Genomic DNA, 45,208 nt, shown 5'->3' with positions numbered 1-45,208 from the left:
CAACGCCATCGGCTATGCCGAGGACGGCATCGCCGTCACCGGCAACCAGGCGCGCACCACCGCCGACAAGCTGGCCGGGCTGCGCGACGTGCCGGGCTTTGCCCAGACCTTCTTGGTCGACGGCGCGCCACCCGCCGCCGGCCACCGCCTGCGCCAGCCTGCCCTGGCGAGAACCCTGAAAACGCTGGCCGAAACCGGGTTGCAAAGCTTTTACAGCGGCCCGATTGCCAGAACCCATGCCGAGTTTCTCGCCGCCCAGGGCAGCCCGCTGCGGCGGGAGGATTTTGCCGCCTATGGTGCCGAAACCGTCACCCCGCTCAGCCTCGAAACCGCGCAGGGCAGGCTCTATAACATGATCGCGCCGACGCAGGGCGTCGCCTCGCTGATGATCCTGGGCCTGTTCGACCGGCTGGGCGTGGCCCAGGGTGAGGGGTTTGACCATATCCACGGGCTGATCGAGGCGACCAAACGGGCGTTCCTTCTGCGCAATGCCGGGCTGGGCGATCCGCGCAGCATGGCAGAGCCGGCGCAGGACTGGCTGCGCTCAGACCGGCTGGACCGGCTGGCCCGTCAGATCGACCCGGCCCGCGCCCTGCCCTGGCCGCATGATCCCAAGGCCGGCGATACCATCTGGATGGGCGCGGCGGATGCCGAAGGCACGGTGGTCAGTTTCATCCAGAGCGTGTTCTGGGAATTCGGCTCGGGCCTGACCTGCCCGGAAACCGGTGTCTTCTTCCAGAACCGCGGCGCCGGTTTCGCGCTGGCGCCGGGGCCGAACCAGCTGGCGCCGGGGCGGCGCCCCTTCCACACGCTGAACCCGGCTTTGGCGCATCTCAAGGACGGCCGGGTGATGGCCTATGGCACTATGGGGGGCGAAGGCCAGCCGCAGACGCAATCGGCGATCTTCACCCGCCATGTGACCTATGGCATGGACCTGCAGGCGGCGGTCACCGCGCCGCGTTGGCTGCTGGGCAAGACCTGGGGCGCGGAGTCGACCACGCTCAAGCTGGAAGACCGGTTCGACCCGGCGCTTGTCGATGCCCTGCGCCAGGCCGGACACGCGGTTGAACTGCTGCCCGCCTTCTCCGATCTCGTCGGCCATGCCGGCGCCGTGGTGCGCCATGCCTCGGGCCTGATCGAGGCCGCCTCGGACCCGCGCGCCGATGGCGCCGCAACCTGCTACTGAATCAGAAAAGTAATAAAGACCATGCTGGAACTTCTCCCGTTCGTCCTCGGCGTTATCGCCGCTGCCATTCTTGCCGGCCTGATGGCCGGGCTGCTGGGGGTCGGTGGCGGCATCGTGTTGGTGCCGGTGCTGTTCTGGGTGCTGTCGCTGATCGACTTCCCCGCCGCGCTGTCGATGCATATGGCGGTGGCGACCTCGCTGGCGACGATCATCTTCACCTCGATCTCTTCGGCCCGCGCGCATCATCGGCGCGGCGCGGTCGACGTGGCGCTGCTGAAACGCTGGGGGCCGGGGCTGATGCTGGGCGCGCTGGCCGGCGGGCTGGCGGCGAAATTCATCCAACCCGACGGGCTCAAGGCAATCTTTGGCATTATCGCCCTGGCGGTGGCGGTGAACATGGCCATCCCGCGCACCCTGGTTCTGGCGCAAGCGCTGCCGGGCAGCACCGCGATCAACGCCGCGATATCCTTCGTCGTCGGCACGTTTTCGGCGCTGATGGGCATCGGTGGCGGCACGCTGTCGGTGCCGATCCTGACCGCCTGCTCGTTCGAAATTCGCCGCGCGGTCGGCACCGCAGCCGCCTTTGGCCTGCTTATCGCCATCCCGGCGGCGATCGGATTTGTCCTGTCGGGCTGGAGCGTGCCAGGCCGCCCCCCCTATTCTCTGGGCTATGTCAGCCTGCCCGCCGCGGCGTTGATCCTGCCCTTTACCGTCGGGTTCGCGCCGCTGGGCGCGCGGCTGGCGCACAGCCTGGACGGCATCTGGATCAAGCGCGCCTTTGCGCTGTTCCTCGCCGTCACCGCGGTCAGGATGCTGATCTCGGCCTTCGGCTGACCGGTCAGGTCATCCGCGTCAACACTTCGCGGGCGGCGCTCATCAGGTGCCGTCTGAGCGCCTTCTCGGCGCGCTTGGGATCGCGGTCCAGCAGCGCCTGCACGATCTCTTCATGCTCGGCATGCGACCGTTCCATGCGCGGCGTGCTTTGCAGTTGGAATTTGCGGAACGGCGCCAGTTTCAGCCGCAATGTGTTGGCCAGCGCGGTCAGGTCCAGGTTCTGGGTGGCCCCGAAAATCAACTGGTGAAACTCGGAATTCGAGGCGTCATAGGCATCCTGCCGCCCCTCGCGGGCCAGCTCGGCCATGGCGCCATGCAGCTGTTCCAGAGCCACCCGTTCGCCCACGGTCATGCGCTCGGCGGCAAAGCGCCCGCACAGCGCCTCGATCTCGGCCATCGCCTCGAACATCTGCTCGACCCGTTCGCGCGAGACATCGGCGACGATCACGCCCTTATAGGGTTTGCGCTCGGCCAGCGACCGCGCCACCAGCTCGTGCAGCGCTTCGCGGATCGGCGTGCGCGACACTCCGAAGCGGCGGGTCAGGCTCTGCTCATCCAGCTTTTCGCCGGCAGCGTAATGCCCGGCCACGATCTCGGCCTCCAACTTTTGCGCGATGCTGGTGCTGTGCAGGGTTCGGGGGGTGTCATTGCCGGTTTCCGGCTGCCGCGCGCCGCTCATCGTGGTATGCGTCCTTAAAATTCTGCCTTCATCCCTGCAGGCCCGCTCAAATTGTTCAGGTGCAGGGTCTTCTCTTTCCTTTAACATGATAACGTCATGTGCCGCCACGTTCTTGTATGCAACGGGGGCGATTCAGGCGCCTCGTGTCGACAATTTAGGCTGAAATTATCCGCCCTGCCAAAAAGAAGCCCAGCAGCGGATGCCAGCAGGGCCTTTGACGCCGAAACGTTGCAGGGTCGGTGTTTTCCGGTGGACTTTAATTTGCAAGAGGTGGCCGCCCGGCCCGCCGGGCGGCCCTGCCTTAATAGAAATACGGCAGTTTCTTTTCCTTCGCCGCCCGGACCCAGGGCGGAACGAAGGGCACGATCTCGTCCTGGGACGGCACCGAAATTTCGATGAAATTTGCACCCGGATTGTCTATCGCGGCCCGCAGCGCCGCCTCGATCTGGTCTTCCGCGGTGATGCGGACGGCCTCGAACCCGAACCCTTCGGCCACCTTCACATAGTCGACGGCACCGAAATCGGTGGTCCAGGGGGCGTCGACATCGTCCAGCAGGATCGCCTCGCCCCGGATCCAGCCATAGGTGTCGTTGCGGGTCAGGATCACGGTAACGTTCTTGCCGCTGCGCCGAATGGTTTCGAAATCGCCCAGCACGAAGGCCAGCGATCCGTCGCCGGTGAACGAGATCACCGGACCATCGGCCGCATAGGCGGCGCCGATCCCGGCGGGCACCGAATATCCCAAGGCCCCCATCGAGTAATTGGTGATATAGCGCCGCCCGGCCTCGCGGATCGACAGCAATGCCGAGGGGTAGATCGCGCTGACACCCGGTTCGGCGGTGACGATGGCATTGGCCGGCAGGATCGTGTCCAGCGCCTGGGTCAGCTTGACCGGCGAAACCGTACCCTTTGGCATCGGGATGTTAGAGTTGAACACCGCGTCCAGCGCCGTGCGCTTGACCTCGGTCAGGTCGAGGTCCGGCCGCGTCTCCAACTCCGGATCGGCGGCGATCAGTTCGTTCATATAGTCCAGCGTGGCGCGGGCATCGCCGACCAACCCCACCTTGACCGGGAAATTATTGCCGATATGGGCCTCGGCGATGTCGAGATGCAGAAAGGTCTTGCTGGCCGGATCGCCATACAGCTTCCAGTGGTCGGTGCCGCTGGAATCGGTATTGGTGCCGACGAAGAACACCAGGTCGGCGTCGTGGACATAGCTGTTGGAATAGTCCATGCCGCCGCGTGCGCCGATCACCCGCAGCGCCAGCGGATGGGTTTCCGGGATGGTTCCCTTGCCCGGCGTGGTGGTGGCCACCGGGATCTGCAGCCGTTCGGCCAGGGTCAGCAGCGCGTCGGTGGCTTTCGAGATCAGCGCGCCCTGCCCGCACACGATCACCGGCTTTGTCGCTGCCAGCAGCAGCTTGATCGCCGCGCGGACCTTGCCATGGTCGGCCACCGGGCGATGCGCCGGATAGTGCTGATACTCCGGCTCGGCGTAGAGGTCGGACAATTCGGCGGTTTCGTGAAAGACGTTGATCGGCACCCGGATATGAACCGGCGCCGGCCGTCCCGACGTGGCCACCCGGAAGGCCCGGCGCATCAGGAAGGGGATGTCTTTGACGTTCGTGAGGTAAAAGCTTTCCTTGCAGATGGGGGCATAAAGCGCGGTCTGATCGACCCCGGTCAGACCGTGCTTCTTGTCCTGGTTGACCGGAATGTCCGAGCTGAAAAAGATCACCGGAACCGAGCTTAGATAGGCTTCGGTAATGCCTGGGGTGCAATGGGTCACGCCGGGGCTGGGCGCTTCCAGCACGCAGGGGCGCCCGGTGATCTTGGCATAGGCTTCGGCGGCAAAGGCGGCGGTGCGTTCGTCACGGGTCAGGACATATTCGATATCTGAACTTTCCTGCCATTCCTTGTACCACCCGATGGTGGTTTCTCCCGGGAGTCCGAACACATGCGACACGCCATGCAGTTCCAGCATTTTCAATATGGCGCGCGCCCCAGTCATTGCTTCTGTCACGGAAGACTCCAAATTCTTTTCCACGTATGTGCACTCTTATCTGTATACAGATCGAAGCACAACTGTATATACAAAGCAATTGTTTTCTTATCCAAGATGGATCTGCGGCCAGAACGGCCGCAAGAAATTTGTACTCTCTGCTAAGTCTTGGAGCGGTCGAACGCGCCCCTCTTCAGCTTAAAGAGTTGGCGGCAAAATACAAATTCAAACCCGCTTCGCGGCTAACCGACAGCGCGCGGGGCAAACGCCTGACCCCTAGCCGCGCGCCTGGCGGCGCTGCGGACCAGGCCGGATCAATTTGGCGCGCCAGAACGCCGCCTGACCGAGGCCATAGACAATTATCTGTCCGGCACCTCGCCTGTGGGCTCGGTCGGGCTGGAAAAGGCCTTTCACCCGCAGCCGAGCGCGCTGCTCGGAAAGGCCGAGATGCCGCGGGAGATGGATTACGTAAACGGCCACCGGCCCGCGTCCGGCGACGGGCTCCGTTCCACCGACCCTTTCGGCGATATGTGCACCACGGGTCGGGTCGTTCACGAATTGATCACGCTACACCACGGTTCTGCCAAGTCGATTCCGATTTGGATTCCAGTGGTTAGATAGACCGCGGCTCTGGCCGATTGCATCAACCGAACACATCAAAGGATCTTCGATGATCGACTTCCCCCCCTATCGCAACCTTTTGCTGGCCGGACTGGTCGGCGAGCTGAGTTTTGAAGCCTATGCCTGGCTTGTCTCGCCGCTGATTTTCGGTCTGCAGCTGGAGCCGGCCAATCTTATCATCGGGCTCGGCAAGACCTTCCTTGGTGTGAATCTGCCGTATTGGGCGGGATTTGCCGTTCATTTTCTGATCGGGTCGATTGGCTTTGCCGCGGTGGTCTGGCTCACCCATGTGCTGACCAAGACCCGGCTGGCCGTGTCAGGTGCAATTGCGGGCGCAGCGTTGTGGTTCGTGGCGCAGGGACTTCTGGCGCCGCTTATGGGGCGGTCTTTCATGATGGGGTTTGGTGTCTACACGCAGTCCTCCCTGCTAGCTCATGTCGGAATGTCGATCATGATCGCCCTAACCCTGGACCAACTCAATCGCCGAAGACCGCTGCCCGCCTGACCTTCTGGAGCCCGCGCCGCTGGCACGCCGAACGTGGCATGCCGAGCAGAACCGCCGCCGAGCTGGCGGCGGAAAGCGTGAAAGCTTCCGACATCGGCGTTAGTCGAAATTCATCACGATGGTCTTAGAGCGGGTGAAATGCTCGACCATGGCCTCCAACGACGCTTCCTTGCCCTGTCCGGACCGGCCGAATCCGCCATAGGACACGTTGGGCTGAATTGTCAGGTTCTGGTTCACCTGAACGTATCCCGCGTTCAGCCGCGCAGTGCTGTCCAACGCCATCGACAGGCTGCGCGTCCAGACCGAGGCGGCCAGGCCGTAATGGGTGGAATTGGCCAGCGCAATGACCGCATCGTAATCCGACCAGCCGCTAACCACGGCAACAGGGCCGAAGATCTCTTCCATCACGCAGGGATGGTCGTCGGGCAGGCCGGTCACGATGGTTGGTTGGGCAAACAGGTCGGGGGACAGGCCGGCGTCAGCCGGCAGCGTCCCATAACGCGCGACGGTCGCGCCTTCGGTTGCTTCGGCCTGGGCGACATAGGCGTTGATCCGGGCCGCCTGGCGGGCGTTGATGATGGCGCCGATGTCGGTCTTTTCGTCGAGCGGATCACCGATAACCAACTGATCCAGCTGTGCGCCCAGGCGTTCAAGGAAGGCAGAAATCAGGCTGTCATGCACATAGATCCTGCTGGCGGCGGTACAGCTTTGGCCTTGGCGGGTAAAACGCATACCGGCGATGGCGCCGGTCACCGCCTTGTCCAGATCGGCATCGGCGCAGACGATCATCGGCGATTTGCCCCCCAGTTCCAGCGAAACCGGGATGATCCGGCCGGCGGCCACCTTGTTGATCTCCTCGCCCACCGCCTCGGAGCCCGTGAAGGTGATCTTGGCGATATCGGGATGGCCGGTCAGCGCCGCGCCGCAATCCTTGCCCGTGCCGTTGATCACGTTCAGGACACCGGCCGGAAGGTGTTGCATCATCAGTTCTGCCATCAGGAAAGTGGCAAAGGGCGCTTCTTCCGAGGATTTCACCACCACGGTGTTGCCGGCCACCAACGCCGGGCCGACCTTCAGCGCAAACAGCACCAGCGGCACGTTCCAGGGCACGATGGCGGCCACCACGCCCAGCGGTTCGCGGGTGGTCAGGGTCAGCATCCGCGGATTGTAGGGTACGGTCTGACCCTTCAGCTCGGACCCCAGGTTGCCGTAGAACTCGACGATATCGGCGGCCACGGCCACCTCGCCGCGGCATTCCGTGCGGATCGCCTTGCCAGTCTCGCAGGCCAGAACCTGGGCGATCACCTCGGCCTTTTCCAGCACGGCACAGGCGGCGGCGGTGACGCGCTTGCCCCGTTCGCGCGCCGGCAACTGGGCCCAAGACTCCTGCGCCGCCTTTGCCGAGGCGACCGCAGCCCCTGTTTCGGCGCGCCCGCTTGCGGCGGCCTGGCCGATCACCAACCCGGTGGCAGGGTTGATCACGTCGAGGGCGGCCTTGGCCGGAACCCGCACCCCATCGATCAGATTCACTTGCCGATAGCGTTCAAATATCTCGTCAGGTGCCGCCGAAATGGCAAATTGCTCAGGCATGTCAGGTCCTTGGTCAGGGAAGGAGTCGGTCGCGCCTGTTTAAGTTCGTGACCGCTCGACCGTGCAGGGCCAGAAAATTACTTCGATAAGTCCAGTTTGATCGCTGAAACTGGAGCACGCGCAAAAGCGGCGCCAGCGCGCGGATAATGTTGACGAAGGGCCAAGCGAAATGCGGCCCAGGCGTTGAAACACGCGGTTTCGGCCAAGGCCGCCCCGGTGCGGCCTCAGGGCCGCGACCGGATCGGTGATACCGGCATTTGCGCCGCCGGTATCACCAGTTTCCTAGAATTTCAGCGTCGCACTCAGGGCGAGGCTACGACCTGGTTCGTTCAGCTGGGTGATCACCGCCGGCAGACCAATGCCATCGCTGGCGCGAGAGGCATAGGTTTCATCAAACAGATTGCGCAGGTCCAGACGGATTTCGACATTCTCGTTGGCCGGCGGGCTATAGCTGGCATAAAGATTGACAACTTCATACCCTTCCAGCGCCGACATACCGCCGACCCCTGCCGTGTCATTGTTTTCCAGTGCAATCTCGGCGGTGCCGCCGATCCCCAGATGCGGGTTGATGTCATAGCGTCCTTCCAGAGCGAAGATGTGACCAACCGGACGGCCCGCATAATAGGCGGTGGAACTGATTGTCGTGTCGCTCATCTGCACATCGGCATAGGTATAGTTCAGCCGCAGGAAACCCCGTGACGCATAGTACCCCACCGAACCGTCGAACCCTTGCGACGTCAGGTCGAACAGGGTCCGGCCTGCGGTCAGCACATCGTTGACATCATGTACCTTGGTATAGAACAGCGCACCGCTGACCGCCCAGGGACCGCGGTCGTAGCGCAGACCGATCCGGGCGTTATTGGCGCGGGACGGTTCGGGTGTCCCATAGACCCAGGCTCCGCCCAGATTGATCAACGACGCTTCGCTCAGCTCGAACCCACCCCAGCTGGACGCGGCACCGATGTTCAACGTCAGGCTGTCGGTCAGCACCACATCGGCCTGGGCGTTCACGCTCAACCCGCTTTCGTTGTACTCGGCCCCGTCGGCAAGCGTGAATTTCTGGGTATCCACCCGCGCCCCGTAGGACAGCGAGACCCGGTCGGTCACGTCCTGACGCATCTGAGCGTAAAGCCCAAGATTGTTCAGCGTTTCCTTGGAACCTGCCGTGTTCAGCTGGCCGAGACCGCGTGCGGTATCGTGGAAAAAGTCGATACCTGCGGTCAGAATGCCGGTTTCCAGATCAAAGTCGTTCTCGAACTTGCCGCTTAAGCTGCGGTTCGACCCGATCGCGCCGCCTGCCTCGACATATTGTTCGTTCCAGCTCAATTGCACGGTGGGCGCCCAGACACCTTCAGGCGCCTCGTCGGTATAGGTGAAGGTATAGGATTGCCGCCGCGACAGCGCGGGCAGATAGACGCTGGTCCGGCCAACGACCCCGGCAAAATCGGGACGTGCGAAAAATAACCCGCCGGGCCCCGCCTGCATGGCTCGGGTGCCTTCGTCTTTGACCTGTTCAGCCGAGAACTCGAACCGCTTTCCGGTCTCCGTCGTATAGGCGAGCTTGGCGCTGATGGCGTCGAGGTCGGGCTCGGTGCCTGGCACCACGTTGCCAGAACCGTCCTCGTAGTCGTCACCCGATATCTGGGTGCCGCTCAGGAGCCATTCAAACCCTTCGTTGCGCCCGAACAGCGTCAGGCTGCGCTGGAAGTCGCTGGCATTGCTGCCATAGCCAACGCTGGCAATCCCGCCGAACTCGTCTCCCGGCTCCAGCAGGTCCCGCGCGTCCTTGGTTTCGTATGCGATGGTGCCGGCCAGGGCACCGGGCCCGGCATCGGCGGGTGCGAGCCCGGAACTGATCTCGACCCGCTTCAGCAATGTCGGATCGATCAGCACATTGCCAGTGTGGTGGAAAGCCGACTTGTTCTGACGGGCGCCGTCGATGGTTACCGAAAGGAGGCTTTCCTCGATCCCGTGGACCAAGACCTTCTGCGCGATCGCGGCCCCGCCGCTGACGGTGACCTCCGACTCGCCGGAAAACACATCCTTGATGCTTTGCGGGTTGCGTGCGGTCAACTCTTCCGTGGTGATCTCGCTGTTGCCAAGCGCTTCCTGTGCTTCGTCCGCTTCCACACGGATCGGGTCAAGATCGATGACCTCCTGTGCTTGAATGGGTGCTGCAACGCAAATAGTGGCGGTTGCCAGCAGTCTGGCCCGAATGGATATCTTCATAGTCCCGTCCCCAGGTTCTAAGTGTCTGGCTGGCTCTGCTTCCCGGGTACAAGGGGTGCTGACTGGCTTCGTGTGCCGGCAGTATAATACTGACTGTATTAGTCAAGTATTTGTGACCAATTTAGGTTTGCCCTGCTCCCTGCACCGCTTGTGGCACAGGAAGCAATTGGAATCTGACGATTTCTTGGGCATCCCGCCGGGTTCTATGCCTGGGTTTTTCCCAGGCATTGACGTCGGCGCCATCCGGACTTCGACATCGGCGCGAACCGAAAAACCGGCGGCCGCACGAAGCCGAAAAGATTCAATGCCCCGCGGCAATTGCCGCGGTGATGCCGGCCGAGGCAAAACCGCCATCGACACACAGCGTCTGGCCGTTGACATAACCCGATTGCTCGGGATCGAGCAGAAAGCGCACCGCCGCGGCGATCTCTTCGGGCTGTGCGTAGCGCTCCATCGGTACGGTTCGGGTCCAGCCGCGGCGCATGGCGGGGGTATGGTGTTCCACGGTCATCGGGGTCTCGACCGGGCCGGGTGCAACCGAATTGACCCGGATGTTGCGCGGGCCAAGCTCGGTCGCCATGATCTTGGTCAGCATTTCCAGCCCGCCTTTCGAGGCACCATAGGCGGCGCGCCCGATATTGCCACGCACCCCCGAGACCGAGGTGATGTTGACGATGGCGCCGCCCTCTTCGGGCATCAGCCGGGCCGCCGCGCGCGAGACGATGAAGGATCCCAGCAGGTTGATTTCCAGAATATTGCGAAAGCTGGCGACATCGGTGTCCAGCGCGGCGCGATCCATCCCGATCCCTGCCGAGTTCACCACCCCGTGCAGCCGCCCGGCATAGGCTGACAGCGCATCGGTGACCGCCTGTTCATCGCTGATGTCAAAGGCCAGCGGCACCGCCTGCGGGCCAAACCCGACGCTGGCCTGGGTCAGTGCCTCCATCCGGCGGTCGGCCATCAGGACGGTGGCGCCGGCGGCCACGCAAGTCTGGGCACAGGCCAGTCCGATGCCAGAGGCGGCACCGGTGATCAGAATGGTCTTGGAAGTCAGCATCAGGTTGTCCTTTCCAGGATCCGCGCCTGCACGGCGCGGGGTTAGTCAAAGGCTTTGATCGCAGCCATCTCCGAACAATGCGCTCCCGCCACGACAAGGCTGCCCCGGTCCCGCTGGTCCAGGGACGACCCGGAATCCATCACCCGCACCGTGCCCTAGGTTTCGGGCACGTCCTGCCGGGCGCCCAGGCCGGTGATCCCGTGCTCCGCCATGCCAATGCCTAGCGCGCGCGGCAAGACAGGCCGCCATCCACCGGCAGCAGCACGCCGTTGATATATTTGGCTTCGGGCGAGGCCAGGAACACAGCGGCATGGGCCACGTCCCAGGCATCGCCCATCTTGCCGGTCGGGCTCATCGCGTCGCGTTCGGCAAGCTGCTTTTCCAGATCGCCGTGATGCCCCTTCATCCCTTCATTGCCCTGGATCAACGGCGTGTTCATCAGTCCCGGCAGAATCGCGTTCGACCGGATGCCCTTGTCGGCATATTGCAGGGCAACGGCGCGGGTCAGCTGGTTCACCGCGGCCTTGCTGGTGTAATACGAGGCCATGTCATAGCCGGCGATGCGAATGCTCGCGATGGACGAGATATTGGTGATCACGCCATGCCCCTGCGCCACCATATGCGGCAACACGTGGCGACAGGCCAGGAACACGCTTTTGACGTTCACGTCCATCGCCCGTTCCCATTCTTCGATCGGCTGCTCGACCGGGCTGCCAAACAGGGTGATCCCGGTATTGTTGTGCAGGATGTCGATCTTGCCGAAATGAGAAACCGTCTTGGACACCGCGGCGGAGACATCGGCCTCGCTGGACACGTCGCCGCGAATGGCGATCGCGGGCATCCCTTCGCCGCCGATGATCCCGGCGGTTTCCTCGGCGGCCGCCTGGTTCAAATCCACGCAGACCACCCGCGCCCCGGCCCGCGCATAGGCGACCGCCGCCGCCTTGCCATTGCCCCAGCCCGGTCCCGAAGACCCGGCCCCGAAGACCAGTGCAACCTGGTCCAAAAGCGAAAAGCTCATGTTTCCTCCCGATAATTATCCGTGATCCCTGCCGTCCTCAGGACTCGGCCAGGATCAGCATCTCGAAGGTCACGCAGACCGGCCCCGCCCCGGCGTTCAGATCGCCCTGGAACGTGGCCTGTTGCGGATCGACACAGATCAGCGGCAGCGCCGCGCAGCGGCCAGCGCGCACGCGCGCACCGTCCAGCAACAGCACCTCCGAGATCGGCGACAGCATCGGGCCGGCATCGCGGAATTCGGCGCCGATCAGGCTGCCCAGCCCGATCAGCCTGGCATCGCCGATGCCCAGTTCGGCGCAGGCCCTTTCGATCGTGCCGCGCAGATCCTCGTGCGGCCGGATGGTCAACAAGGCGCCGTTGGCACCGGCCACCTCGGCCGGACGACGCACATGGAACAGCGGAAAATTGGTTTCCGGATCCAGCGCGACCTCCAGCAATGCTCCGGTCAACACATGGCCCCGCGCCGCAAAGGGCGCCGTCACCCGGCACTGATCGTTCAGCAGGTGGCCCATCAGAACGCCCTGCCCGCCCGCCGGCCACACCGCATGACAATGCACGAACCACTGGCCGTCCTTGCGCCCAACCATGGCGGTTGCATGCTGCAGCTGCGCCGCCTCGCAAGTATAGGTCTCGCTATACCAGGCAGCATGGCTGTCATCGCGCGCCCCGGCGGGGATCACGTAATGCATGTCCTCCAGCGCGATGCCGTCCAGTTGCAGCACCGCCGCGTCGCCGCCCAGCCGCTCCATTTCAGCGGTGATCGCGTCCAGCAGGCTTTGGCCCGGCTGCAGGTCGAAGCGCACCGGTTTGGCCCGGCAGCCTGCCAGGCTGTAACGCGGCGACAGTTCGCGGCCCGGATGGCGCAGCACCTCGCGGCTGCGGGAGGCGGCAAATTTTGCATCCATCGCTCAGCCCTCCGCCGGTTCGGTGGCCGGGTTGGGCAACAGGCCCCTTGCGGCCAGCTCTTCGCGCACCAGCTTCTTGGTGATCTTGCCATAGGCGGTCTTGGGCATCTCGTCCAAGAATACGTAATATTGCGGCATCTTGTATTTCGACACCCGGCCGGAAAGATGCCGGGCGATCTGATCTTCGGTGACCGATTGGCCCGGGTGCGCGACGCAGACACACAGGCCGACCTCGCCCCATTTGGGATCGGGCACACCCAGGATGGCCACCTCGTTCACCCCGTCGAGCGTCAGCAGAACCTCTTCGACCTCGCGGGGATAGACGTTCGAGCCGCCGGAAATATACATGTCCGACGCCCGCCCGGTGATATAGACATAGCCCTGCTTGTCCACATGCCCCAGATCCCCGGTCCGGAACCATCCGTTGCGAAAGGATTTGCGGTTGGCGCCCTCATCTTCGAAATAGCCGGCACAGACCGCGGGACCGATGACGCAGATCTCGCCGGTCTCGAAGGGCGCGACGTCGCGCCCGTCCTCGTCCTGGATCGAAATCTCGATCCCCGTGCGTTCGATCCCGCAGGTGCCGATCCGGTTCTGCGGCCCGTCCTCCAGGTGATGGTCCTGCGGCCGCAGCACGGTGATGGCGCCGGTCACCTCGCCCAGCCCGTAATATTGCACCAGCACCTTGCCCAGGGTCGCAAGCGCGCGCTTCTGATCCTCGCGATACATCGGCGCGCCAGCATAGATGACATAGCGCAACGAGCTGTGGTCGTGATCCTGGACGGAGGGATGTTCGACCAGCATCTTCACGATGGTCGGCACCGTGAACATGTTGGTGATGCGCCAGGTTTCGATCAGTTCCCAGGCCACTGCCGGGTCGAAGCGGCCCTGCGGCAACAGCACGCTTTTGGCGCCCGCGGCGATCTGGGTCATCTGGTGCATCGCGGCACCATGGCTCAGCGGCGCAACCACCAGGCTGGCATCTTCCGGCCCGGTGCCGGGCATCAGGTCGTTCAGGTGGTTCAGCGTGGTGAAGGTCAGCTGCCCGTGGGTCAGCACCACCGCCTTGGGCCGCCCGGTGGACCCCGAGGTAAAGAACAACCAGGCGGGATCGTCGCGGTCAACCTGCTGGTTGGGCACGACCTGTCCGGCGTGCTGCGCCACCAGCGCCTCGTAAGATCGGGCACCCTCCAGCGCGCCGATGGAGACGATGGCATCAACCATGCCCCGGCAACGTGTCGCATGGGCGGCAAAGGCAGCCTCGACAACCATCAGCCGAGCGCCGGATTTCTCGCAGAGATAGGCCACCTCGTCGGGGCTCTGGCGGAAATTGGCCGGGGTCCAGACCGCGCCCAGCCGGAACACCGCCATCATCAGTTCCATCATCTGGTTGTTATTGGCGGATTGAACCAGGACGCGGTCGCCCTTTTGCAGCCCGAATTCCCGCTGCAGACCCGCGGCCAGCGCGTTGACACGGGCATCGAACTCGGCCCAGGTCCAGCTTTGCCCGTCATAGACGATGGCGATCTCGTCGGGCAGCCGCCGGGCGCTGGCCGACAGGAAATGGGCCATGTTGGGCACACGGGTACTGGTCGGCCAGGTCGCGGCGGCGTCGCTCATTTCACGCGCTCCAGGATCGAGGTGTAATTGGCGACGGCGGCGCCGCCCATGTTGAACACGCCGGCGCGGTCGGCCTTGGGCAGCTGCATCTCCCCGGCCTCGCCGGCCAGTTGCATCGCCGCCATCACATGCATCGACACGCCGGTCGCCCCCAGCGGGTGACCGCGCGCCTTCAGACCGCCCGAGGGGTTCACCGGCAGTTTGCCGTCCCGCTGGGTCACCCCGTCACGGATGATGTCGCCGCCCCTGCCGCGCTCGGCCAGGCCCATCGCCTCGTATTCGATCATCTCGGCGATGGTGAAACAGTCATGGGTTTCGACAAAATCCAGATCGTCCAGGGTCAGCCCCGCCTGGGCCAGCGATTTGGCCCAGGCCTGCGTCGCCCCGGCAAATTCGGTGGGGTCGCGGCGCGACAGCGCCATCGAATCGTTGACCTGGGTCCGGGCACGGATCGCGATTGCCCGTTGCAGCCCGGCGGCGGTGTCGGCATCCGCGATCACCATCGCCGCGGCGCCGTCCGAGATCAGCGAACAATCGGTTCGGCGCAGCGGCGGCGCAACATAGGGGTTCTTGTCGCTGATGGTGTTGCAGAAGGCGACCGAAAAATCCTTCTGCATATGCGCATAGGGGTTCAGCATCCCGTTGCGGTGGTTTTTCGACGAGATCATCGCCAGCTCTTCCGAGCGGTCGCCGTAGCGCTGGAAGTAATTCTGGGCGATATGCCCGAACACCCCGGCAAACCCGGCGTCGAAATGGCCTTCCTCGGGGAAATAGCTGCCCTGCAGCATCAGGTTGGCCGCGTCCTGCGACGGAATCGCCGTCATCTTTTCCGCGCCGATTACCAAAGCCACCCTGCCCCGGCCCGCATTGATGAAATCCAGCGCCGCATAGAGCGCGGCCGAACCGGTGGCGCAGGCGTTTTCCAGCCGGTTGGCTGGAACATGTTTCAGCTCGGGCACCGCCATACCCACCAGGCCGGCCTCGAAGGACTGTTTCAGGAACCCGTTGTTATAGACACCCAGATAGATGCCATCGACCTGTTGCGCCTCGACCCCGGCATGGTCCAGCGCCGCGGGCACCACCTCGCGGATCAGGGCCTCCAGATCGGGCGCCTCGGATTTTCCGAACTTGCTGTGCGACCAGCCGACAATTTGCGCGTTATTCGCCATGGATGTTCTCCGATCTGTTCAGATTCATTTGCCCGCGGCCTTTCTGGGCCCGGCGAGGGCGCCCTTTTCGGCGCGCTGCCGCATCCGCCGTTCGACCTTGTCGGCCTCGCGGCGCAGCATCGCCACCAGTTCGGGCTGGCGCGCCTCGCCCATGCGGCTGTCGATTGCGGCGATCGACAGCGACCCCACCACAGCACCCGAAGGCGCCATCAGCGGCACCCCGATCGCCCAGGAATTCGCCACATACATGCCCGGATTCAGGCTCCAGCCCTGGGCGCGGGCCCGCGCCAGCTCGTCCCGCAGGAAGGCTTCGGTGAAATCGGGGAATTTCTCGTCAATCTCGGCACGGGTTTCCCGCAACACCTCTTCGGCCTCGGCCTCGGTCAGCGCGGCCAGGATCGCCATCGCCCCGGCGCCAACGCCCAACGGGTGGCGCGCCCCGGCCTGCAACACATGGGTGCGGATTGGAAAATCACCCTCTTCGCGCTGCAGACACACCGAATAGGACCCGCGCCGCAGCGAGACGAAACTGGAATCACCGCTTTCGGCCGCAAGCGCGATCAGGCTGTCCTGCGCCACCTCCAGCAGATCAAAGCGCCGCGCCGCCATCGCCCCCAGCACAAGGCTTTCGCCGCCCAGCACATAGCCGCCGCCCGGCTCCTGCTCGATCAGCCCGGCACGCATCAGCGCCAGCATCAGCCGGCGGACGGTCGGGCGGCTCATTCCGGTTTCGCGTGTCAGCACCGTCATCGGCACTTCGCGTCCTGCAAAGGACGCAACCAGCGACAGCAATCCCAGCGCCCGGTCGACGCTTTGCGCGCCGCCGCCTTCTTGTGGTGTTAATGTCATGGCTTAATATCCATAATATGGACGCCTCCTCCACGCTCAAGATTCCGCAATAATCCAGCATTTGCAAGGTAAATTTGCATTTTTCGTGAAAATGACAACTTTTTTGTTTACAAGATGTCCATATCATAGATACCTTGTGCGACATCGAAGTCCACAATGTGGACATGTGATGCCGCCAGGGAGAGGCGGTTTTCTGGATCAGGGAGGATCACATGAAGAAACTGAGCCTAGCCGTGGCAGCACTTGCCGCCGGCGCCGGACTGGCGCAGGCGGACACCATCGTCATGCAAAGCGTCTATCCGTCATCGTTGCCGGTAATCGGCAATTCGGGACCCAAGGTCGCCGATCAGGTCGCACTGCTGACCAATGGCGATCTGACCATCGAGTTCAACGAACCCAACGCCATCGTCGGCGGCAACGAGATGTGGGACGCCATTTCAACCGGCGCGGTCGATGCCGGCTGGTATTCGCCCGGTTTCGCGCAAAGCATCATACCCTCGGCGGCGATGTTCACCTCGGTGCCCTTCGGTCCGGATGTGCGCGAATACACCGCCTGGTGGTATTATGGCGGCGGCAAGGATCTGTGGAACGAGATCTCGGCGCCCTACAACATCCACAGCGAACTTTGCGCGGTATTCGTGCCCGAAGCCTCCGGCTGGTTTGCCGAACCGATTGAAACGGTCGAGGACCTGCAGGGCCTGAAAATGCGGATCTTCGGGCTCGGGGCGCAGGTCATGGCCAAGCTTGGGGTCCAGGCGCAGTCGCTGCCGCCCGCCGATACCATGACTGGCCTCCGCCTGGGCACCATCGACGCGGCCGAAATGTCGTTCCCGGCGATCGACAACGTGCTGGGTATGTCCGAATACGCCAAGAACTACTATTTCCCCGGCTGGCACCAGCAGACCTCGCTGCTGACCTTCATCATCAACCGCGATGTCTGGGACGGGCTGTCGGATTCGGGCCGCGCCGCGATCCAGACCACCTGCGCGGCGAATGTGGCGCATACCCTGGCCGAAGGCGAGGCGATCCAGGTCGAGGCGATGCAGACTCTGCGGGATCAGGGTGTCCAGTTCCACGCCTGGAACGACACCATGATGGAGGCCTTCAAAGGCGCCTGGGAAGAAGTGGTGGCCGAACAGGTTGCCGCCGATCCGGATTTTGCCCGCTCGTGGGAAAGCCTCAGCCAGTTCCGCGAGAACTTCAAAATCTGGTCCGAAGTCGCCTATATCCGCTAGTCGGCCGCATAGGTGACACCCGGGCAGGCGTCCGCGCCTGCCCTCCTTTCCCCTCTTCGTGCAAGGTGGATCGATGGAACAGCTTCTGCGCATCGCCGAGATCCTGTCCGTGCCCTGCCGTGTCGTCGCACGCGGCTGCGGCTGGCTGCTGCTGGTGCTGATGGCGGTCATTCTCTATGACGTGATCGGCCGGCGGTTCTTTGCAACCGGCTCGTTCAAGCTGCAGGAACTGGAATGGCACCTGCACGGGGCAATCGCCGTCCTGTGTTTCGGCTGGGCCTATATCTGCAACGCCCATGTGCGGATCGACCTGTTTGCCGAGCGCCTGACCGAAAGTGCCCGCCTGAAGATTGAGATCCTGGCCATCCTTCTGTTCCTTGTCCCCTTCATGCTGGCGATGACCTGGTTCAGCGTCGATTTTACCTATCGCTCCTATATCCGCGCCGAAGGCAGCCCCGGCGGCGTCGGCCTGCCCAACCGCTGGATCATCAAATCGGCGATCCCGCTTGGCGCCATCCTGACCATCTTCGGCGGCCTTGCGGTGGCCCTGCGCGCCTATGTGGCGCTGCACCGCCCCGACCTGATCGCAACGCCCTGGAAAACCGAAAAATGACCGAGCTGCTGATCGAACTTCTGCCGGGCGGCATGTTCCTGGCGCTGATATTCGGCATGTTTTCCGGCGTGCCGGTGGCAATCATGCTGATGGGAATCAGCCTGATCTTCAGCCTGGCCGCCATCGGGCTGGGCGAGATGCGGCTGGTCCATGTCACGCTGCTGCCCAGCCGCATCTTTACCGGAACCATCGAAAACGCGGTGCTGGTCGCCGCCCCGATGTTCATTTTCATGGGCATCCTGCTGGAAAAAACCCGCCTTGCCGAAGACCTGCTGGTGACGCTGCAACGCCTGCTGCGCGTGGTGCCCGGCGGGCTGGCGCTGGCGGTGATCCTGATGGGCACCATCCTGGCCGCCGCAACCGGCATCATCGGCGCCTCGGTCGTCATGCTGACCATGATGGCAGTGCCCACGATGGTCGAAAAAGGTTACGACAAGGGGCTGGCGGCCGGCACCGTCGCCTCGGCGGGCACTCTGGGCATCCTGATCCCGCCCTCGGTCATGCTGGTGTTCATGGGGGATCTGCTGTCGGTGTCGCTGGGCCGCCTGTTTGTCGCGGCGCTGGTTCCCGGCTTGCTGTTGTCGCTGATGTATATCCTTTACATTGCGATCCGCTCGTTCTTCCAACCCTCGGTGGCGCCCAAATTGCCACAGGAAACGGTCGTATCTTCCAATGGCAACCTATTTCGCGAGGCGCTGATCTCGGTCCTGGCCCCGCTCTGCCTGATCGTCGCCGTCCTCGGCTCGATCCTGGCCGGCATCGCCACCCCCACCGAAGCGTCGGGCGTCGGGGTCGCGGCGGCCCTGCTGCTGGGCTTTGCGCGCGGACGCCTGCAGATGGACACGCTGCAGGATTCGATGAACGGCGCCGTCCGCTCGCTGGGGATGCTGTTCTTTATCTTCGTCGGGGCCACCTCGTTCGCCTATATCTTCCGCAAGGTCGGCGGCGAACATTTCATCGTCGATCTGGCCCAGTCCCTGCCTTTCGGCGACTGGGGCTTGCTGATCGCAATGATGCTGATGATCTTCGTGATGGGCTTTTTCTTCGACTGGATCGAGATCACGCTGATCATGCTGCCGATCTTCGCGCCGATCATCAAGATCATGGATCTGGGCGGTCACGTGCCGCCGGCCGAGATGATCTATTGGTTTGCGATCCTGGTCACCGTCAATCTGCAGACCTCGTTCCTGACCCCGCCTTTCGGCTTTGCCCTGTTCTACCTCAAGGGCGCGGCCAACGACCTGCTGTCGATGCGCGACATCTATAGCGGCGTGATCCCCTTCGTGCTGCTGCAGCTATTTACCCTCGGCGCAATCATCGCCTATCCCGGCATCGCGATGTGGCTGCCCAACCTGTTGCTGAACTGAAGTGGTAACATCGACCGTAGGCGCGATGGATCGCCTCGTCGCCAAGCTCAGGTTTCGCGACTGGCGTCGAGCAGGCCTTCGCGCAGCGCAAGGGCCAGCAGTTCGGCCACCGAATGCACGTTTACCTTTCGCATCAGGTTCGTGCGATGATTGTCCACGGTCTTGGTGCTGACGCCAAGCCGCTCGCCGATCTCGCGATTGTTCAGCCCCTGCGCAACCAGGCTCAGGATTTGCCGCTCGCGGGCTGTAAGCATGTCGATGTTGCTTGTGCTTTCAAGCAATTCGCGAACGCCCGGCCCAAGGATCCGTTGTCCCGACATCACCTTCGGGATGGCCTCCGAAAACGTCTCCAGCTCTTCGCGTTTGAGAAAGATCGCATCCGCGCCCGCGCTGGCCAGCGCGCTCAGAAGGCCGGTCGAGGTCATGCCGGAAAACACGATGATCCGTGTCTCGGGCGACCACCTGCGGGCTTCTCCGAAGACCTCGATGCCGCGCGAATAGGGCATGGCGATGTCCAGCGTCAGCAGGGCCGGTTGATGGCTGCGGATCATCGCGATCGCTTCGAGACCGTCCGAGGCCTCTGCCACCACCTCGATTCCAGCAGAGGTAAGGATTTGACGAAGGCCCTGCCGGATAAGCGCATGGTCGTCCGCGATCACCGCGGTTTGGTCTGTCATCGAGCCTCTCCGGTCGGTCGGGTCAGGGGCGTTGCCGGCATCTCTGGAACATGGTCCGGCACGCAGATGCGCGCCACCGTACCGCGCCCCGGCCAGGACTGCATCTCGAAGCCCAGCCCGTGTTCCGCGGCAAGATCGGTCACGATCGACAGCCCCAGACCGTGCCCGCCCGAACCGGCCCCGGTTTCACCGCGTCGGGTCACGCGGGCCAGTTCCTCCGGGGCCAGACCCGAACCGGTATCATGTACCTCAAGGCTCAGCCCGGTTGCGGATCTGCGGCATCCGACCAGAACGCGCGGGGGATCGGCGTGCTGCAAGGCGTTTGAAACGAGATTGCCGACCATGCGCATCAGCGCGAGCGGATCGGCGACAAGCTCTCTGCTGCATTTCACCACCTGCAGGGCCGTCCCCTGTTCGGCGGCCTCGGCGCCGAACATCGTTTCGATGTTCCTGAGAATGATCTCCGCCCTGAACCGTTCCCGTGACCCGTGCGGCACCGGGTCGGCATCGCCGGTTCCCAGCGGCGCCTTGCTTTCCTCCAGCCCGACCCGCACGATTTCTTTGAGATAGTTCAGACTGGTCGCGACGCTGTCACGCTGTTCGCCCTGCCCCGACAGCGCCATCTGCAGCGATGTCAGCGGTTGGCGGATATCATGCGCTGCACTGGCTAGTGCCTCGCGGCTGCGATCCGCGGCGCGCGAGGCTTCCAGGCGGTCGTCCTCGGCGCGCCGCAGCGCCTCGGACAGATTCAACCGCTCCTCGGACAGGCGCAGTTGTTCGCGCAGCGAACTGTCGCGTTCGCGGCGGGCCGCGCGGATCCGCAACGCGATGGCGGCAGAAAAGGCGGTTGCCTCGGCGAGAAAGCCCAGCCGAATGGCCACGCCGGCCAGCTCCTGCTTGAACAAGCCCTCGGTCAGATACCCGACAACGCCGACCAGCAGCGACGCTCCCAATGCGCCAAAACCGATCAGCAGCGTTCCGGCGCCCGCCTGACCCCGGCGCAACGCGGCACTTGCAAGCACCACCTGCATGGCGGTGCCCGCGACCACCGCGGCCAACAGCAGGAACTTGAACCAGATCAACGACAGCAACACCGCCGACAGCACCGCCAACGCGGCGAGCCCGAGGATCGTGGCCATGGCGGCGCGGTGCAGCCGCGGGGCATGGCGGGCGGTTTCGGTAAAGCGATCGACGAACAGCGCACCAAGCGCGACCGACATCAACGAGATCACCGCCAATGCGATGCTGTTGAAACCGGGCGCATAGGGCCAGACATATTGAAAGGTATAGCCCTCGAAATGCCCCAGAAGGCCCACGCCGCTGAGCATATAGCTGCCATAGGCCAGCGCGGGCCGGCCATCGAGCCCGTAGAGGTAAACCGTGTTAATCACCCCCATCCCAAGCACAAGCGCGGTCAGGGTCGCGATCCAGAGGGTTTCGGATTGGGTCCGCGAGACAAAGGCCGGCACGGATTCAACAAACAGCGGCATCTCGGTGGCCTGGTCGGCGCTGTACGCGATCAACAGGGTTGCCGCCGCCTGTGGCGCAAGGGCAATTTCAGAGACCAGATGGCGATGCGGGATCGGCCGGGCGTCAAATGGGTCGGTGGCCCGATAGGTCAGAAGGGTCTGCACCGCCTCGGGCGCGCCATCCGGGACAAGATAGACCTGCACCAGCTTGGCGACTGGGATGTCATGCGTCACCCACCACTGGCCCGGATCGGTCGACGTGCTTTCCAACCTGACCCGCACCCAATAGCGCGCCGTCCCGAAGCCGAAGTCGATCAGATTGCCGGGCACCGGTTGGAACAGAGCATCGGCCTTTGCGGCAAGCATATCCTCCAGCGTCAATGCGCGGCTTTCGTCGGCGAATGCGCAGGCATAGGCACCGAGATCGAGAGAAAATTCCGCTGCATCCGAAAGATGCGCGACCTCGCAGTTGTGCAAATCTTGCGACGAGGCAGGCACTGCAAAAAGCAGGAGAAAGAAAAGCAGCACCGGCACGCTACGCATCGCTAAACGCTACAGCGCGGCGTTGCGCAGCGTCAAGCAGGCACGCCCCAGCCAGGCTGTCCCGTACAGCATCTTGAATTTCCGATGAAATTTCACGCTCGCCCCGCGAATGAGGTATTTCCCTCATTCAGCTCCATCGCGGCGCTCGGTTACACAAAAGCAAGCTGACAGGATTCACTATGGAAGACACGCAATGGGTACCGCTTATTTTTATGATAGTTATTCCGATCAATACAATGATGACCTGACCATCGCAAAAGGTCTCAGCACCGTCACCTTCAATCCCGGGGGCGATCCCTTGGGCGCCGAGGTTGAAGAAGTGCGCTTTCGTTTGCACCTGGATCACAATGCCGGAACCAAGGTGGATCTGGGCAAGATCGACATGTGGATCGTCTCCCCCGACGGCGAAAAGAATAACATTTATTACAATTGGGATGGCTTCGGCGCAGATGGCGACGACGGCAACGACAGCGATGCCTCGGATGACTACGATATTTCTTTCTGGGGCACCGATCTGAAATCCAGCATTCTCTTCGGGTTGGACGGCAACCCGGTCAACGGAAACTGGGGCCTGCGGATCGACAACCAAACCGGGATCACCCTCGATCTCAACTATCTGGAGGTCTGGGTCGAGTACAACGCGGCCCCCGATCTGCGGATCAAGGACATCGACATCTCGGGCACGCGCAAGGTCGGCTCGCCCGTCCTGATCGAAGCCTGGATCGAAAATCTGGGCGACCAGTTCTACGGCGGCAAGGTTGATATCGAATACCTGGTCAATGGCGAAGTCATCGGCACCAGCGTTCTGCCCCTCGGCCTGGGCGGCGGCGTGGTAAATTACGAGACCGACCTGCATGTCTTCGACAAGATCGGGAGCAACACGGTCGAGGTGCGCATCGTCGATTCCGATGACCTGAACACCAGCAACGACAGCCGCACCGAAAGCTTTTTCTTCGCCGTCGACGACCGGCCCGACCTGACCGTGACCGATATTCGGGTCCTTGGCGGCTGGGAGAAGGGCGACACCATCGAGATCCGCACCTTCGTCGAGAATATCGGCACCGAATCCTGGAATTTGCTGAAAGGCCCGATCAACGTCGAATATATCGTCGATGGCGTCAGCGTCGGCACCGACAAGCTGAGCTGGGGGCTCACGCCCCTATTCGGGGATTGGGAGAGCTTCGACTATACGTTGAAAAAGGACGGGCCGCACACTGTCGAGGTGAAAGTCTCGGGCGCGGACCCTGAACTGTCGACCTCGAACAACAGCTGGTCCGAGGAATTCGGCCACGACCATGACACCGGCACACAGAAAACCCTCGCCAATTCCGCGTTCGAGGTGAAGCTCGGCGCTTTCATGGCACGGACGGTCTATGGCATGGAGAACGTTCCCGAAAACATGCGGTCGACCAGCCCGCTGGCCGAGAACGGACTGATGGACGATTACCGCGGGTATCTGAACGCCGCGGGATGGACGGTTCTGGACGACAGCAACGGTCTGGGCGGCTATTTCCGCGCCAAAGATGGCAAGGCGTTTTTCTCGACCCAGGGGCTGTATATCGGCGATGCCGAAGACATCAACATATTCACCAGCTTTGCTGCCCAGGGGCTGGTGGCCGTTGGCATGGATCCGGAAGGCAAGAAAACCCTCGCACTGACGTTTCGCGGGACGGATGACAAGGATGCGCTGGATGCGGCCCTGGGCCAGGCCTACACCGGCAATGGCATCTATAACTATTACGAGGCGATGCGCCCGCTGATCGACGCCGCCATCGGCTATGCCAATGACGACGGCAACGGCATCGACAAGGTTGTGGTCTCGGGGCACAGCCTGGGTGGGGCGACGGTGGATCTGTTCACCTTGGTGGATGCCCACCGGCTGCAATCCGACCTTGATCTGACCATTGTTTCACTGGCCTCGGCGGGGCTGCATCCCAAGGCCTTCCTCGAAGATTACAAGAAAAACGGCATGGCCGGCCAATATGACACCAATCTGGTCCGGAGCCTCGATCTGAGCCTCAGCAACGACTCGGTAGTTCTGGATGCGCCGAAAAATTATATCGGGCTTTCCTTCACCAATGATCCGGTGACCTTCGATCACCAGAACCCGACATCGCTGCCACTGGTGACCAATGCGACCCTGAGCAACAACAAGAACTTCGAAACCGGTTTGCAGGCCATCGACCTTCCCAATGTCTCGATGACCGATCCGACGGAAACCTTCAAGCTGGGCGGTTTCGGAGCCGAGCACAATCAGGGGCTGTACTGGGCCATCATCAGCATGGTCGCCGACGACCCGTTGGTGGACAAGCTGAACGGCCATCGGCTGATCGCAGGTGAAACCGATTACAGCGCGGTTTCGGATTTCGGTGGTACCGCGTTCGAAGTGTTCGGTGAATACATGCGGGCCAAGGACGAGAATTACGAAAACGATGCAGGTCGCAGGGCGCTTATTGGCAGCGGCTCGGACGATTATATCCTCGGGCTGAGCGGACATGACGCGCTGCAAGGCAAAGGTGGCGACGATCTGCTTTCGGGGGGCGCGGGTGATGACACCATCCTGGGCGGCGCCGGGGGCGACAACATCGATGGCGGGGCGGATAACGACACGCTCGACGGCGGCAGGGGGGCAGACCTAGTCGCCGGCGGTCAGGGCGCCGACACGCTCAACGGCCGCGGCGGCGCGGATCGGCTGTCGGGCGGCGCCGGAGACGACACCCTGGTGGGCGCGCGTGGCGCCGACTCGCTATTTGGCGGAAGGGGCCGCGACCAGTTGAACGGCGCGAAAGGACAAGACTTGCTGGTCGGCGGGCGCGGCAAGGACTGGCTCGATGGTGGCGCCGGAAATGATGTGCTGCGCGGCGGAGCCGGAAAGGATACCTTCGTGTTTTCCAGCGGCTTCGGACACGACGTGATCCAGGGCTTTGAGGACGACACCGACACGATTGCCCTGGCCGAGTCACTCTGGGGTGGCGGCCTGAACAAACGCCAGGTGCTGACCACCTACGGAACCGAAACCGGCACCGATATCCTGCTGGATTTCGGCAAGGATGAATTGCTTCTGCGCGATGTGGCGGACCTGCTTGCGCTGAAAGACGACATCGCCTTCATCTGACGCAGCCATCGCAGACAGGTCGATAGGCTGGCATCGACCACGGGTCAGAGATCACCGCGATGATGGGCAATGTGCCAGTCAAATCCGCCGCGAGAGTGCTTCTCTCGCGGCGGGATTTCTGCCCGATGGTTCAGCCGCGCGGCAACCGCTGCTGTACCAACTGGGTCCAATAGGAACTTCCCCAGGCGATCACATCATCGTTGAAATCGTATTCCGGGTGATGCAGCGCGGCCGAAGGCCCGTTGCCGACATTGATCATCGCGCCGGGCACTTCGTTGAGCATGAAGGAAAAATCTTCGCCCCCCAGCGTCTGCGGCATGTCGAGATGGACGTTTTCGACCCCCGCCACCTCCTGTGCCGCTTTCGCCGCCAGCTCGGTTTCGCGCAGGTGGTTCACGGTCACCGGATAGTGGCGGATATAATCGAGCTTGCCGGTTGCCCCAAAGGCCGCCGCGATATTGTCCACCATCACCGTCATACGCTGTTCGATCATGTCGCGCACTTCCTCGCGCAGGGTGCGCACGGTGCCGGTCATCGTCAGATCCTGCGGGATAACGTTGAACGCATTGCCCGCCTGAATGGTACAGAGCGAAATCACCGCGCTGTCCACCGGATCCATGTTGCGCGAGGTCAGGGTTTGAACCGCCTGCAACAGGGCGGCGGCGACAGGCAACGGATCGATGGTCTGTTCCGGCCGCGCCGCATGGCCGCCGCGCCCGGTGATGGTGATCTTGACCTCATCGACCGACCCCATGATCGGCCCGGAATTGATGGTGAATTGCCCGACCGGCAAGTTCGGGCGATTGTGCATGCCATAGACCTCGTCACAGGGCCAGCGGGTGAACAGACCGTCCTCGATCATGGCGCGGGCCCCGGCGCCGCCTTCTTCGGCGGGCTGAAAAATCACGATCACGGTCCCGTCAAAGCCGCGGTTCTCGGCCAGATGCTTGGCGGCTCCCAGCAGCATGGTGGTATGGCCGTCATGGCCGCAGGCATGCATCTTGCCCGGCACCTGCGAGGCGTAGGGTTTGCCGGTTTCTTCCACGATCGGCAGCGCATCCATATCGGCGCGCAGCCCGATCACGCGCCCGGACGTGTTGCTTTGGCCTTTGATCACGCCAACCACACCGGTCCTGCCGATGCCTTCATGGACTTCGTCCACCCCCGCAGCGCGCAACGCCTCGGCCACTTTCTGGGCGGTGCGTGTCACATCATACAGCAGTTCGGGATTCATATGCAGATCGCGGCGGAATTCGGTCAGTTCCGCGATATGTTTGGCGACCCAATTTTCTACAGCCATTTCCTCAGGCCTCCTTCTTCATTCTGTATCGGAAATCGCAGTGGCTCGCGCCTTTCATGATCGTCTGTGTCCGGGTCATTTCGATCTCCGGATTATAGCCGATACAGAAATCGCCATCGCGGTTGCAGGACAACAGATGGCCGATATCCCCCAGCCCCATGTCCCGGTACATCTCGGCATAGCGGCACTTGACCACGTTGAAATCCATCTTTTCCTCGGACATCTCGATGGTCTCGATCCGCAGCGCGTCTTCACGGGTCCAATTCGGCTGAATCGCGGCGAAATCCGTCAGGTCGGGTGCATGGCCCAGTTCATCGGCCAGCATCTTGCCCTGCTCGATCGCGGATTTGGAACAGGCCGCACCGATCACCGCCTCGGCCTCTTCGCGACCGGATCGTTCGGTGATCACGTCAAGCACGTGTTTCAGCATCATCGCCTCGATCCTGCGCCGCAAAAGAATCGGAATATCGTTCAATTCCATGGTTTTTTCGTCGGTCATAGGTTGATCTCCTTGTGATCCTGACGTTTCAGCCAGGCCAGGTATGTCGGGGCCACCCGGCGCACGATACCGTGCAACGGAAAGGCCTGCGGCTCGGTCACCGGCAGGGCAAGTTCGTCCTCGGGTTGACCGGTTGCGGCGCGGGCAAGTTCGCGGCCCAATGAGGTGCCAAGCGCGACGCCCCGCCCGTTGCAGCCGATCCAGGCCCAGCCATCGGGCCCGAGCTTGTGCACACGCGGGAAACGGTCCCAGTTCATGCCGATATAGCCCGACCAGACATGGGTCATCTCGGGCAGGCCCAGTTCCGGGAAGGCCTCTTCGAGATTGCGGGCGGCTTTTCTGCGGACCCGGTTGGCAACGTCAAACGATCCAATCACCGCCCCGCCCGTGATCAGCCGGTTGCGCGCATCATAGCGAAAGAACCGCAGATCGCCGCGCGTGTCCGACACCGCCTGACGGCCCGGCAGGAGTTTCCGGCGCAGGTTGTCGCCCACGGGCTGCGTCGCCATTTGCCAGCTGAGCACCGGCACCACGGAACGTGCGATGCGGGGCGCGAGTTGCGCCACCAGTTCGCCGGTATAGGCATTGCTGGCCAGGATCAATGCGCGGGCTTTCAGTTTGCCCTCGGGTGTGGTGATGACCCATTCATTGCCGATCCGTTCATAGGAGATCGCCGGGGATTCCTCGTGGATCACCGCGCCAAGATCTTCGGCCACGCGCGCCATTTCGCGCGCCAGGGCCAGCGGATTGATATGTCCGCCCGTCGGATTGTACATGCCGCCATGCCAGAAATCGCTGCCAAGCAGATCGGCGGCTTCCCGGGCGTTTTTCAGTTCCGCCGGGAAACCGTGGCGTTGCCAGGCCTCGACACGTTTTTGCGACAGTTTCACCCGTCCGGGGCTGTGCGCGGGCTGAAACCAGCCGCTCTGTTCGGCTTCGGCCTGCATGTCGAATTCGCGCACGAGATCGAACAGCACATCGCCGGAATTGCCGATCAGCTTGACCATGCGTTTGCCGGCATCGCCATAGCGCGCAACCCAGGCGTCGGGTTCCGCTGCGGTCAGGATGGGAATGACCTGCCCGTTGTTGCGCCCGGACGCGCCCCAGCCCGCAGCCTTGCCTTCCAGCACGGTGACCGCATGACCGCGTTTGCGCGCCTCGATGGCGGCCGACAGTCCCGTAAAACCGGCGCCGATCACCGCGAGGTCGGTCTCTTCAACCCCCGAGAGGGGCGCGGATGGCAAGCGCTCGGGCGCGGTGGCGGCCCAAAGCGAGTTCGGAAATTCGACGGTCATCAGACAGCCGCCTCGGTGGCGCAGCCGGTCACCTCGTGAGGCAACCAGAACCAGCGCAGTGCCTCTTCGTCAGCCGAGAAATCCGCGCCGCCCGCACGGCTCAACTCCCCGGCGCCATCCGCCAGTTTGTGGGCCTCGCTCAGGCAGGTGTCGAAATCGGGCGCCGCGCCCGCCGCCACTTGGCGCTCCAGCCACAGCGCGGACAGGTCTGCGGGGCAGGTCTCGTCGAAGACGGGGGTGGCGCGCCAGATGCCCTCGACCGCATCAAGCCGGTAATGGGCCAACATGTCGAGCCCGCGCTCGGCGATAAACCGGATGGCACGGGCGATCTTGTCCACGTCTTCGTCATCGAAGAACCAGTTCACGCCAAACCGCGCCCAGCCCGGCCGGAAGATCGAATGACCGTGATGGACCGCGGCCTGGTGGCGGGCGCTGGTCGCGACATCAATGCCCAGCAGGTCATGCCCGTAGGGCCCCGCACAGGAACAACCGCCTCGGGCCTGGATCCCGAACAGGTCATTGAGCAGCGCCACGACGTAATTGTGATGCAGCAGCTTGCCCCGCACCCGCAGGTTGAACGAAAAGATCCCCAGGCGCGGCACGTTGCTGGGCCCCAAAAGTTCCATCCCCGGAATTGCGCGCAGGGCGTTTTCCATCCGCCGGGTCAAGGTGGTTTCCCGCGCCTCGATACGGGCTTCGCCGATGTCGCGCTTCAACTGCATCACCATGCCGGCGCGGATGTTGTCGACGATGGCCGGCGTGCCGCCCTCTTCGCGATGTTCCGGATCGGCGATATAGCTGTGCCCCTCCGAGGTGACATAGCTGACGGTGCCACCGCCGGTAAGCGTGGGGCGCGCGGTGTCAAACAGGCTGCGTTCGGCGATCAGCACACCCGAGGCGCCGGGACCGCCGGGGAACTTGTGCGGCGAAATCACCGCGGCATCGATCCGATCCCCCGCCCGGTCAGAACTTTCGGCCAGTTCCACCGGCATATAGGGCGCGGCAGCGGCGAAATCGGCGACGCAATAGGCGTCATGCGCATGCAGCAGACGGGCGATCGCCCGCAGATCGGTACGCACGCCCGTGACATTCGAGGCCGCAGAGAAGACCCCGATTTTCAGCGGCGCCTCGGCATGCTCCGCTAGCTTGCGTTCCAGCGTTTCCAGGCAGATGGTGCCGGCCGCGTTCAGCGGGATGCGCACCAACGTGGCCCCGCTTTCGCGCCAGGGCAGATCGTTCGAGTGATGTTCGTAAGGGCCGACGAAGACGACCCCCTTTGCAAGCCCCTTCATCGCGAAGGCGCGCACCAGCTTGTCCACCGCGCCGGTTGCGCCCGAACCGGTGAAGATTACGGCGTGGTCTTGATCCGCATGCACCGCCGCGCGCACCGCTTCACGCGCCATTTCGCGCAGCTGCGTGGTGCGCCGGCCCACAAACGAGGTCTCGGTGTGGGTATTGCCATAATAAGGCAGCACATGGCTGCGGATCGCATCTTCGATGAAGTCCAGAGCGCGGCCGGAGGCAACGTAATCGGCATAGATCAGGGCCCGCGGGCCGAAGGGGCCGGATATCGCCGTCCCCTCCCCGATCAGAGCGTTGCGGATATCTTTAAATTCCAGTGACATTTCAAACTCTCAAGCAGCATCCGTTTGCAGCGATGGGGGTGTCCAGTCGCGGCCGGGAATCGAGGACAGCAGGTTTTGCGTATAGGGGTGTTGCGGGGTGGCAAAGACCTCGGCGGTCGGACCGCTTTCGACAATCTCACCCTTCTGCATGACGATGATCCGGTCGCAAAGCTGCGCGGCGACCCGCAGGTCATGGGTGACGAACAGAAGCGACAGGTTCAGTCGGTCCCGCAGATCGGCGAGCAGTTTCAGCACCTGCGCCTGCACCGACACGTCAAGGGCCGAGACCGGCTCGTCCGCAACAATCACCTTGGGCTCGAGCGCAAGCGCGCGCGCAATGCCGATGCGCTGACGCTGACCGCCGGAGAATTCATGCGGGAACCGATAGGCGGCGGCGGGCGAAAGCTCGACAAGTTCGAGAAGTTTCTTCGCGTCCTCGCGGGCCTTGGCCGGATCGGTGCCATGCACGATGGGCCCCTGGGCAATCAGGTCGACCACCCGTTTTCGCGGGTTGAGCGAAGCCATCGGGTCCTGAAACACCATCTGGATTTGCTTGCGCAGGGCGCGAAGCTGTTTCGGCGTCGCTGCCAGCAGGTCGGTGCCGTTCAACTCGACCGAACCTTGGTCGCATTCCAACAGGCGCGTCACGATCCGCGACACCGTGGTCTTGCCCGAGCCGCTTTCCCCGACAACGCCCAGGGTTTCGCCTTGGCGCAGTTCAAAACTCAGATCCTTCACCGCGGTCACCGCCTTGCGCTTCCCGCTGAGCAGACCGCCGCGGGCGGCAAAGGTCTTCTTCAACCCGGTGCCCTTCAGAACGATAGGGGCCTCCGTTGCCGCTTTGAGCGGTGGCGGGGTCAGCGCGGGCACCGCGCCGATCAGCGCCTTGGTATAGGGGTGTTGCGGTCGGTTGAGCACGTCATCGGTGGGGCCGCTTTCCACCAGTTCGCCCCGGCACAACACCGCCACCGTGTCGGCGATTTCGGCCACAACGCCGAAATCATGGGTGATGAACAGAACGCCGGCGCCCTCTTCCTCCTGCAGCTCGCGAATGAGCTTGAGAATTTGCAGCTGGGTGGTGACATCCAGCGCCGTTGTCGGCTCATCGGCGATGATCAGTTTCGGCGACAGCACCAGGGACATCGCGATCATGACACGCTGCCGCTGGCCGCCAGAGATCTGATGCGGATGGGCGTTAAAGGCCGATTCCGGGTCCGGGATATGCACGCGATCAAGCATTTCGATGGCGCGGGCTTTGCGTTCGGCCTTGCTCATGCTGGTATGCAAGCGCAGCACTTCGTCGATCTGCCACCCCACGGTTTTCTGCGGGTTGAGCGCGGTCATCGGCTCTTGGAAGATCATCGAAATATCGGCGCCGCGCAACTTGCGCATCTCGGCGTCAGATTTGCCGCGCAGCTCTTCGCCCATGAACCGGATCGCCCCGCCGGTGACCCGCACATGCGGTTCCGGAAGCAGGCCCATGATGGCCCCTGCGCAGAGCGACTTACCCGAGCCGCTTTCGCCGACCAGACAGGTGATCTCGCCCGGTGCGATGGTGAGATCGAGCTGCGTGAGCGCATGGGGGCGGTCGGCCCCTTCCGGCAGGGAAATTTCGAGATTGCGCAGTTCGAGGACGGGAGGGGTTGCCTTGGTCATTTCTTCTGCCTCGGGTTCAGCGCATCGTTCAGTCCCTCGCCCAGCAGCGAGAAGGACAGCACGGTGAGGATGATGGCGATGCCGGGAATGACGGCGCAGTAAGGCGCCGAGCGCAGAACCGCGCGGCCTTGGCCGATCATGTTGCCCCAGCTGGCATAATTCGGGTCCCCGAGTGCAAGAAAGGCCAGCGCGCTTTCCATCAGGATCGAGAGTGCCATGATGACAGAGGCGTAGACCACGATCGGCGGCATCGCATTGGGCAGGATCTCGCGGAAGATGATCGATGTGTTCGACACCCCCAGGTTGCGTGCCGCATCCACGAATTCGCGCCCTCTGAGCGACATGAACTCGGCACGCACCATGCGCGCCGGCGCGGTCCAGCTGACGATGCCGATCGCGATGGTGATCCATTCGATCTTCGAGCCCATGATCGCGACCAGCGTCAGCAGCAGAACAAAGTTCGGGATGGTCTGGAAAGCCTCGGTGATGCGCATCAGCACGTCATCGACCCAGCCACCGAAATACCCGGCAAGCGCGCCGATCACCACGCCGATGACAATGGCGACAAGCGTCGCGACGACACCGATCAACAGGGAGATGCGTGCGCCGTAGAACACCCCGGACAGGACGTCGCGCCCCAGCTGGTCGGTGCCCAAGGGCGTGTCCCAGCTCACGAATGGCGGGGTAAGCGGCGGGCCCGCGCGGCGCAGCGGGTCGTCCGGATCGACGATCCCGGCCAACAGCGCCATGAGCACCACAAGGACAAAGAGGAACAGGCCCAGCAGAGCAGCGCGGTTGCGCTTGTAGCGCCGCCAGAACATCACATAGCGCGGCGGCTCGGGCGGGGCGATTTCAGTATCGGCGAAGGTCATGCGAGTTCGATCCGGCTGTCAAGACGTGCGTAAAGCAGGTCGGTGAGGAAATTGACGACGACGACGATGATCGAGCAGAGGAAAATGATCCCCATCAGAGTGTTCATGTCTCGCTGTACGACGGACTGATAGGCCAGCTGGCCCAGGCCCGGCAGGGTGAAGATGGTTTCAACCACGATCGAGCCGCCGAGGACGGTGGAGAACTGCAATCCCAGCAGCGTGACCACCGGCAACAGTGCGTTGCGCATGATGTGGTGAATCATCAGGCGGCCTTCCTTTGCCCCTTTCGCGCGGGCGGTGCGGACATAATCAAGTTCGGCCACTTCCATGACCGAGGCGCGCATCAGCCGCAGGTAGAACGCCAGATAGATCAATGACAGCGCGGCGGTGGGCATGATCAGGTGACGAACCACGTCCCACACGTGATCCCAGCCGGTGTAGAAGGCGGCGATTGTCTTGATCCCGCCCACCGGCAGCCAGCCGAGCTTGACGGAGAACACCAGCATCAGCATCAGCGAGAGGAAGAACGACGGTGTCGCGTAGAACACCAGGCCAAGCACCGAAATCAGGTTGTCGGTCGCAGAATAGGCGCGGCGCGCGGCAATGGCACCCAGCGCGATCCCGGCGGTGAAGGCAATGCTCAGGGACGCGGCCATCAGCATCAGCGTGGTGCCGAGACGGTCCAAAAGCACGGTTGATACGGGCTGTTCGTAAACGAAGGACCAGCCGAAATCGAACGAGGCCAGCTTGACCATATACCGCCAAAGCTGCACCCAGACCGGCTGATCGAGCCCGTATTCGGCGCGCAGCCGTGCGATAAAGGCGGCATCGGCCCCGCCCATGTCACCCACAAGCGCGTCGACCGTGTCGCCAGGCGCCAGCTTGAGCAGAAGAAAAGTGCCGATCATGATCAGGATGACCACGGGAACGGCCTGCACCAGACGCCGGAGCGCATAGATCAGGATCGGAGGCATGTTGAGTTTCATGGTTTTCTTGGATCCTTCGGGATCATAGGCAGGGAGGGAAATGACGGGCGCGTTCACGACGCGCCCGCCAATCGATCAACTGCGTCAGTCTTCAAGCCAGAGGTCGTACCAGCTCGACGAGTTCCACCGCGGCGTGTTGTGGTGGTTGCGGAGTTTTTTCGAGGTGACCGAGATGAACGGGTGCTCGATTGCGAAGATCACCGGAAGCTCGGCCATCGCGCGCGACTGGATCTCGTGATACATCGCCGCACGCTTGTCGACATCCAACTCGGAAGCCGCCGCGTCGATCATCGCGTCCAGTTCATCGCTCTTCCAGCCGAACTGGTTGGTCCACGGGGTGCCTTCCGGCTGACCCGAACGCAGCCACACCATGGTCGAAACCGCCGGGTCCGAGCGGAACTGGTGCCAGCCATTTGCCGTGTCAAAATCGTAGTCGCGATAGACACCGTTGAGGAAGCCCGGCGCGTCGTTGGTCAGGAGTTCGACATTGATATCGATCTCTTTCATCGCCTGCGCGAAATACTCGGCCCAAAGTTCGGTATATTCGCCCCAGGGTGCCGGACGGTGGCGCAGGTGGAACCGGAAACCGTCGTCCTGAACCGGGTAACCCGCCTCGTCGAGCATCTGCTTGGCCAGCTCGGGATCATAGTCGTAGGTCGGCACGTCATCGGTGTAATTGACACCACCCGCGCTGGGGACCGGGCCACGGCCAGGCTTGGCGAAACCATGCATGATGGTCTGGATCGCATAGTCGATATCGAGACCGTGATAGATGGCCTGGCGCACTTTCAGATCGGCCAGGATCGGGTTGCGGTGATTGAACTCGACCGTGGAGTGGGCGACGTTGTTTTCATAGCCGTCGGTGCCGACATCGAAACGATCGTCCTTGCTGAACCGGTCCACATCGGCCATCGAGACGCCGATGAACCCAGATTCATGCACCTCGCCCGCTTCCAGCGCAGCGGCCGCAGCGGATTTGTCCTTGATGAAGCGCCAGACGATGCGGTCGAGATAGGGGTATCCCTCGCGCCAGTAATCTTCGTTCTTTTCCGCCAGCACATATTGCCCACGCTCGTATTCGACAAACTTGAACGGGCCGGTGCCGACGGGCGCGGTGTTGTATTCGTTCTTCAGAATGTCGGTGCCCTCAAACAGATGTTTCGGGACCGGGTGGCCCAGATCGGGCATGGCCGCCACGAACAGTTCAATCGGCATCGGTTTCGAATAGTTGAACACGGCCGTATGCGGATCGGGGCAGTCGACGCTTTCCAGGTTGGCCTGGAGGGCGGAGGAGTAGTTCAGAAATTCCTTCCAAAGCTCCATCGCCGAAAATGCCACATCGTCGCAGGTGAACGGTTCGCCATCGTGCCAGTTCACCCCTTCACGCAGCTTCAGCGTGATGGTCTTCCCATCTTCCGAACCGGACCATTCGGTGGCCAGCACCGGCTCGAAGCCGTCATAGCTTTTGTCAATCAGCGGCTCCATGATCTTGCCGGTGATGTTGTAAACCCCGGTGGATGCGCGCAGGCCGGGATTCAGGATCCGCTGTTCCGAAATCATCTGAATCACGGCGGTACCGCCTTTTTGGACGTCGTCCTGCGCGGCGGCCGCAAAGGCCACCGAGCTGAGCGCCCCGGCCGTGGCGAGTGCAAGCCCCACCTTTTTCATCTTCAAGTTCATCGTTTCGAATACTCCATGTCGGTTGTGTGGCCTGGTTTCGGCCTCATGCGGTGTTCGTGCATCATCACATGATGAGAGGCTCTTATCACGGTCAACACCAAAATCCAACTTTTACAAAAAAATTGGAAATTCCTTCTACACACTGGCTAAAATTTGGTGCTACGATCTTCATATCGAAGAAAACGCGGGAAAGCACATGAAAAAGACTGCCTGGATCACTGGCGCGGGATCGGGAATCGGCGCGGCCATGGCAAGGGCCTTCGCCGCCGCAGGCTATCGCGTGGCTTTGACCGCCCGCAACACCGAAGCTCTTGAAACCGTCGCAGCCAGCCTGCCGGCACAGGAGGACGTGTATATCAAGAGCGGCGATGTCACGAATCGCACTGGCATGGCCGACGCTGCACAGGAGATTGCCGAGTGGGGCGGGAACCTGACGGTGCTGTGCAACAATGCTGGACTGAATATCCCGAAACGCACCTGGGCTGAACTGGACTGGGCAAGCTGGGATCAGGTGATCGACGTGAACGTCACCGGCGCGCTCAATGTCATTGCCGCCTGCCTGCCGATCATGCGAGCGCAGAAGGACGGGGTAATGATCCACACCTCAAGCTGGGCGGGGCGCTTTCATTCCGCCACGGGCGGCGTGGTCTACGGCGCCTCGAAACATGCCTTGTCCGACTTGTCGCTCAGCCTCAACGACGAAGAGGGCAAGAACGGCATCCGCTCCACCGCGCTGTGTCCTGCCGAGGTTGCCACGCCGCTCCTGGCGCGGCGGCCGGGATTTGACACCGACACGATGGCCGCCATGATCCAGCCCGAAGACATGGCAAAAACCGCAGTTTTCGTGGCCGAGATGCAAGCGGGCGTCTGCCTGCCCGAGATCGTTCTCAGCCCGGTCCGAACATAAACGCACAAATCGCACAATTTCATTGGAGACAAGAACGTGAGCCACCCTGTCAAAGGCATTGACCATTGCTTTGCCCTCGTGAACGACCTCGACGCCGCCGCTGCACAATACGCGGCGCTTGGCTTTACCCTGTCACCCCGCGGCTTGCATTCGGCCACGAAAGGCACCGCCAATTATACCATCATGTTCCCGCAGGACTATTTCGAGCTGTTGGGGATTTTGAAGCCGACCGAATTGAATGCCTCGCGCCGGTCCACCCTGGCGACGATGGGACAGGGGCTGCATGCCATCGCCTGCCGGATCGACAATGCCGAAGCTGCCGCCGAGGCGCTTGCCGAGCTTGGCATCGCCACGCAGGGGCTGGGCAGCTTTTCCCGCCCGGTTCCGCTGCCTGATGGATCCGAAGGCACCGCGGCCTTCTCCACCGTCAGTTTCACCCCGGATGACACCCCGCTTGGCATGGTCTTCATGTGCCAGCACAAGACCCGCGACACCGTCTGGATCCCAGAACTTCTGGACCATGCAAACACTGCCTGCGGCCTTGGTGCGGTCCTTGCGATTTCGGAAACCCCGGAAGCGGATGCCCTGCGCTTTCAGCGTCTGTGGGCCGAAGGATCGGTCAGCACCGAAGACGGGCTGACCACGATCGCAACCGGGCCGAACTCTGCCCCGCTTATCCTCGCCACGCCGGCACGGATGGCGACGCTCTATCCCGGTCTTGACCTTTCGGCGACCACGAAGGGCGCCTTTACGGCCTTGCGCGTCAAGGTGCGCGATCTGGAGGCTGTGAAAAAATGCCTTTCCAGCGCGGGAATAGACGCCAGCGAATCCGCCTCGGGCCTTGCCGTCGGGCCGGAATTTGCAGCCGGCGTGCTTGTGGAGTTTGTTCACGAATGACCGAGCCACGTCCCCGCAAAACCGGCACGAAACCGATTGAAAGCATTACTTTCGACGAGACAGATCGGCAGATTCTGCAGATGCTGCAAGATGACAGCGACACGCCGATTCAGGCGATTTCCGAAGCTGTGGGCCTGTCAACCAACCCGTGCTGGCGGCGGATCAAACGGATGGAAGAGGCGGGGGTGATCAAGAAACGGGTCGCCCTCGTCGACCAGACACGTGCCAATGTGCCTCTGACCGTCTTCATCGGCGTCAGCACCTCGCACCATGTGATCGACTGGCTGAACCGGTTTCGCGAACTGATCGATGAAATCCCCGAAGTGGTCGAGGCCTACCGCCTGACCGGGACGGTGGATTACATCTTGAAGGTCGTGGTGCCGGACATGGCCACCTATGACGCCGTTTACAAACAGATGATTCAGAAACTTGAATTCAGCCAGGTCAACTCGATGATCTCGATGGAAGAGTTGAAATTCACAACCGCCATTCCGACAACCTATCTCTAATCCATCACTTTTTCCGCCCTAAGGGCGCGCCAATGATATTCCAGATTGAAACGCCGGCCACCCAGGCCCGGCCAAACTCCAGATCAGTGTAAAATACCGTCGCCACCATCCCGACTGGGACAGCGGCGCAGGCTCCTTTCGATCACCATGGGAGCGGCTGGGCGCGTGCAGATGATGCGCGACAGGGTGCTGCGAAGGCGTTTGCACCACCAGTGCCTGTGTGGCGGCGCCGGTGGTGCAGAAGGTCATTGCAGGAATCCTACTCCACGCCAAAGGTGGCCGGGTCGAGCCGGGAGAAGATTTCATCCCAGTAGACCTGTTCCAGGCCCTCTCGGTCGCCGGACAGATCTGCCGTCAGACCTTTCCATTTTTCGACGAGGCGGACCATCTCGGCGATCTTTGCGTCGACGTTGTCAACACCGTAGTCCTCGGCAAAATGGGAGGCGATCACCGCGAGGTCGGCTTTCACAAAGGCGTCTGTTGCGTCCACAAGTTCGGCCGACGCTTCGACAATCTCGATACCCGCAGCCGGTGCATCCGCCGCATCCTTCATCGCAAGATCATAATAGCCGAGCGTCATTTCCGCCTGCATCCGTGCGGCGCCGCGCAGGATCACCGCTCGCTCTTGTTCGGTCAGATCCTGCCAGACTCCGACATTGAAATTGCTGGTGGCCACCCCGGCAAATGCACCACCTGGCACCCCGAAGGTCACATATTTGGTGACGTCGACAAGCGAATTGTTGGTCAGGTCACTCACCGATCCCATATGGCAGTCGATCACCCCCTGGCTCAGCGCTTCGTAGGTGTCGCCGGCCGGCATCGAAACACCGATGGCACCCAGGCTTTCGGCCCAACGCGAATAGTTTCCGCCGGGCGAACGCATCTTGGATCCCTTGAGATCGTCAATCGTGCTGATCGGCTTGGTGCAAAGCACGTCATACCCATTGCTGGACACGCTGCCTAGATAAACCTGGCCCTGACTGCGATACTCCTCCATGCATTCTGCGCAGTTGAAAATATACTCGGTCATCGCCCCGGCCAGCGCAGCGCCCGGGCTTTTCACCTTGGTGCCCGAAGTGGAAAGCATCGAGAGATTGGCAACCAGATTGCTCTCTTTGTACTCGGCCGGAAAATACACCGGCACCACGAAACCGAGATCGGCAAGACCGTCGCGGATGCCCTGCGGGGTTTCCTTCATGCTGAGCAGCGACATCGGATAGACCTTGATCTTTAGATCCGTATGCGCCGCGACATAGTCGGCAAAGGACTCATAGGCGACGACGGACGAGTTCTTCGGCCCCATTCCGATCGCCGCCGTTAGGGTTTTGGCCTGTGCCGTACTGCCCCAGGCAGCGGCAAAAACGGCCAATAAAGTTGTCGAAACCTTCAGCAAAGGCGCCAGCTTCATTCGATCTCCTCCTAAATCGAGCGTGAACCTGTCGGAGATGATTGCTTGCCGGCCTCGTTATGAAAAATGAATTCGCGGCTTAAAACTTATACCAAAAGTAATAGCCAGGTCCGGTGCGTCGTCCGCCCCCGGAAACCGGTCAGACAAGCCGGGACACGCAGGACGGCGGCGCGGCATTGTGGGCCCAGACAATAGCTTGGCAGGCAAACAGACTGCCCGGCAACAGCGGTGAAACCCTGTCCCCTGCCGCAAGAGTCGCCGGGGCCGGTCTTGTTCAACATGCGCGTCGTGAATGTCACTATTTGAACAAATATCAATATCCAAACAATTTTCTTGCCTTGCCGCCACGGCTGACCGAAGCAAAGCGGAAACCACGAGGGAGGCGCGAGACGTGGACAAGACGATACCGGATATCACAACAGCTGTTGCGGACATTCCAGATGGCGCCACCGTCATGATTGGCGGTTTCGGCGGCGCCGGCTCGCCGGTGGAACTGATTCACGCTCTGATCGACCACCGACCGCGCAACCTGACGGTTGTGAACAACAACGCCGGGACCGGACATGTGGGGATTGCCGCACTGATCGAGCATGGCATCGTTGCCAAGATGATCTGCACCTTTCCGCGCTCGTCGGACCCGAAAGTGTTTCACGACCTCTACCTCGCCGGAAAGATCGAGCTGGAACTGGTGCCACAGGGCACCCTGGCCGAACGCATCCGCGCGGGGGGCGCCGGCATCCCGGCATTCTACACGCCGACCGCCTATGGCACCGAATTGGCCGAAGGCAAGCCAACGGCGGAATTCGAGGGCCGCACCTATGTGCAAGAGCGTTGGCTGAAGGCCGATTTCGCACTGATCAAGGCCGAAACCGCCGATCCGATGGGCAACCTGACCTATCGGATGACCGCCCGCAATTTCGGCCCGCTGATGGCAATGGCGGCCAAGCGGACTATCGCGCAGGTGACCCGGATCGTACCGGTGGGCGGGATCGACCCCGAACATGTGGTCACTCCGGGCATATTCGTCGATGGCGTGGTCGAAGTGTCCAACCCCCAGCAGGAGGAAGTTCTGATCCGCCGAGGGGCACATTATCCGGAGGTCACGGCATGAACACCGCATTGGAAGAGATCAAACTGACGACCGACCAGATCGCCTGGCGCGCGGCGCAGGATATCGAAGACGGTGCCTATGTGAACCTCGGTATCGGGTTTCCGGAGAAGATTGCGCAATTCCAGGTGCCGGGACGCGAAATCGTGTTTCACACCGAAAACGGCGTGCTGGGCTTCGGCGGGGCGCCGGCGGCAGGTGAAGAGGACTGGGATCTCATCAACGCCGGCAAAAAGGCAATCACTTTGAACCCCGGTGCCGCCTTCTTCGATCATGCCAACAGCTTTGCCATGGTGCGCGGCGGTCACCTGGACCTTGCGGTGCTGGGTGCGTTCCAGGTGGCCGAAAATGGCGACCTAGCCAACTGGTCCACCGGCAAGGGCGCGGTCCCGGCGGTGGGTGGGGCGATGGACCTGGTTCAAAGCGCCAAGCGCGTGGCGGTGGTTACCGATCACGTCACCAAGAAAGGCGATCCGAAACTTGTCCGGCACTGCTCGATGCCGCTGACCGGCGTGGCCTGTGTCACTCGGGTCTACACCTCGCTCGCCGTCATCGACATCGAAGACGGGCATTTCGTTCTGCGCGAGAAATTGAGCGCCCTGTCTTTCGATGACCTGCAGGCCGTCACCGGCGCCGAGTTGCATATTGATGGATCGGTCGGCGAACTCGCGGCCCCCTGAACCGGCGGTGCCGCCGTCCGGGCCGCGGTGTTCGGAGCGGTGACATCCCGATTGGTTTCGCAGCGCGATCCAAATCCCGCCCGGCCCTGGATCGCGAACTGCCGCGGCGCCACATGGCCCGCGGCAGTAAGCCGTTTCAGCCAATCACCGACTTGTGGCCGACATTCTTCACCACGGTATAGTGGGTCAGGCCTTCCGCCCCGCCCTCGCGGCCAAAGCCGCTGGATTTGACACCGCCAAACGGCGTTTCGGGCAGCGACGTGTCGAAAGTGTTGAGCGAAAGCTGTCCGGCTTCCACCTCGGCGACCATACGGTCTATATTGGCCGCCGAATTGGTGAACCCATAGGCCGCAAGACCGAAAGGAAGCTGGTTGGCTTTGGCGATCCCGTCGTCAAGCGATGCCATGGTGTTGAGGATGGCGATCGGCCCGAAGGGCTCTTCCCGCATGATCCGGGCGCTGTCGGGGACATTGGCAAGGACCGTAGGCTCGAAAAAGAACCCCTTGTTGCCCATGCGCTTACCGCCCAACTTCAGCTCGGCGCCATGATCCAGTGCATCGGTAACAAGATCGGTCATCGCCTCGACCCGGCGCGCATGCACCAGGGGGCCCATCTCGGTACCCGTATCCAGCCCGCTGCCCACCCTGACCGATCTGGCCTTGGCCAAAAAGCTTTCGGTGAAGCTGTCGATATGGCCTTCCGCGACGTAGAAGCGGGTCGGCGAGGTACAGACCTGGCCTGAATTGCGATATTTGCGCGCGGCGCCGAGCTCGGCCACCCGTACCGGGTCGACATCGTCGCAGACGAGCACTGGCGCATGGCCGCCGAGTTCCATCAGCACCGGCTTCATGTGGTCGGCAGCCATCTTGTTGAGCAGATGGCCCACAGCGGTGGATCCGGTGAAGGTAACAAGACGAACGCTGTCCTGCGGGATCAGGTAGGCCGAAACGTCCTCGGGCACCCCGTAGAGCAGGTTGAGCACGCCGTCGGGAAGCCCGGCCTCCTGGAACACGCGCGCCACCTGGAATGCCCCCGAAGGCGTGTCTTCCGGTGCCTTCAGGATCAGCGAACAGCCGGCGGCCAGCGCCGAGGCGATCTTGCGCATCGCGGTGCTGACCGGGAAATTCCAGGTCGAAAACGCCACCACCGGCCCGATCGGCCGACGCAAGACGGTGTTGCGATACCCCTCCGGCCCTTCGATCACACGCCCGTACAATCGCAGCGATTCCGCGGCATCCCATTCCAGGATCTTGCCACAGCGCAGCACCTCGGCGCGGCTGTCGCCCAGCGGTTTTCCCATATCCAAGGTGTTGCTGAGAGCGATCTCGTCCACACGTTCGCGGATGATATCTGCCGCACGCATCAGCACGTCGGCGCGCGCGCCGGCCGGGGTGCGGCTCCAAACTTTGAAACCGGCTTCGGCGGCGGCCAGGGCATCATCCATGTCCGACTTGCTCGCGACGGGTGTGCTGCCGATCACCGACTCGTCCACGGGGTTTACCACAGGGTTGGTTTCGGAGGTTGTCCGCCACTCCCCGTTGATCAGCAGTTTGAGGTCCGGGTAGTCCAACATATGCTTGCCATTTTCTTGTGGAAATCGCTTAAAAAATAGCAACTTAGGCATGCTTTCATCAATTGATTTAACGTAGAAGCCGCATAACGACCCGTTATGTAAATCTGACAATTCGCGGTCACGTATTCCCTGCCATTCGGGCCTCGTACAGGCCGGCAACCGGTTCGGGGAAAGATCTCAACCCGCCGTCAGTCGACTTTCCCGTGCGGCGGAACTCGGCTGCCGCCCGTTGCTCTCGGCACCCCTGCTGGCCACGAAACAAAAAAGGCCGACCGCAGCACGCTGCGGTCGGCCTGCCGGATCCTTGTCCGGAGCTCTGTCGCCGTTCCGATCAGTTCATGCCGTAAGTTGACGGATCGACTTTCGAAAACACCTCGTCCCAGTATACTTTTGCAAGCGCTTCCTGGTCGCCGCCGATCTCGGCGGTCAGCGTCTTCCACTTGTCGACAAGCCGGCTGAATTCGGCGATCTTCGGCCCCACGTCGCTGAGGCCGTAGCCCGTGGTAAACTGATCCTCGATCACCTTGAGATCGGCCATGACGAAGGCATCGGACTCGGCCTTAACATCCGCGGCGGGTTCGATCACCTGGATGCCCTTGCCGGGGGCGGCCTCGAGGTCGCGCTGCGAGTCCATGTAATACCGCCAGGTCAGGTCCGCCGCCGAACGGGCAGACGCCATCAAGGCGGCCTTGCGCTCGTCGTCGGTCAGGCTTTTCCAGACATCGCTGTTGAAGTTATTGGTCGCCACCCCGGCAAAGTTGCCGCCGGGAATGCCCACAGTGACCGACTTGGTCACGTCGAAGAGCGAATAGTTGGTCAGTTCGGTCGCCGATGCCATCGTGCAGTCGATGACGCCTTGCGACATGGCCTCGTACTGATCGTTGCCCGGCAGCGACACGGCAATCCCGCCGAAATGCTCTGCCCAACGCGAAAAGTTGTCGGCTCCAGAGCGGAACTTCTTGCCCTTGATGTCCTCCATCGTCTGCACCGGCGAGGTGCACAGCATCATGTAGGTCGACCCGATGCCGCTGCCGAGATAGACTTGGTTCTCGTCCTTGAATTCGGCGAGGCATTCCTCGCAGTTGAACACATATTCCGAAAGCGCCCCGGCGATCGCGGCGCCGGGGCTGTCCACCTGCACGCCAGCGGTGGAAAGCATGCCGAGATTGGCGGCCAGGTTGGTTTCGGAAAACTCGGCCGGATAGTAGGGTGTGAGAACGAAACCGATATCAGCCAGACCGTCGCGCAGGCCCGGAGGGGTCTCCTTCAGGTTCAACAGGGATAGCGGATAGACCTTGATATTGATGTCGGTGTGCTCGGCCATGTAATCGGCAAAGCCCTGCATCGTGTGGGTGATCGAGTTTTTCGGCCCGACCCCCACCGCCAGTGTCAGATCCTTGGCCACAACGACCGTTGCGGGCAGACCTACCGCCGCAATGGAAATAGCCGTGAGTAGTGATCGCAGTGCCATTGTTCTCCTCCCAATGTTGTGCTGCTTGACACAACAATAGATTAGTGATTTTTTTATGTAACATGAAAATATTTAGGAATTACCTATATAAAAGGTAATATAATGGCTGCCAATCGCCTTAAACTTCGGCACCTCAGGTGTTTCATGGCGGTGTTCCGCTCCGGTGGCATCAGCGCCGCCTCCGAAGTGCTGTCCCTGAGCCAGCCAGCCGTCACCAAGACCTTGAAAGAACTGGAAAGTATTCTTGGAACCCGCCTGATCGAACGGGGCCGGGGCGGCGCCAAGCTGACGATTCAGGGCGAGGTTTTCATGCCGCGCGCGGCCGCCTGCCTGATGGAGCTCGACCGCGCGGTCGATACGGTGATGGCGGCCCATTCCCGGCTTGAATGGCATGTCCATGTCGGGGCCATGCCCTCCAGCGAGACCGGTCTCTTGCCGGCCGCGGTCAACCTGGTGCAACGTGAAGTCCAGACCGCCATCGTCAAGATCTCGACCGGGCCGTTGCGGTATCTGGTCGAGAAGCTGCAGGAAGACACCATCGACCTTGTCGTCGGCCACATGCCCGCCCTCGACGAGATGGTCGGCATGAGCTTCGAACATCTTTATGTGGAGCCGTTCATTTTCGTCGTCCGATCCGGACATCCGCTGGCCGACGCGCATCCCTGCGACATCTCGCTGCTCAAGAATTACGACATGGTGCTGCCGGAAAACAGCCCGAGCGACAATGCCCATGTGGCCCGGCTGATCGCCTCCATCGGGCTGGTCGATGACATCCCCGACCGGGTCGTCTCGATGGCGCCGGCCTTCATCCGGGCCTTCCTGCTGGAAACCAATGCAATCAGCGTGGTTCCCGCAGGCGTCTTTGCACGCGAAATCGCTTCGGGCGAGTTGAAAGAGCTTGCCATCGACACCTCGCACAGCGTCAGCCCGGTGGGGATCATCCGCAAGGACGACGCCGAATACAAACCGGCAATCGAAGTGATGGTCCGTGCGATCCAGACGGCGGCCCGCAACAGGCTCGCGCCCGATCGCTGGGCGCCGCCCAAGGACACGCCAATCCTTCTGGAAGGTGTCGCGCTATAGGCCTGCGTCAGCCCGCAAAATGGGCGGCGCCTATGCCAACGCCCCTCCCCCATCCACCGGGATTTCGGCCCCGGTGATGAAGGACGCCTCGTCAGAAGCCAGGAACACCACGACGCTGGCAATTTCGCTGGGGTCCGCAAATCGACCCAGCGGAATGGCCGCAACGCGTTGTTCACGCGCGCCCGGCGCCGCCACCGCCGCCTTTGCCATCTCGGTCTCCACCATGCCCGGATGCACCGAGTTGCAGCGGATCAGGGGCGCGCCAAGAAGCGCGACGGATTTGGTAAGCAATCGCACCGCACCCTTGGAAGAACTGTAATGCGAGGCCCGGCTGCCGGTGATGCCAGCCATCGAGGAAACGTTGACGATGGCCC

The 45,208-nt window shown here is 62.3% G+C and carries 37 protein-coding genes (1 of these 37 only partly in view); 13 read left to right on the top strand and 24 right to left on the bottom strand.

All coding sequences use genetic code 11. The features are described from left to right. Together CVM52_RS03920 and CVM52_RS03915 are read left to right on the top strand one after the other, a co-directional pair. Window positions 1–1,186, top strand: a 1,186-nt coding sequence (locus CVM52_RS03920; protein ID WP_100161292.1) for a gamma-glutamyltransferase family protein, incomplete at its 5' end; no start/stop codon positions are given. Between the two features lie 21 nt (window positions 1,187–1,207). Then, the gene (locus CVM52_RS03915) at window positions 1,208–2,020 is read left to right on the top strand and encodes a sulfite exporter TauE/SafE family protein (RefSeq protein ID WP_100161291.1); all 813 of its coding nucleotides are present in this window, start codon (window positions 1,208–1,210) and stop codon (window positions 2,018–2,020) included. Between the two features lie 4 nt (window positions 2,021–2,024). On the opposite strand, the gene CVM52_RS03910 is transcribed toward CVM52_RS03915, so the two are convergent. Further along, window positions 2,025–2,699 carry a GntR family transcriptional regulator gene (locus tag CVM52_RS03910; RefSeq protein WP_100161290.1) on the bottom strand — a complete coding sequence of 225 codons (675 nt, stop codon included), beginning with the start codon at window positions 2,697–2,699 and terminating at the stop codon, window positions 2,025–2,027. Between the two features lie 301 nt (window positions 2,700–3,000). After that, complete coding sequence (locus CVM52_RS03905; RefSeq protein ID WP_133119779.1) at window positions 3,001–4,722, bottom strand: thiamine pyrophosphate-binding protein; 1,722 nt, start codon at window positions 4,720–4,722, stop codon at window positions 3,001–3,003. Between the two features lie 649 nt (window positions 4,723–5,371). Between CVM52_RS03905 and CVM52_RS03895 the strand changes: the two genes are divergently transcribed. Beyond that, entirely contained in the window at window positions 5,372–5,827 is a 456-nt protein-coding gene (locus tag CVM52_RS03895; RefSeq protein WP_100161287.1) for a hypothetical protein, read from the top strand. Between the two features lie 99 nt (window positions 5,828–5,926). Here the strand turns inward: CVM52_RS03895 and CVM52_RS03890 are convergent, their stop codons facing one another. The 8 genes from CVM52_RS03890 to CVM52_RS03855 form a co-directional block, all read right to left on the bottom strand. Then, window positions 5,927–7,417: an aldehyde dehydrogenase family protein gene (locus CVM52_RS03890; RefSeq protein WP_100161286.1), complete on the bottom strand. Its 1,491-nt coding sequence runs from the start codon at window positions 7,415–7,417 to the stop codon at window positions 5,927–5,929. Between the two features lie 282 nt (window positions 7,418–7,699). Beyond that, the gene (locus tag CVM52_RS03885; protein WP_100161285.1) at window positions 7,700–9,646 is read right to left on the bottom strand and encodes a TonB-dependent receptor domain-containing protein; all 1,947 of its coding nucleotides are present in this window, start codon (window positions 9,644–9,646) and stop codon (window positions 7,700–7,702) included. A 301-nt stretch (window positions 9,647–9,947) separates the two neighbouring features. Further along, entirely contained in the window at window positions 9,948–10,703 is a 756-nt protein-coding gene (locus CVM52_RS03880; protein ID WP_100161284.1) for an SDR family NAD(P)-dependent oxidoreductase, read from the bottom strand. 220 nt (window positions 10,704–10,923) lie between these two features. After that, window positions 10,924–11,724 (bottom strand): SDR family NAD(P)-dependent oxidoreductase, encoded by an 801-nt coding sequence (locus CVM52_RS03875; protein ID WP_100161283.1) that lies wholly within the window; start codon window positions 11,722–11,724, stop codon window positions 10,924–10,926. Between the two features lie 37 nt (window positions 11,725–11,761). Further along, window positions 11,762–12,628, bottom strand: a complete 867-nt coding sequence (locus tag CVM52_RS03870) for a PPC domain-containing DNA-binding protein (RefSeq protein WP_100161282.1) — start codon at window positions 12,626–12,628, stop codon at window positions 11,762–11,764. A gap of 3 nt (window positions 12,629–12,631) precedes the next feature. Beyond that, the gene (locus tag CVM52_RS03865) at window positions 12,632–14,248 is read right to left on the bottom strand and encodes an acyl-CoA synthetase (protein WP_100161281.1); all 1,617 of its coding nucleotides are present in this window, start codon (window positions 14,246–14,248) and stop codon (window positions 12,632–12,634) included. Next, on the bottom strand, window positions 14,245–15,417 hold the full coding sequence (locus CVM52_RS03860; RefSeq protein ID WP_100161280.1) for an acetyl-CoA acetyltransferase: 1,173 nt from the start codon (window positions 15,415–15,417) through the stop codon (window positions 14,245–14,247). The genes CVM52_RS03865 and CVM52_RS03860 overlap by 4 nt, the downstream gene beginning before the upstream one ends. 24 nt (window positions 15,418–15,441) lie before the next feature. Further along, on the bottom strand, window positions 15,442–16,266 hold the full coding sequence (locus CVM52_RS03855) for an IclR family transcriptional regulator (protein WP_100161279.1): 825 nt from the start codon (window positions 16,264–16,266) through the stop codon (window positions 15,442–15,444). 212 nt (window positions 16,267–16,478) lie between these two features. Between CVM52_RS03855 and CVM52_RS03850 the strand changes: the two genes are divergently transcribed. The 3 genes from CVM52_RS03850 (at window position 16,479) to CVM52_RS03840 (ending at window position 19,481) form a co-directional block, all read left to right on the top strand. Continuing rightward, complete coding sequence (locus tag CVM52_RS03850; protein ID WP_240620853.1) at window positions 16,479–17,501, top strand: TRAP transporter substrate-binding protein; 1,023 nt, start codon at window positions 16,479–16,481, stop codon at window positions 17,499–17,501. 73 nt (window positions 17,502–17,574) lie between these two features. After that, window positions 17,575–18,114 (top strand): TRAP transporter small permease subunit, encoded by a 540-nt coding sequence (locus CVM52_RS03845; protein ID WP_100161278.1) that lies wholly within the window; start codon window positions 17,575–17,577, stop codon window positions 18,112–18,114. Further along, window positions 18,111–19,481: a TRAP transporter large permease gene (locus tag CVM52_RS03840; protein ID WP_100161277.1), complete on the top strand. Its 1,371-nt coding sequence runs from the start codon at window positions 18,111–18,113 to the stop codon at window positions 19,479–19,481. The genes CVM52_RS03845 and CVM52_RS03840 overlap by 4 nt, the downstream gene beginning before the upstream one ends. 47 nt (window positions 19,482–19,528) lie before the next feature. On the opposite strand, the gene CVM52_RS03835 is transcribed toward CVM52_RS03840, so the two are convergent. Together CVM52_RS03835 and CVM52_RS03830 are read right to left on the bottom strand one after the other, a co-directional pair. Next, window positions 19,529–20,158: a response regulator gene (locus CVM52_RS03835; protein ID WP_100161276.1), complete on the bottom strand. Its 630-nt coding sequence runs from the start codon at window positions 20,156–20,158 to the stop codon at window positions 19,529–19,531. Then, the gene (locus tag CVM52_RS03830) at window positions 20,155–22,161 is read right to left on the bottom strand and encodes a sensor histidine kinase (protein ID WP_172720898.1); all 2,007 of its coding nucleotides are present in this window, start codon (window positions 22,159–22,161) and stop codon (window positions 20,155–20,157) included. The genes CVM52_RS03835 and CVM52_RS03830 overlap by 4 nt, the downstream gene beginning before the upstream one ends. Before the next feature lie 202 nt (window positions 22,162–22,363). Here CVM52_RS03830 and CVM52_RS03825 point away from each other — a divergent pair, with 202 nt between their 5' ends. After that, window positions 22,364–25,285 (top strand): hypothetical protein, encoded by a 2,922-nt coding sequence (locus tag CVM52_RS03825; RefSeq protein ID WP_100161274.1) that lies wholly within the window; start codon window positions 22,364–22,366, stop codon window positions 25,283–25,285. A gap of 130 nt (window positions 25,286–25,415) precedes the next feature. Here the strand turns inward: CVM52_RS03825 and CVM52_RS03820 are convergent, their stop codons facing one another. From CVM52_RS03820 to CVM52_RS03785, 8 genes are all read right to left on the bottom strand, one after another. Beyond that, window positions 25,416–26,585: a M20 aminoacylase family protein gene (locus CVM52_RS03820; RefSeq protein ID WP_100161273.1), complete on the bottom strand. Its 1,170-nt coding sequence runs from the start codon at window positions 26,583–26,585 to the stop codon at window positions 25,416–25,418. Window positions 26,586–26,589: 4 nt separating this feature from the next. Further along, window positions 26,590–27,084, bottom strand: a complete 495-nt coding sequence (locus tag CVM52_RS03815) for an L-2-amino-thiazoline-4-carboxylic acid hydrolase (protein WP_240620852.1) — start codon at window positions 27,082–27,084, stop codon at window positions 26,590–26,592. Next, window positions 27,081–28,379 carry an NAD(P)/FAD-dependent oxidoreductase gene (locus tag CVM52_RS03810; protein WP_205964868.1) on the bottom strand — a complete coding sequence of 433 codons (1,299 nt, stop codon included), beginning with the start codon at window positions 28,377–28,379 and terminating at the stop codon, window positions 27,081–27,083. Before CVM52_RS03810 ends, CVM52_RS03815 begins: the two co-directional genes overlap by 4 nt. Continuing rightward, on the bottom strand, window positions 28,379–30,004 hold the full coding sequence (locus tag CVM52_RS03805; protein WP_100161271.1) for an aminotransferase class V-fold PLP-dependent enzyme: 1,626 nt from the start codon (window positions 30,002–30,004) through the stop codon (window positions 28,379–28,381). Before CVM52_RS03805 ends, CVM52_RS03810 begins: the two co-directional genes overlap by 1 nt. A gap of 9 nt (window positions 30,005–30,013) precedes the next feature. Then, on the bottom strand, window positions 30,014–31,660 hold the full coding sequence (locus tag CVM52_RS03800; RefSeq protein WP_100161270.1) for an ABC transporter ATP-binding protein: 1,647 nt from the start codon (window positions 31,658–31,660) through the stop codon (window positions 30,014–30,016). Beyond that, the gene (locus tag CVM52_RS03795; protein WP_100161269.1) at window positions 31,657–32,532 is read right to left on the bottom strand and encodes an ABC transporter permease; all 876 of its coding nucleotides are present in this window, start codon (window positions 32,530–32,532) and stop codon (window positions 31,657–31,659) included. Before CVM52_RS03795 ends, CVM52_RS03800 begins: the two co-directional genes overlap by 4 nt. Beyond that, a complete protein-coding gene (locus tag CVM52_RS03790) occupies window positions 32,529–33,518 on the bottom strand; it encodes an ABC transporter permease (RefSeq protein WP_100161268.1) in 990 nt (329 codons plus the stop codon). The genes CVM52_RS03795 and CVM52_RS03790 overlap by 4 nt, the downstream gene beginning before the upstream one ends. Window positions 33,519–33,602: 84 nt before the next feature. Continuing rightward, the gene (locus tag CVM52_RS03785) at window positions 33,603–35,198 is read right to left on the bottom strand and encodes an ABC transporter substrate-binding protein (protein WP_100161267.1); all 1,596 of its coding nucleotides are present in this window, start codon (window positions 35,196–35,198) and stop codon (window positions 33,603–33,605) included. On the opposite strand from CVM52_RS03785, the gene CVM52_RS03780 reads away from it, so the two are divergent. From CVM52_RS03780 to CVM52_RS03770, 3 genes are read left to right on the top strand one after another with little or no spacing between them, the layout of a single operon-like run. Beyond that, window positions 35,158–36,105: an SDR family oxidoreductase gene (locus CVM52_RS03780; protein ID WP_205964867.1), complete on the top strand. Its 948-nt coding sequence runs from the start codon at window positions 35,158–35,160 to the stop codon at window positions 36,103–36,105. The two genes, CVM52_RS03785 and CVM52_RS03780, sit on opposite strands and share 41 nt — an antisense overlap. A gap of 36 nt (window positions 36,106–36,141) precedes the next feature. Next, entirely contained in the window at window positions 36,142–37,002 is an 861-nt protein-coding gene (locus CVM52_RS03775; protein WP_100161265.1) for a VOC family protein, read from the top strand. Then, entirely contained in the window at window positions 36,999–37,511 is a 513-nt protein-coding gene (locus CVM52_RS03770) for an Lrp/AsnC family transcriptional regulator (protein ID WP_100161264.1), read from the top strand. The genes CVM52_RS03775 and CVM52_RS03770 overlap by 4 nt, the downstream gene beginning before the upstream one ends. Before the next feature lie 259 nt (window positions 37,512–37,770). Here CVM52_RS03770 and CVM52_RS03765 read toward each other — a convergent pair whose 3' ends face one another. Beyond that, a complete protein-coding gene (locus CVM52_RS03765) occupies window positions 37,771–38,919 on the bottom strand; it encodes a C4-dicarboxylate TRAP transporter substrate-binding protein (protein WP_100161263.1) in 1,149 nt (382 codons plus the stop codon). Window positions 38,920–39,310: 391 nt separating this feature from the next. On the opposite strand from CVM52_RS03765, the gene CVM52_RS03760 reads away from it, so the two are divergent. Together CVM52_RS03760 and CVM52_RS03755 are read left to right on the top strand one after the other, a co-directional pair. Further along, window positions 39,311–40,030, top strand: coding sequence for a 3-oxoacid CoA-transferase subunit A (locus CVM52_RS03760; protein WP_100161262.1), 720 nt, complete (start codon window positions 39,311–39,313; stop codon window positions 40,028–40,030). Beyond that, window positions 40,027–40,707 (top strand): 3-oxoacid CoA-transferase subunit B, encoded by a 681-nt coding sequence (locus tag CVM52_RS03755; protein ID WP_100161261.1) that lies wholly within the window; start codon window positions 40,027–40,029, stop codon window positions 40,705–40,707. Before CVM52_RS03760 ends, CVM52_RS03755 begins: the two co-directional genes overlap by 4 nt. A 136-nt stretch (window positions 40,708–40,843) precedes the next feature. Here CVM52_RS03755 and CVM52_RS03750 read toward each other — a convergent pair whose 3' ends face one another. Together CVM52_RS03750 and CVM52_RS03745 are read right to left on the bottom strand one after the other, a co-directional pair. After that, window positions 40,844–42,439 (bottom strand): NAD-dependent succinate-semialdehyde dehydrogenase, encoded by a 1,596-nt coding sequence (locus CVM52_RS03750; RefSeq protein ID WP_306372748.1) that lies wholly within the window; start codon window positions 42,437–42,439, stop codon window positions 40,844–40,846. Between the two features lie 172 nt (window positions 42,440–42,611). Next, the gene (locus tag CVM52_RS03745; RefSeq protein ID WP_100161259.1) at window positions 42,612–43,751 is read right to left on the bottom strand and encodes a C4-dicarboxylate TRAP transporter substrate-binding protein; all 1,140 of its coding nucleotides are present in this window, start codon (window positions 43,749–43,751) and stop codon (window positions 42,612–42,614) included. A 102-nt stretch (window positions 43,752–43,853) separates the two neighbouring features. On the opposite strand from CVM52_RS03745, the gene CVM52_RS03740 reads away from it, so the two are divergent. Then, the gene (locus CVM52_RS03740; protein ID WP_100161258.1) at window positions 43,854–44,834 is read left to right on the top strand and encodes a LysR substrate-binding domain-containing protein; all 981 of its coding nucleotides are present in this window, start codon (window positions 43,854–43,856) and stop codon (window positions 44,832–44,834) included. Between the two features lie 30 nt (window positions 44,835–44,864). On the opposite strand, the gene CVM52_RS03735 is transcribed toward CVM52_RS03740, so the two are convergent. Beyond that, window positions 44,865–45,208 carry the end of an SDR family NAD(P)-dependent oxidoreductase gene (locus tag CVM52_RS03735; RefSeq protein ID WP_172720896.1) on the bottom strand. The gene runs 403 nt beyond the window's last position, so 344 of the gene's 747 nt are visible here — the last part of the coding sequence; its start codon lies off the right edge, out of view; the stop codon is at window positions 44,865–44,867.

It is taken from the genome of Pseudooceanicola lipolyticus, assembly GCF_002786325.1.
Lineage (GTDB): Bacteria > Pseudomonadota > Alphaproteobacteria > Rhodobacterales > Rhodobacteraceae > Pseudooceanicola_C > Pseudooceanicola_C lipolyticus.
Note: the sequence above shows the minus strand (reverse complement) of the source record. Positions and strands in the feature narration are given on the sequence as shown.

What these genes read in the sequence shown, in the direction of transcription:
- CVM52_RS03915 (WP_100161291.1), top strand. Translation starts at nt 1,208, where the DNA reads ATGCTGGAACTTCTCCCGTTCGTCCTCGGCGTTATCGCCGCTGCCATT.
- CVM52_RS03910 (WP_100161290.1), bottom strand. Translation starts at nt 2,699, where the DNA reads ATGAGCGGCGCGCGGCAGCCGGAAACCGGCAATGACACCCCCCGAACC.
- CVM52_RS03895 (WP_100161287.1), top strand. Translation starts at nt 5,372, where the DNA reads ATGATCGACTTCCCCCCCTATCGCAACCTTTTGCTGGCCGGACTGGTC.
- CVM52_RS03890 (WP_100161286.1), bottom strand. Translation starts at nt 7,417, where the DNA reads ATGCCTGAGCAATTTGCCATTTCGGCGGCACCTGACGAGATATTTGAA.
- CVM52_RS03885 (WP_100161285.1), bottom strand. Translation starts at nt 9,646, where the DNA reads ATGAAGATATCCATTCGGGCCAGACTGCTGGCAACCGCCACTATTTGC.
- CVM52_RS03880 (WP_100161284.1), bottom strand. Translation starts at nt 10,703, where the DNA reads ATGCTGACTTCCAAGACCATTCTGATCACCGGTGCCGCCTCTGGCATC.
- CVM52_RS03875 (WP_100161283.1), bottom strand. Translation starts at nt 11,724, where the DNA reads ATGAGCTTTTCGCTTTTGGACCAGGTTGCACTGGTCTTCGGGGCCGGG.
- CVM52_RS03870 (WP_100161282.1), bottom strand. Translation starts at nt 12,628, where the DNA reads ATGGATGCAAAATTTGCCGCCTCCCGCAGCCGCGAGGTGCTGCGCCAT.
- CVM52_RS03865 (WP_100161281.1), bottom strand. Translation starts at nt 14,248, where the DNA reads ATGAGCGACGCCGCCGCGACCTGGCCGACCAGTACCCGTGTGCCCAAC.
- CVM52_RS03860 (WP_100161280.1), bottom strand. Translation starts at nt 15,417, where the DNA reads ATGGCGAATAACGCGCAAATTGTCGGCTGGTCGCACAGCAAGTTCGGA.
- CVM52_RS03855 (WP_100161279.1), bottom strand. Translation starts at nt 16,266, where the DNA reads ATGACATTAACACCACAAGAAGGCGGCGGCGCGCAAAGCGTCGACCGG.
- CVM52_RS03850 (WP_240620853.1), top strand. Translation starts at nt 16,479, where the DNA reads ATGAAGAAACTGAGCCTAGCCGTGGCAGCACTTGCCGCCGGCGCCGGA.
- CVM52_RS03845 (WP_100161278.1), top strand. Translation starts at nt 17,575, where the DNA reads ATGGAACAGCTTCTGCGCATCGCCGAGATCCTGTCCGTGCCCTGCCGT.
- CVM52_RS03840 (WP_100161277.1), top strand. Translation starts at nt 18,111, where the DNA reads ATGACCGAGCTGCTGATCGAACTTCTGCCGGGCGGCATGTTCCTGGCG.
- CVM52_RS03835 (WP_100161276.1), bottom strand. Translation starts at nt 20,158, where the DNA reads ATGACAGACCAAACCGCGGTGATCGCGGACGACCATGCGCTTATCCGG.
- CVM52_RS03825 (WP_100161274.1), top strand. Translation starts at nt 22,364, where the DNA reads ATGGGTACCGCTTATTTTTATGATAGTTATTCCGATCAATACAATGAT.
- CVM52_RS03820 (WP_100161273.1), bottom strand. Translation starts at nt 26,585, where the DNA reads ATGGCTGTAGAAAATTGGGTCGCCAAACATATCGCGGAACTGACCGAA.
- CVM52_RS03815 (WP_240620852.1), bottom strand. Translation starts at nt 27,084, where the DNA reads ATGACCGACGAAAAAACCATGGAATTGAACGATATTCCGATTCTTTTG.
- CVM52_RS03810 (WP_205964868.1), bottom strand. Translation starts at nt 28,379, where the DNA reads ATGACCGTCGAATTTCCGAACTCGCTTTGGGCCGCCACCGCGCCCGAG.
- CVM52_RS03805 (WP_100161271.1), bottom strand. Translation starts at nt 30,004, where the DNA reads ATGTCACTGGAATTTAAAGATATCCGCAACGCTCTGATCGGGGAGGGG.
- CVM52_RS03800 (WP_100161270.1), bottom strand. Translation starts at nt 31,660, where the DNA reads ATGACCAAGGCAACCCCTCCCGTCCTCGAACTGCGCAATCTCGAAATT.
- CVM52_RS03795 (WP_100161269.1), bottom strand. Translation starts at nt 32,532, where the DNA reads ATGACCTTCGCCGATACTGAAATCGCCCCGCCCGAGCCGCCGCGCTAT.
- CVM52_RS03790 (WP_100161268.1), bottom strand. Translation starts at nt 33,518, where the DNA reads ATGAAACTCAACATGCCTCCGATCCTGATCTATGCGCTCCGGCGTCTG.
- CVM52_RS03785 (WP_100161267.1), bottom strand. Translation starts at nt 35,198, where the DNA reads ATGAACTTGAAGATGAAAAAGGTGGGGCTTGCACTCGCCACGGCCGGG.
- CVM52_RS03770 (WP_100161264.1), top strand. Translation starts at nt 36,999, where the DNA reads ATGACCGAGCCACGTCCCCGCAAAACCGGCACGAAACCGATTGAAAGC.
- CVM52_RS03765 (WP_100161263.1), bottom strand. Translation starts at nt 38,919, where the DNA reads ATGAAGCTGGCGCCTTTGCTGAAGGTTTCGACAACTTTATTGGCCGTT.
- CVM52_RS03755 (WP_100161261.1), top strand. Translation starts at nt 40,027, where the DNA reads ATGAACACCGCATTGGAAGAGATCAAACTGACGACCGACCAGATCGCC.
- CVM52_RS03745 (WP_100161259.1), bottom strand. Translation starts at nt 43,751, where the DNA reads ATGGCACTGCGATCACTACTCACGGCTATTTCCATTGCGGCGGTAGGT.
- CVM52_RS03740 (WP_100161258.1), top strand. Translation starts at nt 43,854, where the DNA reads ATGGCTGCCAATCGCCTTAAACTTCGGCACCTCAGGTGTTTCATGGCG.